This is a genomic window from Streptomyces sp. JJ38 (assembly GCF_019303475.1).
In the GTDB taxonomy this organism is placed as follows: Bacteria; Actinomycetota; Actinomycetes; order Streptomycetales; family Streptomycetaceae; genus Streptomyces.
The window spans coordinates 1-54,190 of record NZ_JABLSI010000042.1 but is presented as its reverse complement, the minus strand read 5'-3'; the positions used below and the strand labels follow the sequence as shown (position 1 = coordinate 54,190).

General features: G+C 72.0%; 55 protein-coding genes and 3 pseudogenes. 30 read left to right on the top strand and 28 right to left on the bottom strand.

The annotated features are described in order from the left end of the window. Positions 1 to 192: 192 nt before the first annotated feature. The 6 genes and pseudogenes from HPT28_RS21025 to HPT28_RS21000 form a co-directional block, all read right to left on the bottom strand. Positions 193 to 462, bottom strand: a complete 270-nt coding sequence (locus tag HPT28_RS21025) for a DUF202 domain-containing protein (protein WP_219092728.1) — start codon at positions 460 to 462, stop codon at positions 193 to 195. Next, the gene (locus HPT28_RS21020; protein ID WP_219092727.1) at positions 459 to 818 is read right to left on the bottom strand and encodes a YidH family protein; all 360 of its coding nucleotides are present in this window, start codon (positions 816 to 818) and stop codon (positions 459 to 461) included. Before HPT28_RS21020 ends, HPT28_RS21025 begins: the two co-directional genes overlap by 4 nt. A 78-nt stretch (positions 819 to 896) precedes the next feature. Further along, positions 897 to 1,865 (bottom strand): aliphatic sulfonate ABC transporter substrate-binding protein, encoded by a 969-nt coding sequence (locus tag HPT28_RS21015; RefSeq protein WP_219092726.1) that lies wholly within the window; start codon positions 1,863 to 1,865, stop codon positions 897 to 899. Continuing rightward, a pseudogene (locus HPT28_RS21010) lies at positions 1,862 to 2,428 on the bottom strand (ABC transporter ATP-binding protein); the annotation flags it as partial. The pseudogene HPT28_RS21010 and the gene HPT28_RS21015, both read right to left, overlap by 4 nt. Before the next feature lie 96 nt (positions 2,429 to 2,524). Then, positions 2,525 to 4,369, bottom strand: coding sequence for a cell wall metabolism sensor histidine kinase WalK (locus tag HPT28_RS21005; protein WP_219092724.1), 1,845 nt, complete (start codon positions 4,367 to 4,369; stop codon positions 2,525 to 2,527). Then, positions 4,356 to 5,159: a response regulator transcription factor gene (locus HPT28_RS21000; protein WP_219092723.1), complete on the bottom strand. Its 804-nt coding sequence runs from the start codon at positions 5,157 to 5,159 to the stop codon at positions 4,356 to 4,358. The genes HPT28_RS21005 and HPT28_RS21000 overlap by 14 nt, the downstream gene beginning before the upstream one ends. Positions 5,160 to 5,290: 131 nt before the next feature. Here HPT28_RS21000 and HPT28_RS20995 point away from each other — a divergent pair, with 131 nt between their 5' ends. Continuing rightward, a complete protein-coding gene (locus tag HPT28_RS20995; protein ID WP_219092722.1) occupies positions 5,291 to 6,391 on the top strand; it encodes an alpha/beta hydrolase in 1,101 nt (366 codons plus the stop codon). A 42-nt stretch (positions 6,392 to 6,433) separates the two neighbouring features. Here the strand turns inward: HPT28_RS20995 and HPT28_RS20990 are convergent, their stop codons facing one another. Both HPT28_RS20990 and HPT28_RS27155 read right to left on the bottom strand, forming a co-directional pair. Continuing rightward, positions 6,434 to 7,621 (bottom strand): LLM class flavin-dependent oxidoreductase, encoded by a 1,188-nt coding sequence (locus tag HPT28_RS20990; protein ID WP_308119413.1) that lies wholly within the window; start codon positions 7,619 to 7,621, stop codon positions 6,434 to 6,436. 67 nt (positions 7,622 to 7,688) lie between these two features. Next, positions 7,689 to 7,868, bottom strand: a pseudogene (locus tag HPT28_RS27155) (LLM class flavin-dependent oxidoreductase); the annotation flags it as partial. A 924-nt stretch (positions 7,869 to 8,792) separates the two neighbouring features. Between HPT28_RS27155 and HPT28_RS20985 the strand changes: the two are divergent. The 3 genes from HPT28_RS20985 (at position 8,793) to HPT28_RS20975 (ending at position 12,693) form a co-directional block, all read left to right on the top strand. Beyond that, complete coding sequence (locus HPT28_RS20985) at positions 8,793 to 8,999, top strand: cold-shock protein (RefSeq protein ID WP_219092742.1); 207 nt, start codon at positions 8,793 to 8,795, stop codon at positions 8,997 to 8,999. 899 nt (positions 9,000 to 9,898) lie between these two features. Beyond that, entirely contained in the window at positions 9,899 to 11,230 is a 1,332-nt protein-coding gene (locus HPT28_RS20980) for an alpha/beta hydrolase (RefSeq protein WP_219092721.1), read from the top strand. A 449-nt stretch (positions 11,231 to 11,679) separates the two neighbouring features. Beyond that, positions 11,680 to 12,693 carry a LysR family transcriptional regulator gene (locus HPT28_RS20975; protein ID WP_219092720.1) on the top strand — a complete coding sequence of 338 codons (1,014 nt, stop codon included), beginning with the start codon at positions 11,680 to 11,682 and terminating at the stop codon, positions 12,691 to 12,693. Here the strand turns inward: HPT28_RS20975 and HPT28_RS20970 are convergent. Then, positions 12,635 to 13,573 (bottom strand): LysR family transcriptional regulator, encoded by a 939-nt coding sequence (locus HPT28_RS20970; RefSeq protein WP_219092719.1) that lies wholly within the window; start codon positions 13,571 to 13,573, stop codon positions 12,635 to 12,637. The genes HPT28_RS20975 and HPT28_RS20970 overlap by 59 nt on opposite strands. A gap of 528 nt (positions 13,574 to 14,101) precedes the next feature. Between HPT28_RS20970 and HPT28_RS20965 the strand changes: the two genes are divergently transcribed. The 3 genes from HPT28_RS20965 to HPT28_RS20955 all read left to right on the top strand — a co-directional run bounded on the left by HPT28_RS20965 (position 14,102) and on the right by HPT28_RS20955 (position 16,291). After that, complete coding sequence (locus HPT28_RS20965; protein WP_308119411.1) at positions 14,102 to 14,209, top strand: helicase; 108 nt, start codon at positions 14,102 to 14,104, stop codon at positions 14,207 to 14,209. A gap of 121 nt (positions 14,210 to 14,330) precedes the next feature. Next, positions 14,331 to 15,716: a helix-turn-helix domain-containing protein gene (locus HPT28_RS20960; RefSeq protein WP_219092718.1), complete on the top strand. Its 1,386-nt coding sequence runs from the start codon at positions 14,331 to 14,333 to the stop codon at positions 15,714 to 15,716. Beyond that, positions 15,716 to 16,291: a transcriptional regulator gene (locus tag HPT28_RS20955; RefSeq protein ID WP_219092717.1), complete on the top strand. Its 576-nt coding sequence runs from the start codon at positions 15,716 to 15,718 to the stop codon at positions 16,289 to 16,291. Before HPT28_RS20960 ends, HPT28_RS20955 begins: the two co-directional genes overlap by 1 nt. 250 nt (positions 16,292 to 16,541) lie before the next feature. On the opposite strand, the gene HPT28_RS20950 is transcribed toward HPT28_RS20955, so the two are convergent. Beyond that, complete coding sequence (locus HPT28_RS20950; protein WP_257579028.1) at positions 16,542 to 16,925, bottom strand: hypothetical protein; 384 nt, start codon at positions 16,923 to 16,925, stop codon at positions 16,542 to 16,544. A gap of 1,127 nt (positions 16,926 to 18,052) precedes the next feature. On the opposite strand from HPT28_RS20950, the gene HPT28_RS20945 reads away from it, so the two are divergent. Genes HPT28_RS20945 through HPT28_RS20935 form a run of 3 tightly spaced genes read left to right on the top strand, consistent with a single transcriptional unit; the run spans position 18,053 to position 19,546 of the window. Continuing rightward, entirely contained in the window at positions 18,053 to 18,784 is a 732-nt protein-coding gene (locus tag HPT28_RS20945; RefSeq protein ID WP_257579027.1) for a tyrosine-type recombinase/integrase, read from the top strand. A gap of 58 nt (positions 18,785 to 18,842) precedes the next feature. Further along, positions 18,843 to 18,986, top strand: a complete 144-nt coding sequence (locus HPT28_RS20940) for a hypothetical protein (RefSeq protein WP_219092715.1) — start codon at positions 18,843 to 18,845, stop codon at positions 18,984 to 18,986. Continuing rightward, on the top strand, positions 18,983 to 19,546 hold the full coding sequence (locus HPT28_RS20935; protein ID WP_219092714.1) for a DUF6262 family protein: 564 nt from the start codon (positions 18,983 to 18,985) through the stop codon (positions 19,544 to 19,546). Before HPT28_RS20940 ends, HPT28_RS20935 begins: the two co-directional genes overlap by 4 nt. 112 nt (positions 19,547 to 19,658) lie before the next feature. Here HPT28_RS20935 and HPT28_RS20930 read toward each other — a convergent pair whose 3' ends face one another. Next, positions 19,659 to 20,486, bottom strand: coding sequence for an alpha/beta fold hydrolase (locus tag HPT28_RS20930; protein WP_219092713.1), 828 nt, complete (start codon positions 20,484 to 20,486; stop codon positions 19,659 to 19,661). 70 nt (positions 20,487 to 20,556) lie between these two features. Between HPT28_RS20930 and HPT28_RS20925 the strand changes: the two genes are divergently transcribed. From HPT28_RS20925 to HPT28_RS20915, 3 genes are all read left to right on the top strand, one after another. Further along, positions 20,557 to 21,507 carry a GlxA family transcriptional regulator gene (locus tag HPT28_RS20925; RefSeq protein ID WP_219092712.1) on the top strand — a complete coding sequence of 317 codons (951 nt, stop codon included), beginning with the start codon at positions 20,557 to 20,559 and terminating at the stop codon, positions 21,505 to 21,507. Positions 21,508 to 21,760: 253 nt separating this feature from the next. After that, a complete protein-coding gene (locus HPT28_RS27145) occupies positions 21,761 to 22,102 on the top strand; it encodes a methyltransferase domain-containing protein (RefSeq protein ID WP_308119409.1) in 342 nt (113 codons plus the stop codon). 20 nt (positions 22,103 to 22,122) lie between these two features. After that, the gene (locus tag HPT28_RS20915; RefSeq protein WP_219092711.1) at positions 22,123 to 22,980 is read left to right on the top strand and encodes an aldo/keto reductase; all 858 of its coding nucleotides are present in this window, start codon (positions 22,123 to 22,125) and stop codon (positions 22,978 to 22,980) included. 595 nt (positions 22,981 to 23,575) lie between these two features. On the opposite strand, the gene HPT28_RS20910 is transcribed toward HPT28_RS20915, so the two are convergent. Both HPT28_RS20910 and HPT28_RS20905 read right to left on the bottom strand, forming a co-directional pair. Then, positions 23,576 to 24,316, bottom strand: coding sequence for a class I SAM-dependent methyltransferase (locus HPT28_RS20910; protein ID WP_219092710.1), 741 nt, complete (start codon positions 24,314 to 24,316; stop codon positions 23,576 to 23,578). A 573-nt stretch (positions 24,317 to 24,889) separates the two neighbouring features. Then, positions 24,890 to 25,324: a VOC family protein gene (locus HPT28_RS20905; RefSeq protein WP_219092709.1), complete on the bottom strand. Its 435-nt coding sequence runs from the start codon at positions 25,322 to 25,324 to the stop codon at positions 24,890 to 24,892. Positions 25,325 to 25,435: 111 nt separating this feature from the next. On the opposite strand from HPT28_RS20905, the gene HPT28_RS20900 reads away from it, so the two are divergent. Beyond that, positions 25,436 to 26,029: a TetR/AcrR family transcriptional regulator gene (locus tag HPT28_RS20900; protein WP_219092708.1), complete on the top strand. Its 594-nt coding sequence runs from the start codon at positions 25,436 to 25,438 to the stop codon at positions 26,027 to 26,029. Between the two features lie 299 nt (positions 26,030 to 26,328). Here HPT28_RS20900 and HPT28_RS20895 read toward each other — a convergent pair whose 3' ends face one another. The 4 genes and pseudogenes from HPT28_RS20895 to HPT28_RS20880 form a co-directional block, all read right to left on the bottom strand. Continuing rightward, entirely contained in the window at positions 26,329 to 27,069 is a 741-nt protein-coding gene (locus tag HPT28_RS20895; protein WP_219092707.1) for a VOC family protein, read from the bottom strand. Positions 27,070 to 27,287: 218 nt separating this feature from the next. Further along, positions 27,288 to 27,725: a class I SAM-dependent methyltransferase gene (locus HPT28_RS20890; RefSeq protein ID WP_308119408.1), complete on the bottom strand. Its 438-nt coding sequence runs from the start codon at positions 27,723 to 27,725 to the stop codon at positions 27,288 to 27,290. Positions 27,726 to 28,004: 279 nt separating this feature from the next. Next, on the bottom strand, positions 28,005 to 28,742 hold the full coding sequence (locus HPT28_RS20885; RefSeq protein ID WP_257579026.1) for a ribonuclease H: 738 nt from the start codon (positions 28,740 to 28,742) through the stop codon (positions 28,005 to 28,007). Between the two features lie 133 nt (positions 28,743 to 28,875). Continuing rightward, positions 28,876 to 29,266 (bottom strand): annotated as a pseudogene (locus tag HPT28_RS20880) (hypothetical protein); the annotation flags it as partial. 239 nt (positions 29,267 to 29,505) lie between these two features. On the opposite strand from HPT28_RS20880, the gene HPT28_RS20875 reads away from it, so the two are divergent. From HPT28_RS20875 to HPT28_RS20850, 6 genes are all read left to right on the top strand, one after another. After that, positions 29,506 to 29,661: a hypothetical protein gene (locus HPT28_RS20875; protein ID WP_219092705.1), complete on the top strand. Its 156-nt coding sequence runs from the start codon at positions 29,506 to 29,508 to the stop codon at positions 29,659 to 29,661. A 29-nt stretch (positions 29,662 to 29,690) separates the two neighbouring features. After that, positions 29,691 to 30,215 carry a sigma-70 family RNA polymerase sigma factor gene (locus tag HPT28_RS20870; protein WP_219092704.1) on the top strand — a complete coding sequence of 175 codons (525 nt, stop codon included), beginning with the start codon at positions 29,691 to 29,693 and terminating at the stop codon, positions 30,213 to 30,215. Further along, on the top strand, positions 30,212 to 31,033 hold the full coding sequence (locus HPT28_RS20865) for a hypothetical protein (protein ID WP_219092703.1): 822 nt from the start codon (positions 30,212 to 30,214) through the stop codon (positions 31,031 to 31,033). The genes HPT28_RS20870 and HPT28_RS20865 overlap by 4 nt, the downstream gene beginning before the upstream one ends. 142 nt (positions 31,034 to 31,175) lie before the next feature. After that, complete coding sequence (locus tag HPT28_RS20860; protein WP_219092702.1) at positions 31,176 to 31,760, top strand: GNAT family N-acetyltransferase; 585 nt, start codon at positions 31,176 to 31,178, stop codon at positions 31,758 to 31,760. A gap of 42 nt (positions 31,761 to 31,802) precedes the next feature. Then, positions 31,803 to 32,837 carry a S66 peptidase family protein gene (locus HPT28_RS20855; protein ID WP_219092701.1) on the top strand — a complete coding sequence of 345 codons (1,035 nt, stop codon included), beginning with the start codon at positions 31,803 to 31,805 and terminating at the stop codon, positions 32,835 to 32,837. Positions 32,838 to 32,962: 125 nt separating this feature from the next. Continuing rightward, positions 32,963 to 34,171 (top strand): aromatic acid exporter family protein, encoded by a 1,209-nt coding sequence (locus HPT28_RS20850; protein WP_219092739.1) that lies wholly within the window; start codon positions 32,963 to 32,965, stop codon positions 34,169 to 34,171. A gap of 43 nt (positions 34,172 to 34,214) precedes the next feature. On the opposite strand, the gene HPT28_RS20845 is transcribed toward HPT28_RS20850, so the two are convergent. The 3 genes from HPT28_RS20845 to HPT28_RS20835 all read right to left on the bottom strand — a co-directional run bounded on the left by HPT28_RS20845 (position 34,215) and on the right by HPT28_RS20835 (position 38,011). Next, positions 34,215 to 35,084 carry a hypothetical protein gene (locus tag HPT28_RS20845; protein WP_219092700.1) on the bottom strand — a complete coding sequence of 290 codons (870 nt, stop codon included), beginning with the start codon at positions 35,082 to 35,084 and terminating at the stop codon, positions 34,215 to 34,217. Then, entirely contained in the window at positions 35,081 to 36,361 is a 1,281-nt protein-coding gene (locus HPT28_RS20840) for a glycosyltransferase family 4 protein (RefSeq protein ID WP_219092699.1), read from the bottom strand. The genes HPT28_RS20845 and HPT28_RS20840 overlap by 4 nt, the downstream gene beginning before the upstream one ends. A 225-nt stretch (positions 36,362 to 36,586) precedes the next feature. Continuing rightward, positions 36,587 to 38,011 carry an FAD-dependent oxidoreductase gene (locus HPT28_RS20835; RefSeq protein ID WP_219092698.1) on the bottom strand — a complete coding sequence of 475 codons (1,425 nt, stop codon included), beginning with the start codon at positions 38,009 to 38,011 and terminating at the stop codon, positions 36,587 to 36,589. A gap of 108 nt (positions 38,012 to 38,119) precedes the next feature. On the opposite strand from HPT28_RS20835, the gene HPT28_RS20830 reads away from it, so the two are divergent. Further along, positions 38,120 to 38,500, top strand: a complete 381-nt coding sequence (locus tag HPT28_RS20830) for an RNA-binding S4 domain-containing protein (RefSeq protein WP_219092697.1) — start codon at positions 38,120 to 38,122, stop codon at positions 38,498 to 38,500. A 34-nt stretch (positions 38,501 to 38,534) separates the two neighbouring features. Here the strand turns inward: HPT28_RS20830 and HPT28_RS20825 are convergent, their stop codons facing one another. After that, a complete protein-coding gene (locus HPT28_RS20825) occupies positions 38,535 to 39,386 on the bottom strand; it encodes a SigB/SigF/SigG family RNA polymerase sigma factor (RefSeq protein ID WP_219092696.1) in 852 nt (283 codons plus the stop codon). A 972-nt stretch (positions 39,387 to 40,358) separates the two neighbouring features. On the opposite strand from HPT28_RS20825, the gene HPT28_RS20820 reads away from it, so the two are divergent. Further along, entirely contained in the window at positions 40,359 to 40,721 is a 363-nt protein-coding gene (locus tag HPT28_RS20820) for a DUF427 domain-containing protein (protein ID WP_219092695.1), read from the top strand. A gap of 102 nt (positions 40,722 to 40,823) precedes the next feature. On the opposite strand, the gene HPT28_RS20815 is transcribed toward HPT28_RS20820, so the two are convergent. Then, positions 40,824 to 41,471: a dihydrofolate reductase family protein gene (locus tag HPT28_RS20815; RefSeq protein ID WP_219092694.1), complete on the bottom strand. Its 648-nt coding sequence runs from the start codon at positions 41,469 to 41,471 to the stop codon at positions 40,824 to 40,826. Positions 41,472 to 41,766: 295 nt separating this feature from the next. On the opposite strand from HPT28_RS20815, the gene HPT28_RS20810 reads away from it, so the two are divergent. After that, positions 41,767 to 41,925 carry a hypothetical protein gene (locus HPT28_RS20810; protein ID WP_219092693.1) on the top strand — a complete coding sequence of 53 codons (159 nt, stop codon included), beginning with the start codon at positions 41,767 to 41,769 and terminating at the stop codon, positions 41,923 to 41,925. 26 nt (positions 41,926 to 41,951) lie between these two features. Here HPT28_RS20810 and HPT28_RS20805 read toward each other — a convergent pair whose 3' ends face one another. Next, positions 41,952 to 42,644, bottom strand: coding sequence for a phosphatase PAP2 family protein (locus HPT28_RS20805; RefSeq protein WP_219092692.1), 693 nt, complete (start codon positions 42,642 to 42,644; stop codon positions 41,952 to 41,954). A 190-nt stretch (positions 42,645 to 42,834) separates the two neighbouring features. Continuing rightward, the gene (locus HPT28_RS20800; protein WP_219092691.1) at positions 42,835 to 43,248 is read right to left on the bottom strand and encodes a VOC family protein; all 414 of its coding nucleotides are present in this window, start codon (positions 43,246 to 43,248) and stop codon (positions 42,835 to 42,837) included. A 267-nt stretch (positions 43,249 to 43,515) separates the two neighbouring features. On the opposite strand from HPT28_RS20800, the gene HPT28_RS20795 reads away from it, so the two are divergent. From HPT28_RS20795 to HPT28_RS20785, 3 genes are all read left to right on the top strand, one after another. Further along, positions 43,516 to 43,710: a hypothetical protein gene (locus tag HPT28_RS20795; protein WP_219092690.1), complete on the top strand. Its 195-nt coding sequence runs from the start codon at positions 43,516 to 43,518 to the stop codon at positions 43,708 to 43,710. A gap of 158 nt (positions 43,711 to 43,868) precedes the next feature. Next, positions 43,869 to 44,063, top strand: coding sequence for a hypothetical protein (locus tag HPT28_RS20790; RefSeq protein WP_219092689.1), 195 nt, complete (start codon positions 43,869 to 43,871; stop codon positions 44,061 to 44,063). Next, positions 44,063 to 45,655: a hypothetical protein gene (locus tag HPT28_RS20785; RefSeq protein ID WP_219092688.1), complete on the top strand. Its 1,593-nt coding sequence runs from the start codon at positions 44,063 to 44,065 to the stop codon at positions 45,653 to 45,655. Before HPT28_RS20790 ends, HPT28_RS20785 begins: the two co-directional genes overlap by 1 nt. A gap of 17 nt (positions 45,656 to 45,672) precedes the next feature. Here HPT28_RS20785 and HPT28_RS20780 read toward each other — a convergent pair whose 3' ends face one another. Then, positions 45,673 to 47,175 carry a PLP-dependent aminotransferase family protein gene (locus HPT28_RS20780; protein ID WP_219092687.1) on the bottom strand — a complete coding sequence of 501 codons (1,503 nt, stop codon included), beginning with the start codon at positions 47,173 to 47,175 and terminating at the stop codon, positions 45,673 to 45,675. A gap of 252 nt (positions 47,176 to 47,427) precedes the next feature. Between HPT28_RS20780 and HPT28_RS20775 the strand changes: the two genes are divergently transcribed. The 4 genes from HPT28_RS20775 (at position 47,428) to HPT28_RS20760 (ending at position 50,883) form a co-directional block, all read left to right on the top strand. Further along, positions 47,428 to 48,081 (top strand): YitT family protein, encoded by a 654-nt coding sequence (locus HPT28_RS20775; protein ID WP_219092738.1) that lies wholly within the window; start codon positions 47,428 to 47,430, stop codon positions 48,079 to 48,081. After that, complete coding sequence (locus HPT28_RS20770; protein ID WP_219092686.1) at positions 48,078 to 48,845, top strand: glycerophosphodiester phosphodiesterase; 768 nt, start codon at positions 48,078 to 48,080, stop codon at positions 48,843 to 48,845. The genes HPT28_RS20775 and HPT28_RS20770 overlap by 4 nt, the downstream gene beginning before the upstream one ends. A 49-nt stretch (positions 48,846 to 48,894) precedes the next feature. Further along, positions 48,895 to 50,253, top strand: coding sequence for an MFS transporter (locus tag HPT28_RS20765; RefSeq protein ID WP_308119406.1), 1,359 nt, complete (start codon positions 48,895 to 48,897; stop codon positions 50,251 to 50,253). A 255-nt stretch (positions 50,254 to 50,508) separates the two neighbouring features. Then, positions 50,509 to 50,883: an RNA polymerase-binding protein RbpA gene (locus HPT28_RS20760; protein ID WP_219092685.1), complete on the top strand. Its 375-nt coding sequence runs from the start codon at positions 50,509 to 50,511 to the stop codon at positions 50,881 to 50,883. A 183-nt stretch (positions 50,884 to 51,066) separates the two neighbouring features. Here the strand turns inward: HPT28_RS20760 and fxsA are convergent, their stop codons facing one another. From fxsA to lnt, 3 genes are read right to left on the bottom strand one after another with little or no spacing between them, the layout of a single operon-like run. Beyond that, positions 51,067 to 51,708, bottom strand: coding sequence for an FxsA family membrane protein (gene fxsA, locus HPT28_RS20755; RefSeq protein WP_219092684.1), 642 nt, complete (start codon positions 51,706 to 51,708; stop codon positions 51,067 to 51,069). Further along, entirely contained in the window at positions 51,695 to 52,495 is an 801-nt protein-coding gene (locus HPT28_RS20750) for a polyprenol monophosphomannose synthase (RefSeq protein WP_219092683.1), read from the bottom strand. Before HPT28_RS20750 ends, fxsA begins: the two co-directional genes overlap by 14 nt. After that, positions 52,488 to 54,179, bottom strand: a complete 1,692-nt coding sequence (gene lnt, locus HPT28_RS20745) for an apolipoprotein N-acyltransferase (protein ID WP_374226994.1) — start codon at positions 54,177 to 54,179, stop codon at positions 52,488 to 52,490. Before lnt ends, HPT28_RS20750 begins: the two co-directional genes overlap by 8 nt. Between the last annotated feature and the right edge of the window lie 11 nt (positions 54,180 to 54,190).

Genomic DNA, 54,190 nt, shown 5'->3' with positions numbered 1-54,190 from the left:
CGGCATGGTTGCTGTTCGTGTTCACGGTCGGGGAGAGTCCCCACCCAGGTTCCCGAAGACCTGCGCTTCACCCCAGCCATCCGGACAGGGTCCAGGTGGCCGCCGATGAGCCGTACTCCTCGTTGAAGCACCGCCACCACGGCATGAACGTACAGGGCCTGGCCCGCCCGGACGGGACGCCGCTGCGGATTCTCACGATCCCTGGCGGGTCCGCAGGACGAGGGCGAGCGCCAGCAGCAGCGCGGTAACGGCGGGGAGCGCGCAGACGAGGGCGGCCTGGCGTTCCGGGCTCCGCAGCGTCATGACGGCCGCCGCGGTGAGCAGGACGGTCGTCGCTGCCGTCGCCCAGGGGCCGAGGCGGAGCAGGAGCGCCGCGCTGGTCGCGACGGCGAGCGCGGTGCGCTGCCAGGCGAGGGCGGTGCGTTCGGGCTGTAGGCCGGGGTCGCGCGCCGGCGGGGTCATCCGCTGACCAGGGCAGTGGTCAGGGCGAGCGCGGCGGCGGCCAGCACGCAGGCGGCCGTCCAGGGCAGGCGGGTGCCGGGGAGTGGCGCGTTGGTGCGGATGGCGTGTTCGGCCCCGCGCCAGCGGCGGTGGGAGAGAGCGGAGTGGAGACCGCCGGCCGCGATGAGGAGGACGCCCAGTCCCGTGCGTCCGGGCAGGGTGGTGAGTTCGACGACGGCGCCGCCCGCTGCCATCAGTGCGAGGGCGGTACACAGGTGAGCGAGAAGGGTGCGCTCGTTGGCGAGGGTGAAGCGGTAGTCGGGTTCGGCTCCGGTGGTGTGCAGGCGCTCGCGGCGCCACCAGGTGGCGATGGGCATGGGGTGTCCTCGTGTGCTGCCCCGTGGTGGGTACGGCCCACAGCGGGCGGTGCCGGGCCGTACCCACGGGTCGGGTGGCTATTTCGCTGCGGTGGTGTACAGGTCCGCCAGGTAGAACGTCTGGGGCAGCCCGTTGAGCCAGCCGTCGACCGATCCGTCCTCGGTGGCAGTGGCCAGTTCGGCTGTGGTGAGGGTCTGGACGTGTTCGGCTTCGGCTTTGAGCGGGGCTTCGGGCAGGCCGAGGAAGGCGGCGGTGGTCTTGATGGCGGCAGCCGGGTCCTGGGCGCGCAGGTCGTTGGCCTCCTGCAGCACCTTCACGACCTTGCTGACGGTGTGTTTCTCGCTGTCGGCCATGTCGTTGGAGGCGACGTACATGCTGGGGAAGGAGATCTCCGGTGCGAAATCGGCGTTCGTGGCCAGGGTGACGAGGTCCGGCTTCCTGGCTTCGATGGTGGAGACGTTCGGGTACCAGATTCCGGCCGCGTCGATCTGCCCGGAGACGAAGGCGGAGACCAGGGTGCCCGAGTCCATCGGGACCTTCTCCACGTCGCCGGGCGTCATGCCTGCCTTCTCCAGCGCGAGTTGAAGGATCATGTCGCCGCTGGTGCCCTCGGGCACGCCGACCTTCTTGCCCTTCGGGTCGGCGACCGTCGTGATGCCCTTGCCTGGCTGGGCAATCAGCCGGTCGGCTTCGCCGAGGCTGTTGATCGCGATGATCTTCGCCTGGCCGGAGGCGGGGAGCCAGGCGGCGCCCGGGCCGAGGTAGGCGATGTCGAGGTCTCCGGCGTTGAGTGCCTGGACCTGGATGGGGCCGTTGGTGAACTTCTTCAGCTTCGGGTCGAGCCCCTGCTTCTTCCACAGTCCCTGGTCGGTGGCTATCGCCACCAGGGAGGTACCGTTGTAGTCGGCGATGTAGCCGATGTCGACCCGGGTGGTGTCGCCGCCGCTTCCGTCGGCTGCGCCGCCGTCGTCGCTGCACGCGGTGAGGGGGGCGAGGGCGGCCAGGGCAGTGGCGAGCAGGCGGTGTCTGCTGGTTCTGGGTTTCACGCGGGGGTGCCTTCCTGGTCCTGGTGGTAGACGGAGGTCCAGACCTCGTTGCGGATCTCGGCGAACGCCTTGGACAGCCGGACCTCCTCGGTCCGCGGGTAGGGCAGGTTCACCGGGATCTGGCGGTGGATCCGGCCGGGGCGGGCCGCCAGAACCACGACCCGGCCGCCGAGGTAGACGGCCTCGTCGACGTCGTGCGTGATGAACATGACGGTGCGTTTGTCCCTGCTCCAGGCGTCGAGCAGCTGATCTTGGAGCTGGACGCGGGTGAGTGCGTCCAGCGCTCCGAACGGCTCGTCCATCAGCAGGATGCGTGGGTCGACGGCGTAGGCACGGGCGATGGCGCAGCGCTGGCGCATGCCGCCGGAGAGCGTGCGCGGCAGGGCGTCGGCGAAGCGGGTCAGGCCCACGAGCTCGATGTAGTGCTCGGCCCGTTGCCGCCGCTCGGTCCGGGGCACACCGGCCAGGCGCAGCCCGAACTCGGTGTCCGCGCGGGTGCGGGGGCCTGGCACGAGGAGCTGCCAGGAATCGCCGAATCTCCGCCGCCGTGAGCTGGACGGTCCCGGCCGCCCCCACCTGCTCCGCACCTCCCTCTCCCGGCTGGAAGCACTCCTGGACCGCGCACCAGCGACCCCGGCGGGGCTGGTGCTGTTGCCCGGTTATGCCGGTTCCTGGTGCTTCCGTCTTCCGGGCAGGCGGAGCGTGAACACGGTGCCTTGCCCCGGTGTGCTGCTGACGTGTACGGAGCCGCCGTGCAGCTCGGTGAGGTCGCGCACGATGGCCAGGCCGAGCCCGCTGCCGCCGGACTGTCGGGAGCGGGACTTGTCCGCGCGCCAGAAGCGGTCGAAGACATGCGGCAGGTCGTCCTCGGCGATCCCGGAGCCGGTGTCGCGGACCTCGATGCGGACGCCTTGTCTCGCCCCGGTGGGCCCCTCCTCAGGGTCGGCGAGGCAGCCGCTCAGCGTGACCGTGCCGCCCGGGGGTGTGTGCCGGAGGGCGTTGGCCACGAGGTTGCCGATGACCTGGCGAAGCCGTACGGGGTCGGCGTCCAGCCACAGGTCCTCGGCGTCGACGGCGAGGGTGATCCGTCCGGCGTCCGCTCGGGCTTGGTGGCCGGTCACGACCTGCTCGAGGAGGGCACGCACGGGGGTCGGTTCGGTGTGCAAAGTCAGCCGGCCGCTGTCGAGGGCGGTGAGATCACGCAGATCGTCGATGACGTGCTGGAGGACGAGGGCTTCGTCGTGGAGGGAGGCGAGGTAGGTGGCGTCCACGGTCGCGATGCCGTCCTGAGCTGCTTCCAGCCAGCCGCGGATGTTGCTGAGCGGGGTGCGCAGCTCGTGGGCGATGTCGCTGATCATGGCCTTGCGCTGGCTTTCCAGCCGCGCACGATGTTCGGACAGTTCGTTGAAGGCTGTGGTGAGCTGGCCGATCTCGTCGTTGCCGCGGACCGGCACGGGCGGGTGGACGTCCGCGGCCTTCAGTTCCCGTGCCGCACGGGTCAGACTGTGCAGCGGCCGTACGACCGGGAAAGCCGCCAGGACCGCGGCGCCCAGCGCGAGGGCGAACACCAGGGCCGCCAGGAGGGTGACCTCGGCCGTGCTTCGGGAGGAGAGCCCGAAGGAGGTTCGGTCGGCTTCACCGGCCGACCCCAGGAACAGTCTGGCAGGCGGGGCGACGTGGGATGTGAGCTGCTCGCGGCGGCTGTCGGCGACGCAGGAGGCAATGGTGTCGTCGCTGACCGCTGTCGAGCCGCCCGTCGCCCCGGACCAGGAGAAGTCGACGTTAACCCGAATGCCCGAGATGCCCGTTCCTTTCAGGCACTGGGCCACGAGGGCGTTGAGCTGGTCGAGGGCCTTTCGCTCGGTTTCTGTCGTGGTCCGCTCCAGGATCCGTTCGCACTGGGGGGCGGCAGCGGGGGTTTCGGAGCGGCCCAGGTGGCGGATGGTGGGGCGTCCGCTGGGGGCGGTGTCGATGGCGGCCCTGATGCCGTTCGCCTCCAGGCACGCCGTTTCCTGTTCGGCGTAGCGGTGAAGGCGGCTGCGTTCGGCCACCGTAAGTCGGTAGGGCCCCACCGCGCGTGGGTCGATCCGGCCGCCGGTGCCCTGGACGTCGGGCGAGGCCGCGCCGACGGAGAGCGGGTCCAGCACGGTCGCGGGACGTGCGGAAGACGGTGGGCGGTGTGGGGCGGAGTCGGCGAGGGTCTGGTGGTCCAGGGAGGTCAGGACGATGTGCCGACCGGTCTCCTCGGACAGACGGCGCACCCTTGGTGCTACCGCGCGCCAGGTCGGGTGGGTGGCGGCGTACCCCAGGAGCTGGTCCCGGATCCGGGCGTCGTCGGCGGCGGCCTGTCCCTGTTCCCGCTCGATCGCCCCGGTCGCGGTCCGCGCGGTGAGCCAGGCCGTTGCCGCGACACTGCACGCCCCGACCAGCGCGGAGACCAGGAACAGGCGAAACAGCAGCCGCTTGCGCAGCGGGAGCCTGCCGGAGGGGTCAGGGCCCGGCATGTGTGGCTCCCGGATCGGACGGGCCACCGGTCGTGTCCTTCTGCTGTGCCGCGAAAAGGCCCGGCGCGGCCTCGCCGGGCCGTTCCTCCCCGGCGGCCGGAACGAGTTTGTAGCCGACTCCGAAGACGGTGACCAGCCGCCGGGGGTTGCGGGGATCCTCCTCGGTCTTCCTGCGCAGATTCATGATGTGTGTGTCCACGGCGCGGGACGTTGTGTAGTGGCCGAATCCGTGCAGCTCCTCCAGGAGACGGTCCCGGGTGAAGACCTGCCCCGGCCGGGCGGCCATCGCTGCTAGCAGCCGGAATTCGCCGGGCGTGCACTCGACACGGCGGCCGTTCACGACGACCTCGTGCCGCTCGGGGCTGATCCGCAACGTGCCCACCTGGAGATCCCCGCCGCCGCCCGTCGGCCGTGGTCCGCCCCGGGCCGCCCGGCGCAACAGCGTGCGGACACGGGCCACGAGCTCCCGCGGGCTGTAGGGCTTGCTGATGTAGTCGTCCGCTCCCAGGTCCAGGCCAAGCAGCAGATCGTCCTCGGCGGATCGGGCTGTCAGCAACAGGACTGGCAGATCACGGCCCTCGGCACGAAGGATCCTCAGCACGTCGAGCCCGTCGGTCCGCGGCATCATCCAGTCGAGGACGGCGAGGTCGGGCTCCCGCCGGCGTACCAGCTCCAGCGCGGCGCGGCCGTCGTGGACGGCCCGAACCGTGTGCCCCTCTCGCTCCAGGTAGCGGGTCACCAGCTCGGCCTGCTTGTGATCGTCCTCGGCGACCAGGATGTGCGCGCACATGGAGGCGATCGTAAGTCACGGCACACGGGCCACCTGTCCGTTGTGCCTCGGCGTGCGGCTCACCGCCGTGCCCCACAGGAAACCGGCAGGAGCCTGACCATTCCCTGACACGTGGTCTGTACGAAGAAGCCATGACTTCTGCTCCTCGTCCCCGGCACCCCCGCCGCGTGCGGCGTGCCGTCACCGCGGCCGTGCTGCTCGGCCTCGCCTGCCCGCTCACCCTGACCGGCGGTGTGGTCACCGCTGCCGCGCAGTCCGCTGCCCGGCCATGGACAGGGCCGCCCGTCGACTCCGTCGTGCGGGAGGAGGGAGCCGTGGGGAAGAAGGTCCCCGTCGCCGCGTGCGTACCGGAGCGGCTCCACAGCAAGGCCATCAGCTTCACGGCCAGCGACGGTGTCCGGCTCTCCGGCCTCGTCCTGGGCAGCGGGCCGCGGGGGGTGGTCCTCTCGCACGAGAACGGCAACAACATCTGCAGCTGGCTGGGCTTCGCCGAGGAGCTTGCCGCCGCCAACTACCAGGTCCTCGTCTACGACCAGCGCAACGCGCTCCTCGGGGCCTCCGAGCAGGCTGACGACTTCCGCTTCGACCTGGACGTCGAGGCCGCCGTCCAGGAACTCCGGGACCGGGGCGTGACACACGTGCTCGCGGGCGGAGCCTCCATGGGCGGCACCGCCACGGCGACAGTCGCCCCGAAGATCCACGACCTCGTCGGACTCCTCATCCTGTCCTCACCCAGCACCCTCCCCCCGGACATGACCCCCCTGCCGGGCCTTGCGAAGGTGACGGTGCCCTCCTTCTTCGCCGCCGCCACGGGCGACATGACCTTCGTCGACGAGGTGCGGGCCCTGTACGAGGCGTCCGGAGCCAAGAACAAGCAGATCCACATCCTCGACGGCGGAGCCCACGGTGTCCTCATGATGGCGGACGGCGAGCAAGGCGCGCGTCTGCACGACCGGGCCCTGGCCTTCGTCGAGGACGCCTTCCGTCAGGCCGACGTGCCCCTGCCTCCGGCACCACCAGCCGACACGACATCTTCGTCCGCCCCGACACGATCACCGGTGCCGCCGGCCGAGGAGGCATCGCGGGCGCCGCAGGCGACGGGCCACCGCAGCGAAGAACCCGACATCTCGCTCTCCGCCGGCATCGGTGTGGCCTGCGTGCTCCTCGCGGCGGCGATCGCCGGCGCCGCCCTGGCCAGGCGACACCAACGACGTTCCCGGCCCCAGCCCTGAGTAGGGTGCGCGCCGTACCGCGCACTCCGCGCGCGGTACGGCTCAGACGACGACGCTGTGCTCGGCAATAGGGCCCAGGAGCTGTTCCTCCTCATAGCTCAGGTGCGACAGCAGGCACTCGCCGAGCCGGTCCAGCACCCTGCGTACCTCCTCCAGCCGCGAGGGGTCGTCCACCATCGCGACCAGGGCCAGGTCCAGGCGGACGATCAGCCCCGCGATCAGGTCGTGCTCCTTCTCCAGACGGTCCAGTACGGGCGCCAGGTCCGGTTCTGCCTCACGCAGCCTGGGGAACATCACCTCGTCCTCCAGGAGGTGGTGGTTGGTGACGAGCCGACAGTACGTTGCGCAGAACGCGCCCAGTGACCAGTAGTTCTGGCGCAACGTCATGGTGTTGAGCAGCGAACGGGCGGCTGCCGGCTCATCCCTGCCGGCCAGCACGTCCGTGACGACCCGCTGCAGCTCATCGAGCTCGGCACGCAGGTGATCGTGCACGGTGACGAGCGTGGCAGCGGCCCGTCGGCCCGCTGTCGACGGTTCCTGCCGAGCCGGCCGCCCCTTAGCCCTCGGCCGCCCGGCGGGGTCAACCGGACGGTCCGCTGGATCCGCCCACACCGCCTGCGCGGGCGCCTCGCCGCGTTCCTCCGCGACCGCGGCCCGTACGGCCGGCACGGTCTCGCCGGCGAAACGCATCAGCGCGCCCGAGTCGCCGGGCGCGACGTTCATGAGGAATCCGCTGACACCGTGTTCGCGTGTGAGCTCCGCCAGATCCGCGGCGGTGAAGCCGGTGTCGACGATGTAGACACGCCGAACCGCCGAGGGGGAGCGCCCCGCGGCGGTGGCGGCCTCGTCGATCGTCCGCATCAGCGTGCCCAGGCCGGACGGCGGAACGTAGGCGGCGCTTCCCAGCCAGCCGTCGGCGAGCCGCCCCGTCAGACGAAGCGCCCTGGCCCCGTAGACCCCCAGCCAGATTCCGACGGGATGCGCCGGCACCGGCCCCGGCCTGGCGCCCTCCAGCCGGTAGTGCTTGCCCTGGATGTGGACCCTCTCGCCCGGGGACCACAGGGCCCGCAGCACCGACATCGCCTCGCGCAGAGAGGTGACGGCCTCGCCTGGTGTGCGGCGGGGGCCGTCCATGGCCACGATGGCGTCCCAGAACGCCCCGGCGCCGAGCCCGAGCTCGACGCGCCCGCCGCTGAGGATGTCCAGCGTGGCGACGCTGCGGGCGAGCACTGCCGGGGGGGCGCAGCGGAAGGTTCGCCACGGCCGGGACCAGCCTGATGGACCGGGTCAGCGCGGACACGTGGGACAACAGCGTCCAGGTGTCCAGAAACGACGGCTGGTACGGGTGGTCCTGTACCGCGAACAGGTCCAGACCCGCCTGGTCGGCATCCTGCGCCAGCCGCAGCACGTCACGGTGCCGGGCTGCCTCCGGCGGCACGAAGACACCGAACTGCAGACCGCGGCCGAGGTCAGGCATGGACGTCCCTTCACCGTGGAACCAGCTGTGAGGCAAGTCTGCGCACCTCGCCCGGCAGCCGCACGTCGACACAGGCTGAGGCCGCGGCCGGACAGCCCCGTACCAGTCGGCATCCGGTTTCCCAACGTCCGTAGGCCACGACAGGGCTGTCGAGCACTCAACCTGTGGCCACCGACACCACGCAGCGGCGGATTGGGCGATCGGACCGCCAGGTACGGACGGCTTCGCTTCGGGGCCGCCCAGGAACCAGCGGGCGTTCCGCCGTTCGTCTGCGGCCCGATCTCCCGGGAGGACGTCCCTGGCGTGGTCGAGGACGGCCCGGGTCCCGGTCGGCGTAACGCCCCCGTCGGGAACCGGGGCGCTCGCACCCGCGCGGCGGCAAGCCCACGGGGAGAAGGCAGACCGCCGTCCCGGCGCTACGGGCGCGGGGCGAAGGCAGCCGTACACGCCGGTCCCAGGGTGGCTTCCGCAGAGCGCTCCGACAGGGACATGGCCCTGGTTCCCGGGGAACGCTCCGGTTGCCTGCCCAGACGGGGCGGTGTGTACTCGGGGCGGTTGCTCCACTGTGCGGGTACGCCCGGGACTTGGTCCCGCCCGCCTCGCTTCGATCGGTCCGCTGCGGCCCTTGCGGCTCCACGACAGACGCGACCGGGCGGCACGCACGGCACGGCACGACTGCGACGCATCTCCCCCCACAGGCGATCGCACCTCCATCTGACTCACCTCACCGGAAGGCAGAAGCGAGCCATGACTCCGTCGTCCAGAACGTCACGTAGGTTGAGCCGCCACCGCACGGGGGCTGCGGCCATCGTTCTCACCCTCTTCGCCACCACCCTCACCGCGGGTACCGCACACGCGACCACCACGCTCGCCGGTGATCGTTCCGCTTCGGCACCGCCGACGCGGAACGAACAGCGTGCCCTCATCAACTTCGGCACCGTCAAGTGGTTCAACGACGTGAAGGGGTACGGATTCATCACCCCCGACGACGGCACCCAGGACGTCTTCGTCCACCACTCCAACATCATCGGCCCGGGTTACCGGACTCTGGACGAAGGACAGCGGGTCGAGTACCAGGTACGGCAGGGTCCCAAAGGCCCGGAGGCCATCAACGTCCTGCCCCTTCCCTGACCCCATCTCCTCAGGGGCCTGGAGTATCTCCGGCGTCACAGCGGCAGGCCGTCAGCAGCCTCCTCAGCCCGCACCGCCCACCGGCCCGGTCGCCGAGTACGGCCTCAGCACCGGCTGCCCGTGCATCAGGAGACGGCCGGGGCCACCCACAGTGCCCTCTCGGCCAGTGGGCCACTGTTGCCCGGAGTGGCCCGAGATGCCCTGGCCGCCGGGATCACCCCAGGTACCCGAGGCGCGCGCCAGGCTGACCGGCAGTGCCGGGACCACCGGGAAGCACCCGGCCGGTACCCGGCACCGTCGCCAGCCTCCGCGGCAGGCGCAGCGGTGCCGCCGCGGCCCCTCGCACGCGGTCCGCCCGCCATGCCGCCGGAGCCGCCGACGCCGCCGGTCTTGCCGTTCTCCCCGCCTCGCCCCGCTCCCCCGCCGGGCCCCGGAGTCTCCAGCTCCCCCGTTCCGGCCGGACCGCGCGATGACGCGGACGGGGTATCCCCGCCCGTCTTCGCCAACACGATGACGGGCCGTTGGGAAGGTGCCGGCACCTCCTTCGGCCGCGTGCGCCGGTTCCGCAGTCCCGGCCGCTGGCGAAGACCTCCCGGGTGACGTGCCGTCCCCGTCTGATCCACCGCCGGCGCCGGGGAACGGATCGACGTTCATGATCAGCACGGGTCCCAGGTCCGCGGAGTCACAGCGAATCTCAGGGCGGCCGCGTCCCCGCAGCGCGGTGAGGGAGCCGGCGAGCAGCACGCCAGAGCTGACGCCCCGGCGACCGCTTCCTGACAGGACGCTGACACGTACTGGCCACAATGGCGAGCCTCAGCCGTCCGGGACGGCATGGCCACCGCACGTCGGCCCGCCCGCGACGACCGGAGACGACTCGAAAGGCAGGACACCGTATGCCGGTGAAGCACCGCATCCAGCTCTCCTCCGCAAGGCCCGGCCGCCGAGCCCGCATGGCCGGGGCCGTCGCCGGGGCGGCGGCGGTCGCGGCGGCCGTGATCGTACCCGCGGCCGCGACGGCCGGCGAGCTCACTCCCGGTCCGCGGTCCGTCATGAAGGAGGGGCGTTGGGGAATGGGGAAGGTGGGCGTGGTCCACTACGACCTGGGCGACCAGGTGTTCACACCGCCCGCTCCCTACAAGGGCCGCAGCGAACTCGCCGCTGTCGTCCACTACCCCAAGGATCTCGCGCGCGGCAGGCATCCGCTGATCGTGATGCAGCACGGCTATTGGCACACCTGCGCGGACGGCCAGGCGCAGGCCGCGCTGGAGGCCGCCCGGAAGGCGCTCACCGAAGCCCAGAAGAACGGCGACCAGGCGGAGGTGGCCCGCCAGGATAAGCTCGTCTCGAAGGCGAGCGCCTCCCGGAGTTCCTGGCCCTGCCGGGACGGCGTCGCGCCCCTGCCCAGCAGCTCCGGCTACGACTACCTGGCCAAGGCCCTCGCCCGGCAGGGTTTCGTCGTCGTGTCCATGGGGGCCAACGGGATCAACGCGACCAGCTTCGGTCAGGCAGACTCGGTGTATCAGGCCCGCGCCGCGCTGATCAACAAGCACCTGGAGATGTGGCGCCAACTCAACCTGGGCAAAGGCCCGCTGAAAGGCAAACTGACAGACCCCCGGACGGGCAAGGCGAGCCGTGTGCAGTTCACAGGCCGCGTGAACCTCGCCCGGGTCGGAACCCTCGGCCACTCCATGGGCGGCGGCGGAGTGATGCAGCACGCCTCCGACAACGGGCACGCGGCCTGGCCCGAAGACGTCGACGTGAAAGCCGCACTCGGCCTCGCCCCCACCGGCCTGTGGGACAAGGAACCCGTCACCAAGATCCCGCTCGCCGTGCTGTGGGGCACCTGCGACCAGGTCAACACCGGCGAGTACGTCAACTGGAACAAGGGCAACAACCGGGCACCCCTGCACGGCGTCACCCTGACCGGCGGCAACCACAACTACGTCAACACCCAGTGGTCCCCGAGCAGCGGCCAGGTCGGCGCGGTAGACGACGCCGTCCCCGCCAGGAGCCCGGGACACTGCGTCTCCCAGGACGGCAAGGAACAGGAACACCGCGCACTCGACGAAGCCACCCAACGCCGCATCACCACCGCCTACACGACCGCCTTCTTCCGCCGCTACCTCCTCAACGACACCTCCGCCGACCCCCTGCTCACCGGCACCAAACACCTGCCGTACGCGCGGGAGACGGTCAACGTGGACTACGTCCCACCGCACCGGGCCGAATGACCACGACGGGCCGCGGGCTGCGCGTCAGCCCGCGGCCCTCCTCCCGGCCCTGCACGGCTTCCTGTTCCGAGCGGCGAGCCCTCCTGTCGGGGATCGCTCTCGCCGGAAGGGTCCCGGCTGAGCGGCGGAGAACCCGGGCAGCAAGGCAAGGAGCCAGCGGACTCTCCGCCGACCGGACAACAGGCCCCCGGTGGTTCCGGCCAGCCACAACCGCTGCGCCCAACTGCTCGCCCGGCTCCCCCCGGAGCGGGCCAGCGGCCCGTGCCACCGTGGCATCGTGCGGCCTCAGCCGCAGGCTCACGTCACCACAGCCTTGTGGCCCGCAGGTCTGACCGCAGCCGTACAGGCGTACCGTCACGCGGGCCGACCACGACACAGGGGAATACACGGGTAAACGCCCCACGACGAGCCCTGTCTCCCACACCGGCCGGTGCCTAGACTCAGCCGGCATGCCCCTGGAACTGCGTCACTGCCGACTGCTGGTCACCCTGGCCGAAGCCGAGAGCCTGCGCCGTGCCGCCACACGACTTCGCCTGTCTCCGGCCGCCGTGGCCGGGCAGCTCGAGCGAGTCGAACGCGCTCTGGGAGGTGAGCTGTTCATCCGCCGCGGAGACACCCTCACCCCGACTCCGCTCGGACATCACGCCCTGGGAGAAGCCCGCGACGTTCTCACGGCCTTCGAACGCCTGCTGAACGGCGTCGACCGTGCCCACCGTGAGTACAGCGGTGGGTCTTCACCCCTGCGCGTCGGCGGCGGCTACGCCTCCAACTGCCATCACGTCATACGCGCTGTCCGCGAGGCCGTACCGGGACACACGGTCGCCGGCAGCGAGTACGGCTCGATGCGCGAACTCCTGGCCCTGGTGGGCGCGGGCGAGCTCGCCATGGCCGAGGTGTACGAGTTCTCAGGTGCCCCGCTGCTCCTGCCCCCGGGGCTGCGGTCGGCGGTAGCGGTCCGGCAGGCCATCTTCGTGGCGATGTCACAACGGCACCCGCTGGCCGAGCGCACGGTCGTAGCGCTCGCCGACCTGGCCTCGGAAGACTGGGTCCTGCCCGTGGCAGACGACTCCGGGCTCCGGACCAGCTTCCTCGTCCAGTGCGAGACGGCGGGCTTCACGCCACGGTGCCCCCACCACTCCAGCGCCGTCCCCGGCTATGCGCTCGCCGCCGCCGGCCAGGCCGTGTGCGGCCGGTATCCGCCCGACGTGCCGCGGTACCCGGGGCTGGTGATCCGTCCGATGGCCGGAAACCCACTGTGGCGCAAGACCCACCTTGTGTGGGCCCACAACTCCCCCTTGGCAGACGTCGCGGAGGACATCGTCAGCCGGGTGCGGGAACTGAGTCTGGCGGAGGTGCGCTCTGACCCGCAAGGCGCGGCCTGGCTTGCCACCGGAGGTGACGCGTTCATGCGCGACGAGCGGCCGGCGCAGCCCCCGGCAGGTCACGGGCAACCGCCTGCATGAAAGCCTCGGCCAGCACCGCCACAGGCGAGTCCAGCCGCCAGGCCGCCGTCAGATGCCGGACCAGGACGAGACCCGACGGCGGACGGAGGGCCACCCCAGCGCGGGGCGGAGCGCTCGCGGGAACGAACCCGACGCAACGCCCCACCTCCACCAGGTCGAGCAGGGCCTGGTCGTCCCACACATGGTGCCGGATCCGCGGCGTGAAGCCCGCACCTGCGCAGCCCGCGAGAGTCGGCGAGGACAGACCACCAGCCCCCGGCACCTGGACTACGGCCCAGTCCTCGTCGGCGAGCGCGGCAAGCGGCACCGTCTCACCCCGCGCCAGCTCACAGCTCGAGGGGAGGGCCAGATGCAAGGGCTCCTCGGACAGACACACGCGCCGTATGCCACCACGCCCAGCGAAACCCCCTTCACACTCCGTCCAGTCGACGTAAGCCACGAGGTCGGCATTCCCCCGCCGCAGCAGCGCCTCAAGCACCGGCCGCTCCCGCACGTGACTGCTGGTGACGGGAGCCAGACCCACCGACTCCGCCGCTCGCAGGAGAACGGGCCAATGCGGAACTACACACAGGCTGACAACACGCACAGCGCCGCCCGCCGCGCTCGCCCGAGCCCGTTCACGGGTCGACCGCACCAGCCGCTCCATGCCACCCAGAACCGCCCAGCTGTCACAGATGACACTCCGGCCCAGCGCGGTCGGCACCACGCCTTCCCGGGACCGCACGAACAGAGGTCCGCCCAGTGCGGCCTCGACCCTGCGGAGCTGCGAGGTCACCGTGGGCTGGGCAACGCCAAGTACCGCGGCGGCCTTGCGGATGCTGCCCGCCTCCGCGATCGTCACGAGGACTTGCAGGTGACGCAACTCGAGCCGGAGAGCCATCGTGGTCGGGATCCTCGGACTTCTGACCTTCCCGCAAGGAGAACCAGGGGAAGTTAGGAATGGTTTCCATTTCTAGAAAACGTCTCAGCGTCTCCTGCTGTCAAGGGGTTCGGCAGCCGTGGCAGAGTCCAGGTGTGCGGCCAGCCGAGTCCAGGCTGATGGCCAGTGGAAATCCCGGTGCATGGCCACCTGATCTGCGGCGCTCATGATCGCTTCCTCATACGACAAAGACCCCCTGTCTGGTTTGCTGGTGTTTGCGAAGCAGCCAGCTACCGGCCGCAGAGGTCCTGTGACGAAGCCCGACAGAGAGATCATGGAGATTGTTGAGGCGTACGACCCGGCCGAGACGGCTTGGTCGGCGGCCGGCTTGACGGGGCACGACCCGAAGACGGTCAAGCGGTGGTCGAGGCCCGTGCCAGCGGGCTGACAGGCAGCACCTCGCCCGTGAGGGAACCTGAAGGTCCCACGCGGGCACGAGGAAGTCCTCCATCCGGCCGGAGGCGACGGCGCTCCCCACGCCCAGACGGCGTGCCGGTCACGACGCGGCTGGGGATGTTTCTGAGCAGCACCAAGACCCGCCGGGCCAAGCTCACCCCCACCCGTCGCGAGACCCTCGCCGAGCTCGGCCTCTCCTGAGCCACCCTGCTCTTGCCCCCACCAGCCCGCGGGTTGGTGAGACGCAAGTCGTCCACAACTTGTCCATTTGAACGAGCGTTTACTGACGAATGCAAGGCCAATACTCGGTTATTCTGGCGTCATGACCCGTGAGCTCGAAGGAGACGGAGTAGCCGCGCTACTGGCGGAGGCCAAGCTGGCGGCAGCGTTTGACGACCCGGCGGAGCGGGTGCGGTTGCGGAAGGCGGCGGGGCTGTCGCTGGAGCAGGTGGCGCGGGCTGTGGGGGTTGGGCGGCAGACGGTGGCGAACTGGGAGGCCGGCGGGATGCCCTCTTCGCCGTCGCGGGGGAAGTACCTGCGGCTGCTGGAAGGGCTCGCGCAGATTCACCCGGTCCCGGCCCCGACTCAGGAGGCGCACACCGCCGTGGAGCCGCAGGCCGCCCCCGGCGCCCGGCAGGCAGCGCCAGTGGAGAGTGCGGCGGCGCGGCAGGCGCGGGCCGGGCATGCCCGGCAGCAGGCGCGGCGCCGGTCCAGTTCGGCCGATGAGGTGCAGGCCGAGCTGCGGGGTGTGATCGCGCAGGCCGTGGAGCGGGAGTTGGCGAGGGCCGGGGGTGATGCGGATGCGGCGGCCGGGGCGCTGGTGAAGCGGGCGATCCCCGATGTGATGAGCTTGTTCGCGCGGACGCGGGTGCAGGCGCGGTATGAGTACACGGCCTATCCGGCGTTGCCGGACATCCTGCGTAAGCCCTCGAAGACGGATCCGGATCTGGTGTGGGAGGCCCGTCCGTCCTGGCGGCACCCGGGCTACCGCCGTCACCCTGACGGTGACGTCGCTGTGACGGCGCTGGATGTGAATGCGGCGTATTTGTCGGCGTTGAAGACGTGGCTGCCGATCGGGAAACTCGAGCACACCGTGGGCGGGGAGCATGACCGCAAGCGGGCCGGGGTGCACCTGATCACCCCACCCGCCTGGGAGCACCCGTATCTGCCGTCCCCCATGGGGGACCGGGAGGAGGCGGGGCCGGTGTGGGTGAGTGAGCCGACGCTGCGGCTGCTGCTGCGGCTTGCCGGGCCCAAGCACCGGCTGGTGGAGGCGCCGGTCATCCACGAGTCCTGGACCAGCACGGGAACCGAGGTCTTCCTCGACAGCCTGCGCCAGCTCCTGGCCGCCGCCCGCGCGGACGCGCTGGAGGAGGGGGACGACGTCACCGCCGCCTATGTGAAGGCGATGTACTCCAAGTTCGTCTCGACCCTGGGTGAGTCCTCCCACAACCGGGAGATCGCCCGGCCGGACTGGATGCACCTGATCCGCTCGCAGGCCTTCGCCAACCTGTGGGGCCGCGCGTTCAAGGCGCACCAGGCCGGGCTGACGGTGATGTGTGCGCTGGGTACCGACGAGTTGCACGTGGCCGGTAACTGGCGGCAGACCTGGGCCGAGGGGCGGGGGCTGGCGGAGATGAAGGTGAAGACCGACCGTGACGGGGCCCCGGTCACCTACCGGGCCGCTGCTGTTGGTGGGGGCCGCTGATGGCCGGGCGGTGGATGGACTTCGGCCACTACAACGCACACGGCATCCCCGGCGCCGACGCCCTGGGCGCCGGGATCGAGCGGATGGTCACCGGCATCTCCTCCCCCGCCGACAGCGAACGCGGTATCGCCGCGCGTCTGCGCTACCTCACCGCCTCGGCAGCCGGATACGCCGCCATAGAGCGCGCCGGGATCTCGGTGACCCCGCGCACGCTCATGGCCTGGCTGGCCGAGGAACGCCTGCCCAACCGCGCCAACCAGCAGCGCCTGGACGCCGCCTACTGGGACCTGCGCCGCCACAACGTGGCCGCCGACCTCAAACGCCGCCTCACCTCACGGGGAGGCACCCGTATCGAGATCGACCCCGTCGACCAGACCCGCGTCGACCCCAAACACCGCCGCGACCTGTCAGTCCGCCGCCTGACCGTCCGCCCCCGCCACTGGGACACAGCCGTCGACGCCTGGCTCGCTGATGACGCCGAGACGCTGGACACCGTGTGGGACGAGGTCATCACCGAGCTCGGCAGCGACTACGACTCCTACGCCTACGTCTCCTCCATCGGCTGGAACGCCTGAAGGGTCCCAGGACTGTGGCACCGGCGAGTTCCTGATGAGGCGAGGCAAGATAGTTGTCCGCAGCGCGCCTCGGGCGGCAGGTGCGCTGCGGAATCGGGGATGATCGTGACATGACAGGCCATAACCCGGAGATTGCTGCGGCGCGCGGGGTGGTGGCAGCCTGACCTCCGCCTCTGCCCCGTCCTCGGGGACGGGCGACCGGCACGGTCAGCCGGGGACGAGCCCCGCCGACCGCGCCGATCCCCAGGCGTCAGCCGGAGTAGCTCACCCAGCCTTTGATCGCCGTGGTGTTCGGCGGGCAGTAGACCTGGACGTTCCTGAAGGAGGAGTGGGGCCCCGACGTACGGGTGCTGCCGTCGGAGCAGCTGATGTGCGCCGACCACGTGGTGCCGCCCCACACGGAGCAGGAGACCTCGTAGTACCACTGGTATCCGTCGTCGTTGAGGCTCGGCGTACCGCAGTGGATGCCCAGGGCTCCGGCGGGGGAGAGCCCTGGCGGGATGTCAGCAGTGGCGCCCACCCGGGCCGTGATGGCGGAGGAGGGGGAGTCGGTCAGCGCCTGGGCCGGACCCGCTGCGACGACGGCTGCGGCGGCGGCTGCGGCGAGACAGCCTGCGAGCTTCAATCCGTGCATAGCGATCACCTCGGTTCTCGAAGGGACACTCGGCATTCCGGAGTGCTGCTGGGTGCGATAGGTGACACTATCCACACAGAGGGATTTCCTGGCGACAAGTGAAGGAAAGGCGCCAAACGGACCCTGGCCGGTAACTCGCTTGCGGAATATGCCCCGCAGGGGCGCTGCCGACGGGGACCGGACACCGCACCGAGCCGAACAGGCCGCTCAGCGCGGCGCACCCGAGGGCGACGGTCTGGGGCCGAAGGCCCCGTGGGCCCTGACCTGTCCGCGCAGACGACATCCGTCAAGAGGTGGGCGCGCCGTCGAGATCGGCCGGATCGTGACCGCCGCTCCCGTTACGCGCCGCTGTCGCGGGTGAAGGCTCGCGCGGCGGCGCGGCGGCGCTGGCAGGGCTTCCCGCAACCACGCTGCTGGGCTCGGGCGGTGAAGAGCCGGTGGTGGAGCTGGCTGCGCCGCTGGAACCGGAGGAGGCGCGGGTGGCGCTGCGGAGAGCGGCCGGGCATGGCGGGCCGTTGCTGGTGGGGTGATGGGGCGGGTGGCGCTGGACCGGTGGTGCGGCGAGCCCTACCTCGCCCAGGGGACGGGCTCGGTCCGGGTACGAGGGGCTGCCCTGGGCCTGGCTGAACAGGGAGCTGTGGCCGAGGCCCGCGGGCTCGACGACGGTGGTGGTGGATCTGGCGGTGGGTGAGGACGTCGCGGGGTCGCTGGAGAGGGACGACAGGTTGCTGGAGGTGGAGGGTGCCGCGGTGATGGGGGTGGTGCCCGGGCCACGCGGGGTCCGCGTCGCCGGATCGCGGTGGCGGGCGGAGGAGACCTTCCAGGCCGGGCTCGACGGGCACCGACTCCGCCGCTGTACCTCGTGGGCCCGGCTGGGTCACCGTTGTCCTGTTCGCCCATGCCGTCCTCCCTATCGACGAGGGGGAACACACTGACGCGAGGCGAACGAGGCAGCGACACAGCGGAGAACCCGCCGAAGGCCGACGTCACGGACGGAATCCCGGATGCCGAGCGTGAGCTGTACGGGGGCCGGCTGCGCTTCGTTGACGGAGCCGCGGTATCTGGCATGTCTGCCACCAGGATTCGCCCCAGGAGAACAGGGCCAGTTCCGCAACATCCGGGCACGGATGCTGAAGTACTCCGCCTCGGCGGAAGGTCCGCAGTGGTTGTCCGACGAGCAGATCGAGCAGCTTCCGGCGGCCGCCGTTCGGGTCCGGGACCGCTTCTTGGTGTCCCTGCTGGCCTGCACCGGGATGCGGATCGGTGAGGCGTTGGGGTTGCACCGACAGGACATGCACCTGCTGTCGAACTCCGAAATGCTTGGCTGCCAGGTGGCAGGACCGCACGTGCACGTGCGGCGCAGGCTGAACGCGAACGGGGCGCTGGCCAAGTCGCGTTTCTCGCGGTGGATTTTGGTGACCGAGGACCTGGTCGACGGGTATGCGGAGTACCTGCATGAGCGAGCCGCGCAGTTGCCAGCCGAGATGGACGGCGACGGCGTGTTCGTGAATCTGTATGCGGGACGTCGAGGCCAGCCGGTGACGTATGTGGCCGCGAGGGACATGTTCGACCGGCTTGCGCGGAGGGTGGGGTTTGAGGCTCGCCCGCACATGCTGCGACACTCCGCGGCCACGCGCTGGATCCGTGCGGGCATCGACCGCGATGTGGTGCAGCTGCCGTATGGCAACTGCACCGAACCGACCACCATCAAAGCCGGCGGGAAGAGCTGCCCGCTGCGATTCCAGTGCGTCGGCTGCGGCTTCTACCGCCCTGACCCGTCCTACCTGCCCGCCGTCGAAGGAACACATCCACCAGCTGCGCACCGACCGCGAGACCGCCGACGCACTCGACACAGCTGATTTCGTCACCCGCAACCTCACGGACCAGATCGACGCCCACACCGAAGTCGCCGAGAAGATGCACAAACAGCTCGCGGAACTCCCCAATGACCAGCAGGCCGAAATCGAAGAAGCCGCACGGATCCTACGCAAAGCCCGCGCCGCCGACGACCACACACTGCTCCCACTGACCGTCATCAACCGTGGTCAGGGCGCCTCGTGACCATCCCGCGACCCCCCGGGGAGGTGCTGCGCCAAGCCCGACACAAGGACAGCCGCGACAAACGTGCCCGCGTCCTGCACACCCTCGATCAGCTGCTCGCCCATGGCGATCGGGTCACCTTGACCGCGGTCGCCAAGGCGGCGGGCGTCTCGACCTGGCTCGTCCACGCCCTCGGCGTCCGGGAGCACATCGAAGCAGCTCGCACCCAGCCGGACCGCACCGCAGCCAGAGGCGGCGAGTCCCTGCCGCCGGGCAGCGCCATGAGTAGGCGCACCGACCTGGAGGTTCTTCGCACCGACAACCAACGGCTCCGCGGCCAGGTCAGCGAACTCAAGGAAGCCCTGCAGCGCCAGCTCGGCCGACAACTCGGCCAAGTGCAGGCAACCGACCTGACGGACCGGATCCGTGAACTGACCGCGCAAAATCAAGAGCTGCACAGCCAGCTCATCCAGCGGCAACACGAGAAACGGGAACGTGAGCGGAGACTCGCCGAGACCAACGACGACCTCGTCGCCGCCCGAGCGAGCCTCCGGCGCGTGATCCGAATCGAGAACTCATAGGCAGGGTGAGATAGCCAGAGCTCCACAACACGTTGGAGGGCCCGACCGTCCTCCGGCCGGGCCCGTCGTATCAGCTGGTCAACGGCATCAAAGCTGAACGGCCGTACTGTCCCTACGTCGTGAAGAAGTCGGCGAGCGCGCGGCCGATCTGGCCGGGGGCGTTCTCGGTGGGGATGTGATCCGCATTCGGGATACGGAGCAGCGTGGTGTGGGGCATCTCGGCGGCGAACCGCTCGGCGTACGCCACCTTCTCGTGGAGATCGTCCTCGCCCCAGATCAGCAGCTTGGGCACGATGGACCTCCGCAGCGCGGGAACGAGGTCGAGGGTGTAACGGTTGTCGGCCGCGCCCGCCAGGGCCATCCAGGAGCGGCGCACTCGCTCATCAGTCCACGGATCCGCGTAGTCCGCGATCAACGACTCAGCGGCGACACCGGACAGCACCCTCGCAATCGCCTGCCGTCGGGCGGCGAGCACGCCCTCGCCCGTGTCCGAGTCCCGGAATTGAGCCACGTGGGGCGCGGGCCAGGAGTCATAGAGGACCGAGTTGACCAAGGCGAACCCGGACAGGTCAAGCCGGTTGTGGGCAAGGAGGTGCTGGGCGATGGCGCCGCCGATGTCGTGGCCCGCCAGGGCGATGGGTCCCGAGAGGTTCAGCGCGGAGGCAAAACGCGTCACCCAGTCGGCGAGCGCTGGAACCGTGGCCGTTTCCGGGGTGAGTTGGCCTCCTGAGCGGCCCAGGCCGGGGAGGTCGACCGCGAGGGGCCGAAGGCCCGCGTCGGCGAGGTGGTCGAGGACGGGGAGCCAGACTCGGCTCCAGTACGTGCCGTGCAGCATCAGCACGGGCGGGGCGTCCTGCCGTCCTGCGGTCAAGTAGCTGGCTGGCTCGCCGTCGACCTGGACCGCGGTCCTCAGCACTGTCGTTTCGGTGGTTTCGCTCATGGGCCCACTGTGTCCTGTGCGGGCCGTCCGGCCGAGAGTCTAGAAAGACACCTGAGGGTACAATCTTGCCATGCGTCCTCATCGGGTGGTGGCCTTGGTCAACCCGCCGCAGTCGCCCTTTGAACTCGCCTGTGCCACCGAGGTCTTCGGCAGCGTCCCGCAGGACGAGCCGCCCCGATACAGCTTCCGTATCTGCGCCGAGCACCCCGGCCCTGTGCAGACCACCGCCGGCTACGCGATGCTCGTCGACACCGGCCTTGAGGCCCTGAAGCAAGCGGACACCGTGGTCGTCCCCGGCTGGCAGCCGCCGGGCGCACCGGTGCCACCTGCCGTCACCGCGGCGCTGCGGGCCGCCCACCGGCGCGGGGCGAGGATTGTCGCCATCTGTACGGGGGCCTTCGTCCTCGCCCAAGCCGGACTGCTCGACGGCCGCCGCGCCACCACCCACTGGCGCGATACCGCCCGGCTCGCCGCCGCCTTCCCTGAGGTGCAGTTGGACCAAGACGTGCTCTTCGTGGACCACGGCGACGTGGCGACCAGCGCTGGAACCGGCGCGGGCATCGACTTGTGCCTGCACCTCGTACGTTCCGACCACGGTGCGGCCTACGCCACCCAGATCGCTCGCAACATGGTCCTGCCGCCACACCGGGAAGGCAGCCAACTCCAGTACGCAGCACAGCCCGCACCAGCCAAGGCGGACGAGTCACTGGCGTCACTGTTGGAGTGGGCCACCTCCCGGCTCGACACCCGACTCACGCTCGACCGGCTCGCCGAACACGCCGGACTGTCCAGCCGGACGCTCGCCCGGCGCTTCACCGAACAGCTCGGCACCAGCCCCGGACACTGGCTGCTCAGCCAACGCATCGACGCAGCACGGGTATTGCTGGAGCAGACCGACCTGCCGGTCGAAGCCATCGCCACCCGCGTCGGACTCACCTCGGCAGTCAACCTGCGCCGACGCTTCCGGGCGCATCTGGGTACCACGCCCGGCGCCTACCGACGCGCCTTCAGTCAGACCTGATGGTCGGGTAGCCCGAGGGCGAGATCCCCTCGGGCTCCCCCGACCGAGATCATGCCTAACGCGCCTGAAGGCTGCCATGCCCACCGCTGACCACACCCGCTCCACCGGAGGAGCAGCACGTTGACGAACACCACCCGCGGGGTGTGGGAGAAGCACGACAGCGACGGAAGGAACTTCCGGGGGCGGTGAGCGCGATCGGCAACTGCTCGCCGAGGACGCCGCCGTCCCCGAGGTCCGGGTTCGGGCGCTCGACGTGGGGTGCGGCGCCGGAGCGCTGGCCGCATGCCTCGCTTCCCTCGGCTACACCGTGAATGCCGTCGACTTCGCTGACAGTGCGATAGCCCAGGCCCGCGAGGAGCACGCTGCCGTCCAGAGGGTGCCGTGGCCGACGTCGGCTGGGAGCGGGTGGAGCGGCTGGAGGCGGACGGGGTGGGCTTCCTGGTGCTCTGCGGACCTGCCACACCGGCACCCGGGCAAGCGAGAAGCGGCCGACCGCCCGCGACGCGCTGACCGACGCTCATCATGCGGAGCCCGGCCCGCGGTCTCCCTCCCCTCCCCGGTCACGCACAACTTCCCTGCTAGCGTTGCGCCTTGACCAACGGGGGAAGGCTGCACATGACACCGACCACGTTCCACATCGGCGGCGAGCTGGAAGTCGGGCGGCTCGGATTCGGGGCCATGCACCTGGGCGGCGGGCCCGGGCCCGCCCGGGCGAACGCACTCGCCGTCGCCCGGCGCGCCGTCGAGCTCGGCGTCACGCTCATCGACACCGCCCACCTGTACGGCTGGGGGGCCAACGAGGAAATCCTCGCCGAGGCCCTGCACCCCTACCCAGACGGCCTTCTCCTCACGACGAAGGTCGGCGTCGTGCGGGACGAGCGGGGCCAGTGGGCGCACGACGCACGGCCCGCCTCCTTGCGCGTCCAGGTCGAGGCCGCGCTGAGCCGTCTGCGCGTGGAACGGATCGAGCTGCTCCAACTGCACCGCGTCGATCCGAACACCCCGCTCGCCGAGCAGCTCGGCGCTCTGAGCGACCTCAGGGCGGAGGGCAAGGTCGGCCACATCGGCCTGTCCGAGGTCACCGCCGAGGAGCTCGCCATGGCGCGCGAGAGCGTCGACATCGCGAGCGTCCAAAACCGCTACAACCTCCTCGACCGCCAGCACGAGCCGGTACTCGCAGCCTGTGAGGCAGCGGGCATCGCCTTCCTGCCCTGGCGGCCCGTGGACCCCCGGGCTTCCGGCGCCCAGGCAGTGGTCGCCGCCGTCGCGGCCGAGCTCGACGCCGCCCCGGCGCAGGTGGCCCTCGCCTGGCTCCTGCACCACTCCCCCGTCATCCTCCCCATCCCGGGCACCAGCCGGATCAGCCACCTCGAGGAGAACCTCGCCGCCGCCGACCTCCCGCTGACACCGGCCCACCGCACCCGCCTCGACCGCCTCACCGCCCAGCCACAGCGCCCCGGAACAACCCCGTGACCGGCACGGGGCAGGTGCACACCGGCGTTCACGCACATCATGGCCGCACATGGATGTCCCTGAGGACCGGGCGGTCCATGGTTACGCCGGAGGTGGTCCCGGCCGACCATCGTTGGTCGTCCCACTCGGTTGGGTCCCATCCTCGCCGGCGCGGGACCTGGGCAGTGGTCCCGCAGCCAGTGGACCGGGCCGCCGAACCGCGAACGCCCCTGGCTGCCGCGGCGGCAGACCGTCGGCCTTCGACTCCGGCTCCTACAGACCGCGCGACATGGCCAGGCAGCGCATCGAAAGACTTGAGCAGTGGCGTGGCCCCGGCCCCTCGGTAGGACGAGACCGCCACCGGCCATCTCGTCACGACCTTCGTCTCGCTGCGACCTTCATCTCGTCGGACAGGTGACTTGCGCGCGGTCGAGCCTGCCCCACCGGGCGTGACCTCGTTGTCGATCGGAGCAACCTCTGCCCCGGCACCCCGGGCGAAAGCGGCATCCTGACCGGCTGGTGTTCCAGGGCATGCTGTTCGTCCTGCACACCGGGGTCGCCTGGGAGCAGGAAGTTCAGGACAGGCATGGCCAACGTTGATGGCCGGTGGCCAACCTCAGGCCGGCTTGCGCCACACTGAGACGTGCTTCGCGGAGTCCTGGGTGAACGGAGACCCGTCCCAGTCTCCGACGCGACGTTCCAGCTCGAGCCCGGCGATCCGTGCCATCAGGTCGAGCTCCGCCGGCCAGGCGTACCGGTGCCGGGAGTTTTCGCGGCGGTAGTGGCCGTCGTCGCCGTCGCGGGTGAAGTGGTGCGAGACGAGGATCTGCTCGACCAGGTCGAAGGTGTCGAAGCCGAGATGCTGCTGAGAGACGTCGAACGGCACCGCGACCTGGCCAGGCGGCAGGAGCCGCAGCGGCGGCACACCCAGCTCGATGACGAACCGGCCGCCGGGCTCCAGATGCCGTGCGGCGTTGCGGAAGCACTCGACCTGCTCGTTCTGCGTGAGCAGGTTGGTGATGGTGTTGTAGACGAGGTAGACCAGGGTGAACCCGCCGGGAACGGCGGTGGTGGCCATGTCCCCGATGACTACCGGGAGGGTGCCCTCGTCGACCTTGCGGCGCAGCACCGCTGCCATGTGCTCGGACAGTTCGATGCCCACCACCGGCACGCCGTGTTCCCGGAGCGGGACGCCCACCCGTCCGGTTCCGATGGCGAACTCCAGCGCCCGGCCGTCTCCGGCGAGCTCGGCGAGGAAGGCGAGGGTCGGTCCGAGAACGGCAGCCGAGGACACTTCGACCTCCTCGGCGTCATAGCGGTCGGCGGTCGCGCGGGTCCACAGTTCACTGCTCGTCACGGGTGGCCACTGTGCCGGGTGCCGAGGGGCGTTGTCGACGCATTTAGGGTTCTTCGCGGCTCAGCGTCCACCGCTCACAACTCGTCGTCCCCTGGCCAGGGCTTCGGCCGAACCGCCCCGCACCCCGGATCATCGGTCGCGGAGTGATCCAACCGCCTTGCTGTCCCAGCCACCGTCGATGTGCCGGTCCCCGCCCAGGCGGGGTTCTCAGCGCAGCACGTCTGAAGGTGCGCCTTTCAGTACTGGGCTTCCCGTACGGAACATGGCCGTCGCCGTCCTCGCTGACGTCGAACAACCGCCCGGGGGGGCACCGCGGGCCGGTTTCCGGTCCGGCCCCCAGACGCCCCCGCTCGACGCCGAAGCCGTCCCCGTCATCCTTCCGACCGTCGCCCTCGACCGGCATGCTCCGGACCCTGGGACAGGGTCGTGATCTCGGGCTCCTCCTGGCTCCGGCGCAGCACCACGCACTCTCAAGGGCGGGGCCGACCCACATGCCCCGGGTGCCGCCTCACCCACCACGGGCAGGTCTCGCAGCGCGTCGCCGGGTGACGGCCCGGAACCTCGTATCGCGCGTCACTGCGCCTGTGCGGTGCCCGTGTAGTGGGCAGCGTATTCCTCGGTGGGGGCGGTGACGGTGATGACATCGATCAACACGCCGTCGGGGGCGGAGACGATGAAGTGGCGCTGGCCGAACTCCTCGGTGCGCAGCGGCAGCACCTCGCGCAGGCCGGCCCCCGTCACGAGCCGCCGGTGCTCGGCGTCCACGTCCTCCACCTCGAAGTTCAGCAGCAGCCCGCCGCCGAGTGCGGTCCGGTGGCCCTCGGGGACGGTGGGGTGGAGGTGGTCCAGCAGCGCCAGCTCGTACTGCGGTGCGTCGGGGCGTCGCAGGCTCACGTACCAGTCGGTCTCGAAGGTCACCTCGAAGCCGAGGTGCCGGGTGTAGAAGTCCCGGGCGGTGGCCACGTCACGGGTGGCGAGCACGGGGTAGAAGCCGTCGAGTCTGGTCATGGGTCCGTTCGTCACGGCAGGGTCCTTCCGCCCATTTCACATACCCTGAGTATGTGAAGCACGACGTTAACATACCCTGGGTATGCGAAACGGAGAGGGCGGTGCGACCGGATGACGGCCAACCGGGCACAACAGCGGGCTGCGACACGCCGGGCGCTGCTGGATGAAGGGCGACGACGGTTCGCCGCAGACGGGTATCACCACGTGGCCCTGGCCGATGTCGCACAGGCCGCCGGTGTCACCAAGGGAGCCGCCTACCACCACTTCCAGAGCAAGGCGGGACTCTTCCGGGCCGTCGTGGCCGAGGTCCAGCAGGAGCTGGGCCAGCGCGTGGCGAGCGCGGCCGAGCAGCACGAGGACCTCTGGGAACAGCTGCGAGCCGGATGCCGTGCCTTCCTCGCCGCGGGAACCGACCCCGCCGTCCGGAACATCCTGCTGGTCGACGCGCCCACCGTGCTCGGCTGGGACGAGTGGCGAGCCCTGGACGAGCAGTCCTCCGCCCGCCACCTCCAGCAAGCCCTCGCCGCACTCAGCGCCAACGGGGCCATCACCCGCCTGCCCAGAGAACCCCTCACCCAGCTCCTCTCCGGCGCCATGAACGAAGCCGCCCTGTGGATCGCACAAGGCGGCAACCCACACGCCGCAGAACAAGCACTCGACCAACTCCTGACCGGACTCCGCCCACCCACCACCCACCCGACGTGACCACCACGTCCAGCCGACGACCAGCCCACGGTGCTACGCGGCCCCCACGCTCCCGCCGTCACGGCCGCTCTCAACTCGCCGCTCACGGCATGGTCCCCCGGCGGTCAGGGCCGGACACCGGCGCGAGACCGCGGATGACGGCCCGTCATGGAGCGGCCGGGTGCCGCCGTTCGGCCGGCCGCTGGGCCGCGGCGCTCATCGCGACGACCCCGTGGGAGAGGGCGTGGCCACGTTCCGCGACGGCACCTCCTGCGAACCGCACCCCAGGCGACGGTTCGGGGAACGGACCAAGCTCCGCGTCAGCCCCGGCCCAGGACGCAGAACTCGTTGCCCTCCGGATCGGCCAGGACGACCCAGGAGACGTCACCCTGGCCCACGTCCCGCCGTGTCGCGCCGAGGCCTTCGAGCCGGGCGACCTCCTTCGCCTGATCCTCGACAGGGCTGGACATCACGTCGAGATGGACGCGGGTCCGCACGGCCTCGTCGTCCGGCGTGCGGCGGAACTCCAGGTACGGCCCGACGCCCTCGACGGAGCGCAGCAAGGCACGGTCGTCGGTCAGCTCGTGGACGGTCCAGTCGATGGCTTCACCCCAGAACCGGACCATGGCCCGTGGGTCCGCACAGGCGACGACCACGGCGGCTACCGGCCCGGTGTCCCGGTAGAGCTCCCGGGGCTCCAGGACGCTGAACACGTTGCCCTCCGGATCGGCCATCACCGTCCACGGCACGTCGTTGTCCCGGCCCACATCGGCGATCGTCGCCCCGAGTTCCTGCAAGCGTGCCACCAAACCGGCCTGGTGGGCCTCTGACGTCGTGGCGAGCTCGATGTGCACGCGACACTTCACCGCCTCCGGGTCCGGTACGCGCACGAGGTCGACACACACGGCGGAGGGGTCCGGCCAGTCAAAGCCCACGGGCTCCAGGTTCGTGACTCCGGGCCCTTCGCTGGACAGACCCCAACCGAGCGCCTCGGCCCAGAACGCGCCGAGCGCCGATTCGTCCCGGGCCTTGAAGTTCACCTGAACAAGCTGCAGCGTCATGCCCCCACCCTACGGTGCCCTGTGACTCCCGTTCAGAGCAGTGATGATCTTGGACAGCCGGTGTGATCACATCAGGGTCGGCCCCCAGCCGGTCTCCGAGGGTCGACCGCGTGTCCGGCTCCGGGCTCCCCAGGGTCGGCAGTCGTCCCGGTTTCCGGCAACGGTTCCCGAACACCGTGACAAGGATCCCGCCCGTCACCACAACCAGAGACGGCCGGTCACCGGTAACGGGGAATCGGCACTTCCCGAAGGGGGTCCCCGCCGTCGACGAACAGCCGGGCGTCCGGCGTGGTCGCCTCGGCGATGCGCCGCAGCGCCGCTTCCCCCCTCTTCGGGTGGCGACCGTCGAGGGCACCGACGCGGATGGCGAACACGACGTCGAACGGCTTCTCACCAGGTTCCAGGACGAACTCCTCCGCAGCGACCTCGCGGACGCTCATACGGCCCGAGGCGATCTCGTGGTCTGAGGAACGCTTCGCCTGGGTGATCGCGGCCGCGGATCTGTCGATGGCCAGGATGTGACCCGTCGTGAGCTGCTCGGCGACGGCGCGGGCTGCCGCCCCGGGGCCGCACCCGATCTCCAGCACGCGTGAGTCCTCCCGAAAGGGCAAAGCCCTGACGATCGCGGCGAGACGAGGTGGCAGACGAGAGGACACGCTCCACAGGCTAGGTGCTCGGAACCACGTGCCGGAACATGCCCCGCCGGAGATCGCGCTCCCCGGGACAGGGACGGCTGAGCACCGGCCCGGCGATGGCCGGCTCTCGCTCGGTCCTGTCGTCGAAGGGGCGTCCCGTCAGCGAGCTGGGGTCACGAGGTTGGTCAGGGGAAGTCGGGTGCGGGTGGCGTGGCAAGGGCGAGGATCGTCCTCGCACCGGGCGCCTCGGGCGACTTCGACCGGGGTGTGAGGTGCCGCGCCTGGGGGCGCCTCACAGCGTTAGCTGGGGATGTCGCGAGCAGGGCCTCCTGGTGACGACGGGGCCTGAGAGGCGTCGCGGCAGGACGGGTGACCCCAGCCGGCCGGGAGCTTGGTGATCTTCTCCCCCGCTGCGTAGCGGGACTGGCAGTGGCCGCAGCGGCCGGGGAACTTGGCCTTGATCACAGCGGTCGAGCCGCCGCGTGGAGCTCGTCCAGTCGCTGCCTTGCGCGAGCGGGCCGCCCGCGGCTTGTCCTCCGTTTCGGGGCTTGGCCGCGGGAAGCCGGTGGCGCCCTGCCCGGTGCCGGCGCTCTCCTGGCGGGTCGCGGCGGTGCTGGCCGCCGAGTCGGCGATGGCGTTGAGGGGGTCGCCGTCGACCTGGTGGGCGTAGACGTGCTTGAACATCACGTCACGGTCGCCGAGCAGGGCATCGATACGGACGACCAGGTCCTTGTTGGCCACGGGTTTCTTCGACGCCGTCTGCCAGCCGTTGCGCTTCCAGCCGGCGATCCACTTCGTCACCGCGTTCATGGCGTACTGGGAGTCCATCCGGATCTCCAGCGGCACGGCCGGGTCGGTTGCCTCCAGCAACTCGGCGAGCGCGGTGAGCTCGGCCACGTTGTTCGTGGTCCGGCCGAGCGGGCCCGCCTCCCAGCGCTGTGGGGCCCCGGCGGCGTCCGCCAGTACCCAGGCCCACCCCGCGGGCCCGGGATTGGTCTTGGCGGCCCCGTCACAGGCCGCGATCATGCGTTCTGACATCCTCCGATCATGCCAGGCCCGTGAGCCCGCACGGTCAGGGCCGACCGCCGAGGGACGGGTAGGCCGGGGGCAGCCGGACCCCGGGGGGCGATTCCGCCCTCCCGGGCTCCGGCAAGCGGGACGCGCGGAAGGGTCAGTCCCGGGCCGTCGCGGACAGCGCGTCCGAGGTCAGGCGGGTGGCGAAGTCGGGGGTCTCCGGTGAGGCGGTTGACGCGGTCCGCGAGGAGGAAGGCGGTGGCTTCCAGGAGCGTCAGTCCGTCCCGGGTCCAGTGCCCGAACTGCTGGCGCCACAGGCTGGGGCTCAGCCCGGTTCCCGCGGCGACGAGAAGGCCGGCCATGGTGGGGATGGTCTCGGGGCCGATACTCCTGGGCATCATGCGCGTCGTTTCCACCAGGTCGGGAACCACCTCGGCGATGACGTCCCTGTCGTGGTGCTCGTAGGCTCCGCGCAGCCACTTCATGAACATGTAGATGAGCGTGCACGCGCCGTCCAGCAGGTCATCGGCGCCCCCGGGGGCCACCGAATCCCCCGGAAGGCTGACACGGGCCGGGACCGGCGTCTCCCGTAGCGGCGTCGCTATCTTCAAGTCGCTTTGTCGCTACGGCACTTGCCGGGTCACAAATGAGTCACACCAGGTATTTTCTCGAACCCCCGTTGCACGAAACGGTCCCCGCCGAAGCCTTCCGGTCAGAGACGCACACCCGTGCGCTTCCGAGGCTTTGGGGGACCTCATTCGATCAACAGAGGAAGGACCTGAAGGCCGTGACCTACGAACTCGCGAGAGACCTGGCAGTGGCGGCACTGATCCTGCGCGCCTTCGGCCGCGACGCCATCGGGCTGCTGCGCCGTGCGGCCGCGGCCGGGGTGCGCGCGGGCGTCACCGAACTTCATCGCGAGCGGACGGGAGGGCAGCAGTGAGCGAAGAACAGCCCAGCGGAACGCCCGCGATGACACAGTTGTCCCTGGACCTGGTCGCCTTCCACCGCCAACGCCGCCCCGCTTTCGTGCGCCGGGCCGAACGCGAGCTCAACAACCGGGCCGACGCCGAGGAAGTCGTCGACCTCGCGTTCGAGCAGATCGCCCTGTCCTGGCCCAAGATCCTCTCGATGGCCAGTCCCGCCGCGTACGCCTGGTCGATCCTGCGCAACCGCATCAAGGACCGCATCAAGGCCCGCGGCCACACCCTGGACCGGACCCTTCTGTACGACAACCTCGCCTTCGAGACGCTCGCCCTGCGCACTGCTGTCGACCCGATCGGCGAGCTGGAGGAGAGTCTGGCGCTGGCCGAAGCCGTCGCCGCCCTCCCCGAACGCCAACGCGACGTGATCATCCTCTACTACTACGAGTGCTACCCGGTCGCCGCCATCGCGGAGTACATGGGCATCGCCCCCGCCACCGTCCGCTCCACCCAGCGCAACGCCCTGCGCCGCCTGAAGGGCGCGCTCACCCCGGAAAGGGAGCAGACTCCATGACCTGCCACGTCGAACAGCTGCTGGCCAAGGCACAGCTCGCGCCGACAGCCCCCTACACCGAGTCCGACCTGGACGCGGCCGAAGAGCGCCTCGCCGTTCGCGTCGCCGCCCGCCTCACGCCCTGCGACGTGCTCAGCGACCGCCCCGCCCTGCCCGCGCGCCGTCCCATCCCGGCCGCCTCGGGGCGCACGCCCGAGCAGTACGGGGCCGACCTGAACACCATGTGCGAGGTCATCCTCAACAGGCCCGACGCGCTGGCCCATCTGCTCGACTTCCTCGCCCGCTGCGTGCCCGAGCCCCACGGAGCCACCGTCCTGGGCGGCATCCTGCACCTCACGGGAGCCGAGGACAGCGCCCGCTTCTGGTGGCAGTACGCGGCCGGCGCCGGGGACCAGCCCGCCGCCTACTGCCTCTACCTCCACCACCAGGCCCAGGGCGAGGACGTCGAGGCGCGCTGGTGGTACCGCCAGTCCGACCTCGCCCGGCCCCCGATGAACGAGGAGCACACCGAACTCGAGCGCGCCATCGCGCTGCGCGTGCTGCAGCGGCTCCGCCAGGAACGTTCCTTCACCCATACCGTCCTGTCCGTTCTCGACTACGTCCCGGCCGCCGTCAGCTTCATCGACGACGACGTCGAGCTGCCGCTGCCCGACGCCGACTTCACCGACCGCGTCCATGCCCTGCTCGCGGTCGCCCGCGACGCCCACCGCCGACGGACACCTCCGACGAAGCCGCTCCCGGAGCGGAAGCGCTCGCGGGAGGCAGAGGCGGAGGCGGAGGCGAGCGACCGTCCCGACCCTCGCAGCCTGCCGGCCTGAGCGCTTGCGGCGTGAGCCAGCACCAGCATCGCGAGGAAACCCACATCCCCCCGGCCTTTCGCGCCCGGGCCGCAGCGACGAAGGTGGCCGACGCGGCGGCGGAAACCTTGCGGGGGCGGACCGAGGGGGTGACGATCCCGGCATGCTGATGTTCCTGGAGACCGAGCGGCTCGTGCTGCGGCCGTTCACCGACGCCGACGCCGACGGCCTCTTCGCGCTGCACGACGACCCCGGCGTCATGCGGTTCATCAACGGCGGCCGGCCGGCGAACCGGTCGGAGGTCCGGGACCGGGAGCTGCCGCGGCTGATGCGGCATCACCCGGGCTTCGGGCGCGGCTACCTGGCCGCCGAGGAGCGGGGCGGGGGCGGGTTCCTGGGCTGGTTCGAGTTCCGCCCGCTCGGCGCGGCCGCCCCCGGCGCGGTCGAGCTCGGCTACCGGTTGAACCGGGCCGCATGGGGCAGGGGTCACGCTACCGAGGGAGCCCGGGCGCTGATCCGTGTGGGGTTCACCGAGCTCGGAGCGGAGCGGGTCACGGCGAACACCATGGCGGTCAACGCCCGGTCCCGGCGTGTCATGGAGAAGGCGGGCCTGACCTTCCTGCGGGCGTTCCGGGGGGACTGGCCGGAGGCGATCGAGGGTTCCGAGCACGGCGAGGTCGCGTACGAGCTCACCCGGGCGGTCTGGGAGCGGCAGCGGGCGCGGCTGTCTCCCGGTTCGGGGCGATAACCCGGTTGTGGGGTCGTCGGCCGCCGTGCCAGAGTCCGCCGCATGTCGATTCGCTATCCACGCCCTCTGCGTCCGGGTGACCGCGTTGGTGTGACCGCCCCGTCCAGTGGGGTACCGAAGCAGTTGCGGGCCCGCCTCGACGTGGCGGTCCGGGATGTCCGGGCGCGGGGGTACGAGGTCGTGCTCGGGAGCTGTCTGGACGGCTCGGGGCATGTCAGCGCGCCCGCGTCCGAGCGGGCTGCGGAGCTGATGTCGATGCTGACCGATCCCGCGATCCAGGCCGTCGTTCCGCCGTGGGGCGGGGAGACGGCGATCGACCTGCTGCCGCTGCTGGACTGGGACGCGCTGGGGCGGGCGGAGCCGACCTGGCTGGTGGGGTTCTCCGACATCGCAACACTCATCACGCCGCTCACCGCGCTGACGGGGACGGCCACGGTACACGGGAACAACCTCATGGACACCCCGTACGCGGTGCCCGAGGGCATGGTGTCGTGGCTGGACGTGGTCGCCGCGCCGCAGGGCCGGCCCTTCACGCAGGTGCCGGCGGGCCGCTACCGGTCCGGCGGCTTCGACGACTTCGCCGCGTTCCCCGAGGTGCGCGAGTACACGCTCGACGCCGTCGGCGGTTGGACCAGGCTGGACGGCGACGGGCGCGGTGACGTGGAGGTCGAGGGGCGCCTGATCGGAGGCTGCGTCGAGACGCTGTGCAATCTGGCGGGGACCCGCTATCTGGACGTGGCCGCCTTCGCTCGGGCGAACGCCCCGGAGGGGTTGATCGTCTACGTGGAGGCGGCCGAGGACAACGCCTTCACGATCTGCCGGAACCTGCACGGGATGCGGCTCGCGGGCTTCTTCGACGCGGCGAACGCCGTCCTCGTCGGCAGGACCTCGGCTCCGGACTGCGGCTCCTTCACCCAGCACGACACCGTGCGGGACGCGCTCGGCACCCTCGGCGTGCCGATCGTCGCCGACGTCGAGTGCGGGCACACTCCCCCGTATCTGCCGATCGTGAACGGGGCGCGGGGCCGGATCGTGCACACCGCGGCGCGCAGCGAGCTGACGCAGACCCTGGGCTGAGCTCCCGCAGCGTGGCCTCGCCCGGGCCGAAACGGTTCATCCGGGTGCTGGTGGGCGCGGTTCGGTTCCGGCGGGGCCCGGGAGCGGGAAGAGGGTCCTACGTGTCCCAGGTCGTTCCCGAACCCATGGTGAAGTTCGTCCAACGCCGCAACGAGCCGGTGGTCGTGCAGACGGTGCGTTCCGCCACGGCCGCCACGCTCGCCTACGTCGCCGCGCTGTGGTTGCTGGGTTCCCGCCCGCCTCCGCTGCTCGCACCGCTGACGGCGCTTCTGGTGGTGCAGGTGACGCTGTACGCGACCCTCACCAGTGGCATTCGCCGGGTCAACGCCGTGGTCGCCGGAGTGCTGATCGCGGTCGGGTTCAGCGCGCTGGTGGGGCTGAGCTGGTGGAGTCTGGGTCTGCTGATCATCTCGGCGCTGGTGCTCGGGCACGTGGTCCGCGCGGGCGAGTTCGTTCCGGAGGTCGCGATCTCCGCCATGCTCGTGCTGGGCGTCTCCCATGCGACGGAGCTGGCGCTGAGCCGAGTCCTGGAGACGGTGATCGGTGCCGTCGTGGGCCTGCTGTTCAACATGGTCTTCCTGCCGCCGGTGTGGGTGGAGTCGGCCGGGGAGGAGATCGAGGACCTGGCGGGGCGGATGCGGCGGCTGCTGCTGGACCTCGGGGAGGAGATCAGCGGCCACCATCCCGTGGAGCGGGCGGCTGAGCGGTTGCACGAGGCCAGACGGCTGGATCACGACGTCGTGGAGGTGGACGCGTCACTCGTCCGGGCGGAGGAGAGCGTGCGTTTGAACCCGCGGGTGCGGGAGGGGCTGTTGTCCCGGATCGTGCTGCGCACGGGGCTGGACACGCTGGAGATCTGCGCGGTGGTGCTGCGGGTGACGGCACGCAGCATCACCGATCTGGCCAGGCAGCGTACGGAGGAGAAGCTGTTCCCCGACGAGGTGTCCGGGGCGCTGCGGGAGCTCTTCGCCCACTTGGCGGGGGCCGTGGAGAGCTACGGGGTGCTGATCACGACGCAGGTCAGCGCGAGTGCGGAGGAGGCGGAGGCCTTCTTGGCGACGGAACTGTCGGCGGCGCGGACGAGCCGCGACCACGTGGCTCATCTGCTGTTGGCCACCGTGCAGGAGCATCCGCGGCAGTGGCAGCTGCACGGCGCGCTGCTGGCCGACATCGACCGGGTGCTGGACGAGCTGGACACGGAGAAGCGGGCGTTGCGGCTGGCCGAGGAGCTGGACCGCTGTGCGACGGAGCGTCAGGACCGGCATCCGCGGCTCGACCGGTGGCGGCAGGCGGTGCGGAGCCGGGTGCGGGTGCTGCGCGGGGCCGGGGGGTAGGGTCGCCGTCCGGTGCAGGCCGGGGCGGGGGCCGTCGACCGGGTCAGCCGGGGGCGGTGCGGACCTCGACGGACAGGTCGCCCGCGCCGGTGTAGGCGAAGCCGACGGTGGTCCCGGGCCCGGTCCGGACGGGCGGGTAGCGATAGACCGAGCGCTTGTCGGGGACGTCGTCGAGGATGCGGGCGAGGCGGATGGGCTCGGCGCCGCCGGGGTGGGGGCTCAGCCACAGTTCCCACTCGGTGTGCTCGCGGTCATCCGGCTGCCGGCGGGTCAGTTCGCGCCAGGGCAGTTCGGCGGTGAAACTGTTGCCGTCGCGGGTGACGGGCACGGTGATCCGCTGGGAACCGGGGCCGCGGGTGCGCGCCTCCAGCCGGGCCGTGGCAGTGAGGTCGGCACCGAGGAGCAGACCCTCGACGGTGCCGGTGTCCTCGGTGAGGTGGACGCGTCCGGCCTCGGCGTGGGGCCAGCGCAGCCAGGTACGCAGGGAGAGGTTGCCGTACTTGGTGGCGTAGGGGACGCAGACGGCGCCTCGGGTGTGCCGGGCGCGGGCGGCGTCGTCGGCGAGGGTGCGCAGGTCGTTGACGCCGGGGTGCAGCCGGGTGCGCCGGGTGCCGGAGCGGGTGACGTAGGCGTCCCAGCGGCCTTCGGCCAGGCGGAGCGCGAGGGGAAGGGTGGCGGTGCGGGAGCCGTCGGCGGCGGGGGTGAGGGGCAGGCGCCGGGTGTCGTCGGGGTCGTCGCCGCGGCGGTGCAGGAGGAGGGTGTCCCAGCCGGGGGCGGCGCTGGCGGCGGGAAGGGTGAGGGTGATGTCGCCGGTGTGGTCGGCGGTGCAGTCGGCCTGTGGCGTGGGCGGGGCGGCGGGGTGGAGCCTCGGGTGGGTGCCGGCGTCGTCGGTGGTGGCGAGCGGGAGGGTCATGCGGCCGGTCCTCGGGTGTGTGCGGGATGGGCTTTGCGCAGGGTGTCGCGGACGGTGAAGGCGGTGCCCAGGAGGGTTCCGCGGGTGCGGTGGAGGGTGGTGCGCAGGGTGCCCAGGGGGTTGCCGCGGCCTCGGCGGGTGGCCAGTTCGGTGAACAGGTCGCTGTAGCGCTCGGCCACGTGGGTCGGGTCGTAGCGGCGGGCGTGTGCGCGGGCGGCGGTGCCCATGCTTCTGCGGCGGTCTTCGTCGTTGATCAGTTCCAGCAGGCCCGTGGCGATCGCGTCGACATCGTTCATGGTGACGAGCCGGCCGTCGACCCCGTCCTGGATGATCTCGGCGGGGCCGTGGGGGCAGCGGGTGGCGACGACGGGGAGCCCGCAGCGCATCGCTTCGACGATGGTCATGCCGAAGGCTTCGAGGCTGGAGGTGGAGGCGGCGATGGAGCCTTTGATCCACTCGGATTCGATGGGGTGGGCGGGGCCCATGAGGAAGGCGTGGTTGTAGAGGCCCAGGGTGTCGATGCAGGCGCGGAGCCGGTCGCGTTGCGGTCCGCCACCGTAGAGGCGCAGCCGCCAGTCGGGGCGCTCGGCCACGACGTGGGCGAAGGCGCGCAGGAGGAGGTCGTAGCGCTTGGCGGGGGCGAGGCGGCCGGCGGCGATGACCCATCGGGCCCTGGGGTCGGCGGGGGCGGTGGTGGGCTCGGGGACGCCGTTGGGGATGGCTGCGACGCGGACGCCGGGCAGCCGCATGCGGCGCCGGTAGTCGGCGGCGTCGGTGCGGGTGACGGTGGTGAGGGCGTCCAGCCGCGGGTAGGCGTCGCGCAGGGTCATGCGCAGGCGGCGGGAGTGGCAGGAGAGGGTGAGGTGTTCCTGTCCGACGAGGACGGGGCCGCGTGGGGCGTGCAGGGCGATCTGGGTGTTGAGGCCGGGGCGGGTGCCGACGATGACGTCGGCGTCGGTGGTGCGCAGGAACTCGGTGATGCGGCGGTCGGTCAGATGGCTGTAGCGCGTGTAGTGGCCGTCGGCGCGGGGGTAGTGGTGGGCGGGGCGCTGGTGGTCGGCGTGGTTGCCGTCGTACTGGTCGCTGCCGGGGCGCAGGTCGACGAGGTGGCGCAGGCGTACTCCGGGGCCGGGGTCGAAGACGGGGCGGTCGCGGTGGCGGAAGACGGAGACGACTTCGACGTCGTGGTGGGCGGCCAGCGCGTGGGCGGAGTTGAGCGTCGTGCGGATCGTCCCGCCGATGCCGTAGGCGTGGTGGAGGAGGAAGGCGATCTGCATGGGGTGGTGTCCTCACGTCCTGGGGCACGGGGACGTCGGTGGCTGTGCCCTGGCCGGGTCGGCGCCGCTCGGCGGCGGGACACGCGGTGAATATTGCGTTTGTCCTGTTATCAACTCTACGGTTCGGTGCCGTGTGTGACGTGTTGTCCGGTTGGTGTGTCCGCCACTCGGGGGGCCTGTGGGCCCGGCGGGGCGTGGAGCGTGGGCGTCAGCCCTCCGCGGGCGTCAGCCGTCCACGGCCGCGCGCACGGCGCGCGCGGCCTTGCGGGCGGCCACGAGCACGGGGTCCCACACAGGACTGAACGGCGGGGCGTAGCCGAGGTCCAGCGCGGTCATCTGCTCGACGGTGAGCCCGGCGGTCAGGGCCACGGCGGCGACGTCGACGCGTTTCCCGGCGCCCTCACGGCCGACGATCTGCACGCCGAGGAGCCGGCCGGTGCCGCGCTCTGCCGTCATCTTCACCCGCATGGGGGCGGCTCCGGGGAAGTAGCCCGCGCGGCTGGTGGCCTCGACGGTCACGGTGACGTAGCGCAGTCCGAGGTCGGCCGCCTGGGCTTCGAGGAGCCCGGTGCGGGCGATCTCCAGGTCGCAGACCTTGCTGACGGCGGTGCCCACGACGCCGGGGAAGGTGGCGTAGCCGCCGCCGATGTTGGCTCCGATGATCTGGCCGTGCTTGTTGGCGTGGGTGCCGAGGGCGGCGTGGCGGGTGCGGCCGGCGACCAGGTCGAGGACCTCCACGCAGTCGCCGCCGGCCCAGATGTCGTGATGGCCGCGGACGCGCTGGGCGAGGTCGGTGAGCAGCCCGCCCGCGTCGCCCAGGGGCAGTCCGGCCTCCTCGGCCAGGGTGGTCTCGGGGCGCACGCCGAGGCCGAGGACGACCACGTCGGCCGGGTACGCGGTGCCGTCGCCGGTGACGACGGCTCTTGCGCGCCCGCCTTCACCGAGGCGGACGGCCGCGACCCGCGCCCCCGTGACGGTGGCGATGCCCATACCGTCCATGGCCTCGTGGACCAGGCGTCCCATGTCCGGGTCGAGGGTGGTCATGGGTTCCTCGGCCTGGTCGAGCACGGTGACGTCGTAACCGCGGCGGAGGAGGGCCTCGGCCATCTCCACGCCGATGTAGCCCGCGCCGATGACGACGGCCCGCCGCCGTCCGGCGGCAACGTCCGACTCGACCCGCTCCAGCGCCCGCAGGAGCGCCCGGCCCTCGTCGAGTGTCTGTACGCCGTGGACGCCGGGGGCGTCGATGCCGGGCAGTGGCGGGCGCAGGGGCCGGGCGCCGGTGGCCAGGACGAGGTGGTCGTATCCGAGCCACTCCTCCCGCGGTGCTCCGGGGCCGGCCGGTGAGCCGGTGGTGCGCAGGCGGACGCGGCGGGCCTCGGCGTCGAGCGCGGTGGCCTCGGTGCGCAGCCGGACGTCCAGGCCGCGCTCGCGGTGCTGGCGCGGGGTGCGGACGACCAGGTCGTCGACGTCCTCGACGTCGCCCGCGATCCAGTACGGGATGCCGCAGGAGGAGTAGGAGGTGAAGTCCCCGCGTTCGAGGACGACGATCTCGAGCTCCTCGGGTGTGCGCAGGCGTCGCGCGTGGGAGGCGGCGGACACTCCCGTGGCGTTTGCGCCGATGACGAGCATCCGCGGCGTCGCGGGCATCGTGGGGCTCCTTTGGTCGCGTCGCCCTCGTCGGGCCGTTGCGATGATCTGCCCGTGGTTGTGGACGGCTATGCCCGATGGTCGGCGGCCGGATCTAGAGTCGGGGGTATGAGTGCAGCAGACGAGGGGACCGTGCGGGTCGACAGCTGGGTGTGGTCCGTCCGGCTGCTCAAGACACGTTCGATGGCCGCGACCGCGTGCCGCGCGGGGCACATCAAGGTGAACGGCGAGCGCGCCAAGCCCGCGCAGCCGGTGCGCGCGGGTGACGAGGTGCGGGTGTGGCACGCCGGGCGTGAGCGCATCGTGGAGGTCAAGCGGGTTCTGCGCAAGCGCGTGGGGGCGTCCGTGGCCGTGGAGTGCTACGTGGACAACACTCCCGCTCCCCCACCGCAGGAGGCGTTCGTGGCGACCGTGGCCAGACGGGACCGCGGCGCCGGACGGCCGACCAAGCGGGACCGGCGCGAGCTGGACCGGCTGCGGGGGCTGTGATCCGGGCCGGCGGCGCGGGTCGCGCGGGTGCGGATCACCGGTGGCGGTCGTGTGCGGGCGTGGGCGCCTCGTCGGCGGATACGGCGGCCGTCTCGGCCTCGACCTCGCGGCGGATGCGCCGGCAGGTGGAGCTGATGAGGCGGGAGACGTGCATCTGCGAGATACCGACCTCCGCGGCGATGCGGCTCTGTGACATGTCGCAGAAGAACCGCAGGTAGAGGATGCGGCGCTCGCGTTCGGGCAGCCTGCGCAGCCGGGGTTTGACCGACTCCCGGTAGATGACGCGGTCGTAGCCGGCATCGAAGTCGCCCAGGGTGTCGGCGCGGGTGAAGGCGTCCTCGACGTGCGGATAGGGCGAGTCGAGGGAGAGCGTGCGGTAGCTCTCCAGGGCTTCCATGCCCAGCTGAACGTCCTCCTCCGACAGGCCTGAGTGCTCGGCGATCTGCGCCACGGTGGGGCTGCGCCGGTCGAGGGTGAGCCCCAGCTCGCGGCGGCTGGCGCGGACCTTGTTGCGCAGTTCCTGCACCCGGCGGGGCACGTGGAGGTCCCAGAGGTTGTCGCGGAAGTGCCGCCGCAGCTCGCCGACGATGGTGGGTACCGCGTAGCTCTCGAAGGCGCAGCCACGGGCCGGGTCGTAGCGGTCGACGGCCTTGACCAGGCCGAGGGCCGCGACCTGTTGCAGGTCCTCCAGGCTCTCGCTGCGGTTGCGGTACCGGTAGGCGAGGCGGTAGGCCATCGGCATCCAGGCCCGGACGATCTCCTGCTGGAGGTGCTCCCGCTCGGGGCCGTCCGGCAGGGTGGCCAGCCGTTCCAGATCACCGGCCGTGTCGGGCGCGTCGTCGTGCGGATGACGGGTGCGCTTGGATCGGGAAACCACAGTGCTCATCTGCTTCGCTCTCCCAGCAACACGCTTGGCGACGGTGGTAAGCGGGTGACCGCGGGAGCAGACACGCGCGGGGTCCTTCCCGGTCGGGAAACGGGCAGACCGCAAGGCGGCCGGTGGCGGGGCGGTCCGTGACGCCACTCGCCTCGCGGGCCAAGGCACCTCTGGCGCCGCTCCGCCGGTCCTGAGCGAACCGTGCCGCCGGCCGACTCTCCTTCAACTCTGCGTCCGGGATGGGGCGACTGCAAACGCAGGACGCGCGTCGCCGGGTGAGGTCGCGGGCGATTCCCCCGGTCGGCGGCACGGTCCGCAGATGTGTGGCTCGCCAGGACAGGCGGCGGGACGGTACGGTCCGGCGCCGCTGACCGGCGCCGCTTGGACGCGCCCCGGTGTTCCGGCCACAGGTCGGCGGAAATTCGACCGCCCAGTGAGGTGTGAGCGGTGGGGTGAGCGGTAAGAAGATGGGTGCCCGCCCGGTGTGCATCCCCCGTCGCACCGGGCGGGTTCGTGTGTGCGGCGGACCTCCTCCGCCGACGGGGGCGTCGGCGAACTCCCGGCGCGCGGAGTCCCCTCAGTGAGCGGACCCCGGTGCGCAGGTCGCCGTCGATGTCGGGCAGGACGTCGGCGAGGTGGGCGCCGAGGCCGCTGAGCGCGGCCCCGGCGGAGCGGTGGCCGCAGGTGAGGGCCAGCGCGGCGGCCAGGGCGGTGACGACGGCGGTCGGCTGGGAGTGGCAGCCGCGGGCGAGCGCGGTGAAACGGCCGGGTGGAGCGCACCGTGCTGCGAGGGCCGGGCCGTGCGTCGGGGCTGGCCGGTCGTGCGGAGCGCACGGGTCGGCGGCGGGGCCTGCCGGGGCGAGCCACCGCGACGCTCACGGGGAAGTGAGCGGCGGGGCCGCCGGTGTGATCCCATGACGCTGCAGACTCGAGGTGTGCGGAGCGCCGCGGCGGCGGTCCGCCGGGAAGGGACGGTGTGTCATGGGATCGACCGGGCATCCGGAGGGCGTCTCGAACGGGGGACACCGCATCACCGTGGAGCAGGGCACCCAGCGCGTGCGGGTCGAGATCGACGGGCAGGTTCTGGCGGAGAGCAGCCGGCCGGTGCTGTTGCACGAGGCCGGGTTCCCGGTGCGCTACTACCTGCCTCCGCAGGACGTGCGGATGGATCTGTTGGAGGCGTCCGAGTCCCACACGGTGTGCCCGTTCAAGGGGACGGCCTCGTACTGGTCGCTGCCCGGCGGGCGTGCGGACGTGGCCTGGGCCTATCTGGAGCCGTTGCCGCGGGTGGCCCCGGTCAAGGGGCTGCTGTGCTTCTACGACGCACAGGCCCTGGAGGGCTGAGACACGCCCCGGCCCGCCGGGTGCGTCCCGGGGCCTCCCCCGCGGACCGGGGGTTCCCGGCGCCGGCCGTGCCGGCGGCGGCAGGACTCCGGGCCGGGGAGCTCACGGCCGCTGAACGGTTCGCCCGCCGGCCACGGTGAAGGTGCCGGACCGTACCTCGGCGGAGCTGCGCCGGTAGACCTGGTAGACGACGCCCGATCCGGTCGTACGGACCTCGGCCAGCTCCATGGCGGTCGGGGTGACGCCCTCCTCGAACAGCCGCGTGCCCGTGCCGAGCACCACCGGAAAGACATACAGGCGGAACTCGTCGACGAGGCCGTGGGACATCAGGGCGCGGACGAGTGCCGCGCTGCCGTGGATCTGCAGCCGGCCGGTGGCGGGATCCTGCCTGAGCCTGCGCACGGCCTCGGGCACATCGGGCCCGAGCAGGTGGGAGCCCGCCCAGTCCAGGTGGTCGAGGGTGCGGGTGGCCACGTGCTTCGGGAGGGCGTTCAGGCGGGTGGCCACGGGGTCGCCGGGGTCGGTGACCTGGGGCCAGTGGGCGGCGAAGAGTTCGTAGGTGCGGCGGCCGAGGAGGAAGCCGTCGGCCTCCTCGAAGGTCTCGGCGACGGTCCGGGCCATGTCCTCGTCGAAATAGGGCACGACCCAGCCGCCCCGCTCGAAGCCTCCGGTGCGGTCCTCGTCCGGGGATCCGGGGCCCTGCGTCACTCCGTCCAGGGTGAGGAACATCGTCGAACTGATCGTGGTCACCGGTCCTCCTCGGCTGTCGGCACGCGTCCCCGGCGGGGTGGGTCTGCCCGGGGAGACGGCCGTGAGTGGTGAAACTCACCGGCCGTCCCATTCTGGGCGGCCGCAGGGGTTTTCCGGCCAACGGCGCGCCGCCGCGCCCTGGTCCCTGGTGGGAAGGGGCTCGCGCGTCTACCGTGGTCGGGTCGGTACGTCCTCCCTGGACCGAGGAGGGCACGGTGAACTGTACGAATTGCGGGGCTGTGGTGATTCAGGGTCCGGACGGGGGCTGGGCGTGCAACAACTGTGGGGCCAGCGGATGAGCAGCCCGTTGCCCGCGCCGTCGATGCACTGCGCGCACTGCGGCAGCGTCGTGTTCGAGGGGCCGAGCGGCGGCTACGTGTGCGGGCAGTGCTACCACACCGTCGAACCGCCGCCGCATCCCGACCGGGGTGCGGCGGGCGCCGCCCCGGACTGAGGCCTGGAGGCTCCGGGGCCTGTCGGTCAGCTCCCGGGCACCCGCCGCGGGTGGGTACGCCGGCCGGAACCCGGCTGGCGCCGGAGGAAGGGCACCGCCGAGGCGGCGGTGACCGCCCCGCCGAAGAGCCACCCGGCGAGGACGTCGCTGGGCCAGTGGACGCCCAGGTAGACGCGGGTGACGCCGACTCCGAGCACCGAGCAGACGGCAGCGGCCGCCGCGGCCGCGCGCAGGTGGTGACCGCCGCGGAGCCCGGCCCCGGGGGCGTGTCGCAGGACGACGACGAGGAGCACGCCGCACACGACGGTCGCGGTCATCACGTGCCCGGAAGGGAAGGCGTACAGGTGTGCGCTGTCGACGGGGTCGGGCACCTGTGGCCGTTCGCGGGCCGTGAGGGCCTTCAGCCCGTTCTGGACGGCGAAGGCGGTGAGGGTGGCCGTGGCCAGCCAGCCCGCGGTCCGCAGGGCGCGGCGCCGAAGAAGCTCCAGGACGGCGAGAGCGGCGAGGAGCCGCAGGGTGACGGGGTCCCAGATCCAGTCCGTCAGCAGCCGGTTGACCCGCGTCCAGCCCGGACGGCTGACGGCGGTCTCGTGCAGACGGTAGGTCAGTTCCCGGTCGGCGTTCCACAACGGTGGCCAGCCGAGGAGGACCAGGACGAGGAGAACGGTGCCGGCGGCGGCCAGCGCCCCGGCGCACCACAGGAGGGTGCGCGCACGCACGGGTGGCCTCCCTCCCCGTCGTCACGCGGCGGCGGTTGTCCCCGGCAGTCTTCCCCGCACGGCGTCCGCGCAGTGCGGGCCACGCCGTGGTGACGGCGAGGCCGCCCCCGCCCGGGGGCGGCGCCCACGGCCGGCCGCGCCCGCCAGTTTCCGCGACGACGGGCCCGGCAGCCCCCTGCCCACCAGGGCCTCAGCTCTGCGCGGCGCGCATGGCCTCGACGTCCACGCTCACGAGCTCCCAGAGGTGACCGTCGAGGTCCTGGAAGCCGCGCGAGTACATCCAGCCCTCGTCCGTCGGCTCCTTGGAGGGCGTGGCACCGGCGGCCAGCGCCTTGTCGCACACCTCGTCGACACGTTCGCGGCTCTCGACTCCGAGCGCCGTGATCACCTCGGTGACCCGGGAGGCGTCGGCGATCTCCTTGCCGGTGAAGTTCTTGAAGAACGGCTCGGTCAGGAGCATCACGTTGATGGCCTCGTCGAGGACGACGCAGGAGGCGTTCTCGTCGGTGAACTCCGCGTTGATGGAGAAGCCGAGCCGGGTGAAGAACTCCTTGGCGGCGTCGAGGTCCTTGACGGGCAGGTTGACGTAGATCTGGGTGGCCATCGGGTGCTCATCTCTCTCGGTGCTGCCGGGTCGGCGCCCTGCTGCTTGCTGCTGTCACGGGGGTAGACGGGGACGCCCGCGGAAACTCATCGCGCCGCCGAGACCGAAGTCGCGGAGTTCTTCCGGCACACCCCTGACGCGGCACCGACACGGCGTGTCGCAGCCCGTCTCAGCCATCCGGATCATCCCGTTTTGCCGTGCCGTGCGCGGACGGGGAGGCTGAGGAGCCCCGGCCTGGACTCCCAACCGCCGCCCCTGGAGCTCGCGATGTCCCTGTCCGTCTCAAGCGTCCTCATTCTCGGTATCGTCATCTTCCTGCTCACCCGCAAGGGCGGCCTGAAGCTCTCGCACGCCGCCGTCTGCGCCCTGTTCGGCTTCTACCTCGCCGGCACGACGATGGCGCCCGGGATCGAGGCGGGGGGCAACATGATCGCCTCGCTGGTCTCCGGGCTGAACCTGTGATCTGCGGCCCGCCTCGGCCATCGGGCTGAACGGACGGCCGCGGGTGCGGGCCGGGCCGATGAGCGCACGATTCACTCGTGTGTCTGTACCCCGCACTCCGGACCGTCTGTGAAGCTGTTGACACGCATGGTGACCGTTACTTCACACCAGGAGCACCAATGGTCCTGTCGATCTCCGGCGTCCTCCTGTTCGGAGTGATCGGGTTCGTGTTCTTCCGCAAGGGGGAGCTCAAGCTCTCGCACGCCGCCGTCTGCGCCCTGTTCGGCTTCTACCTCGCCGGCACGGCCGTCGGCCCGAGCATTCAGGCCGGCAGCGACAAGCTGGCGAACCTCCTGGGCGGGATCACCCTCTAGTGGCGTGGCGCACCCTGGCCCACGGCCGGATCGTGGCCCGGTCCTTCGGGGACGGCGCGGCGGATGCGCTGCACCCGCTGCTCGTGCTGGGCCGCGGTGCCGCGCGGCTGACCGCCATGGCCCGGTCGTGGTGGGAGGGCGCAGGCAAGGAGCAGCACGGCCCGGCGCTGTTCCTGGTGGCCGCGTGCGGGCTCTTCCTGTGGGTCGTGCCCTACGGCCTGTGGCTGGCCGGTGCGGCGGCGGTGGGGGCCGCCGCCTGGTTCGGGAGGCGGCCCGAGGAGGTGGCGGAGCCGCCGGAGCCCGAGCCGGACCCGGCTGAGCGGGCGGCGCGGCTCCAGGCCCTCTACGAGGCGCTGGTGCCCTGCCTGGCCGTCCCCGAGGACGCCCATCCGGAGCCGCTGTACGCGGCGGACGGATCCTGGGAGCGGGTCTTCACCTCGCACGCGTTCGACGAGGACGGGCGGCTCGCGCGGCTCGTCCTGCGCTATCCGCCCTCCTTCCCGGACGGGGAGGCGGAGGCGCGGATGCGGGTGCAGCGGCTGCTGTGCGCGAAGGCGGGGCGGGCCCGGGAGCTGCGGTTCGACTGGGACGAGGAGGCCAACGAGCTGCGGGTCACGGCGCTGGCGCCGCTCCCCCTGGGAATCTGCGTGCAGCGGTTCGTCGTGGCGCCGGGCGAGATGGTGCTGGGCTTCACCGACGGCGAGGCGGTGCAGCGGACGCTGCCGGTGCTGGACGGTGGGGAGCCCCGGGACGTGCCACCGGTGGTGTGGCGCACGGGGCCGCGGTCCACGGAGCCCCATCTGCTGGCCCTGGGACAGCCGGGCGCCGGGACGACGTCGCTGCTGCGCTCCGTCGCCCTGCAGGCTCTCCAGCACGGGGACGTGCTCGTCGTCGACGGCTCGGGCGCGGGCGAGTACGCGTGCCTGGCCGGGCGCCGGGGTGTCCTGTCGGTGGAGACGACGCTGGTGGGGGCGCTGGCCTCGCTGCAGTGGGCCGCGCACGAGACGGAGCGCCGGCTGCTGGCGGCCGTTCACGCCCGTGAGGGAGGGCGGCCGCAGGACGAGGTGCGCAGGCCGCTGTGGGTCCTGGTCGACCGTCCCGCGGTGCTCAGCCATCTGGCCAGGGCCGAGGGACGGGCGGACCCGCAGGAGCTGCTGCAGGTGGTGCTGCGTCACGGCCGGGCGGCCCGGGTGTCGGTGGCCCTGGCCGAGCAGTTCGAGGGCGCCGAGGCGCTGGCCCAGGTGGTGCGGGCGTACACCCGGGCGCGGGTGGTGCTGGGGGCCGCCTCGCCCGAGCAGGTGCGGGCGGTTCTCGGCGAGCCGCCGCAGACGACGCCGGTGCGGGACGGCGTCCCCCCGGGCCGGGGGTATGCGCGGCTGGGCACCGGGCCGGTGCTGCGGCTTCAGGTTCCCGCCGCGCCGGACCCGTACGACGAGCTGGCCGCCGAGGCGCACCGCCAGGCGGTGCTGGCGCTGTTGCCCGAGACGGTCGTGGGTGTCGAGGAGTGTGCCCCGCAGCCCTCGGCGCCCGGTGGCGGGGAGGACGCGGATGGCGGGGGCGTGCGCGTGTCCGGGGAGCGGGTGGAGGGGTGAGGTGAGCCGGCGGCTGTTCAGGCGACGAAGCTGCGCGGGATCTCCGCCGCCGCGTGCGGCAGTCCGGCCACCAGCCGGGCGGCGGCGGCCAGCCGTACGGCCGCCTCGGTGGCCAGCGGGCCGGCCACGGTGAAGGGCAGCCGGACGTAGCCCTCGAAGGCACCGTCGACCCCGAAGCGCGGGCCGGAGGGGACGCGCACGCCGAGCCCTTCCCCCGCCTCCGCGATCCGGGAACCGGAGAGCCCGCCCGTGCGCACCCACAGGGTGAGGCCGCCGGGCGGCACGGTGAACTCCCACGCGGGCAGGTGTTCGGTCAGGGCGGTGACGAGGGCGTCGCGGTTGGTGCGGGCCTGCTCGCGGCGGACCGCGACGGAGCGTTCCCAGCCGCCGTCGGTCAGGAGCCGGGTGACGGCGAGCTGTTCCAGGACGGGGCTGCCGAGGTCGGCCCAGGCCCGGGCGGCGATCAGGTTGCGGACGACGTCGGGCGCGGCACGCACCCAGCCGATGCGCAGCCCCGCCCAGACGGCCTTGCTCGCGGAGCCGATGGTGATGACGGTCGAGCCGCCGGGGTCGAAGGCGGCCATGGGGCGCGGCAGGTCGGCGGCGACCGCGTCGTCCAGCGGCAGGTCGGCCATCGTCTCGTCGACGACGAGGGTGGTGCCCGCGGCCCGGGCGGCCGTGACGAGGTCGCGGCGGCGGCCCTCGTCGGCCAGGGCCCCGGTGGGGTTGTGGAAGTCGGCCACGACGTAGGCCATGCGGGGAGCGGCGGCCCGCAGGGTCTGCTGCCAGGCGGGCAGTTCCCAGCCAGCCAGGTGGTCGGCCATGGCCACGGGGACGAGGCGGGCGCCGGCGTCCCGCATGAGCTGCAGCACGTTGGCGTAGGAGGGGTGCTCGACGGCGACGCGCTCGCCGCGGGGCACGAGCAGCTTGCAGATCGCGGCGACCGCGCCCATCGCTCCGGTGGTCACCATGATCTGCTCCGGCATGGTGGGCAGGCCGCGCGCGGTGTAGCGGTCGGCGAGCGCCTGGCGGAGCGCGGGAAGCCCGGCGGGGTAGTCGCCGTGGGTGCGGGCGTAGGGCGGCAGGTCCTCCAGTGCGGTGCGCAGGGCCTGGCCGAGGTGGGGTTCGGGTGCGGGCAGGGCGGCGCAGGCGAGGTCGATGACGCTGCCGACGGCCTCGGGGGGCAGGGGTTCGAGGCTGCGCGTGGGCATCGGGGCGCCGGCCGGCACGGCCGTCCAGCTGCCCGCTCCGCGGCGGGAGGCCAGGAAGCCGTCCGTGCGCAGGGTCTCGAAGGCGGCGGCGACGGTGGTGCGGCTGACCCTCAGGGCGGCGGCCAGTTCCCGCTCGGCGGGGAGCCGGGCGCCGACCGGGACGCGGCCCTCGAGGACCAGGAGGCGGACGCCGTCGGCCAGGGCGCGGTAGGCGGGCACCCCGCCGCGTCCGGCGGGGTCGGCCGGGCGTTGGGAGTGCAGCAGACGTACCAGCTGCTGGGCTCCGACGGCTGAGGTCCACTCGGGCATCGTCCGGTCCACCTTCTTCCGATTGGACATCGAATTGGACTTGTCCGATGACCAGGATGTCACGCACACGTCGATGGGTGCACAGGGAGGGACTGCTCGGTGACGGTGACGGGGAGAGCGGCGAGCGCGGGAGATCCGGAGGAATCGGGGCGGGAGCCCGGCTCCGCAGGGTCGGAACCGGGCGAGAGAACGGACGTGGGCCCGGGGGCGGGCACGGGGAGGGCGGACGCGGCGCCGCCGGGCGAGGTCCGGGTGCCGTGGGCCGCGGGGACGGCCGGGCGCCTGGTGCGGCTCTACGTCGGCCTCGTGCTCTACGGCGCCAGCGCGGGCTGCATGGTGCGGGCGGAGATGGGCCTCCACCCGTGGGACGTGTTCCACCAGGGGGTGTCCGAGCGCACGGGCCTGTCGATGGGCGCCGTGTCGGTGCTGACGGGTGCGCTGGTGCTGCTGGCCTGGGTACCGCTGCGGGAACGGCCCGGGCTCGGGACCGTCTCCAACGTCATCCTGATCGGTGTCTCGCTGGACGCGACGCTGTGGCTGGTGCCGGATCTGGAGTCCCTGGCGGTGCGGTGGCCGATGCTGGCCGTGGGCATCGTGGGCAACGGCGTGGCGACGGGCCTGTACATCTCGGCGCGCTTCGGCCCCGGCCCGCGGGACGGGCTGATGACCGGACTGAACCGCCGCACGGGCCTGTCCGTGCGGGTGGTGCGCACATGCATCGAACTGGTGGTACTGGGCAGCGGCTTCCTGCTCGGCGGTTCGGTGGGCCTGGGCACCGCCCTGTACGCGCTGACGATCGGGCCGCTGGCCCAGCGGTTCCTGCGGGTCTTCGCCCTTCCGGGGCCGGAGCGGAGCGGGGACGCGGTGCACGGGCGGCCGGGGGGCCGCGCGATACTGCGTCGGTGACGACAGCGGCGCACCCCTACTTCGACCACCCCCGCCCCTTCGCCTTCGCCCACCGGGGCGGGACGGCCGGCGGCCTGGAGAACACCGAGCACGCCTTCCGCCGCGCGGTGGACCTCGGCTACCGCTATCTGGAGACCGACGTGCACGCCACGTCCGACGGGCGCCTGGTCGCCTTCCACGACGACACCCTGGACCGCGTGACGGACGCCCGCGGCCGGATCGCGGAGCTGCCCTGGGCGGAGGTGTCCCGGGCCCGGGTGGCCGGACGGGAGCCGGTGCCGCTGTTCGAGGACCTGCTGCGCGCGTTCCCCGCGGCCCGGTGGAACGTCGACGTCAAGGCGGAGGGGGCGCTGCGTCCCCTGCTGCGCGTCCTGGACGAGCACGACGCCTGGGACCGGGTGTGCGTCGGCTCGTTCAGCGAGGGCCGGGTGGCGCGGGCGCGGGGGCTGGCCGGGGCGCGGCTGGCGACGTCCCTGGGCACCGGTGGCGTCCTCGCGCTGCGGCTGCGCTCGTGGCGGCTGCCCGCCCGGCTGCGGAGCGGGGCGCTGGCGGCGCAGGTCCCGGTGCGCCAGGCGGGCGTCCCCGTCGTGGACCGCGCGTTCGTCCGGTGCGCGCACCGGATCGGGCTGCAGGTGCACGTCTGGACGGTGAACGAGGCCGAGCGGATGCGGGCGCTCCTCGACCTGGGCGTGGATGGCATCATGACCGATCACGTGGAGCTGTTGCGCGAGGTGCTGGAGGATCGCGGGGCCTGGCCGTCGTAGGCGCCCCGTCGGGTGCGGACGAGCCGCACGCAAGAAGCGAGGGGGCGCAGTGGACGCCAAGGTCGTGATCGAACCCGCCGACGGGCGGGACGACGGGGCGCGGCGCCGCGAGCAGCGCGGCTGGTACTGGTACGACTGGGCCAACTCGGTCTTCCAGACCAGCGTGCTGACGGTGTTCCTCGGGCCGTACCTGACGGAGGTGGCGGAGGCCGCGGCGGATGTCGACGGCTATGTGTACCCGCTGGGCATTCCGGTGCGCGACGGCTCCTACTTCGCCTACGTCATCTCGGCGTCGGTGCTGCTGTCGGTGCTGGTGATGCCGGTGGTGGGCGCGATAGCGGACCGCACCGGGCGCAAGAAGCCGCTGCTGGCGGTGTGCGCGTACACCGGCGCGGCGGCGACCACGGCCATGTTCTTCCTGGACGGGGACCGCTATCTGCTGGGCGGTCTGCTGCTGATCCTGGCCAATGTGGCCTACGCGGCCTCCGTCGTCGTCTACCACGCGTATCTGCCGCAGATCGCGCGCCCGGAGGAGCGGGACGCGGTCTCCTCCAGGGGCTGGGCCTTCGGCTACGGAGCCGGTTCGCTGGTGCTGGTGGCGAATCTGGCCCTGTTCCTCGGGCACGAGTCGTTCGGGATCGACCAGGGCACGGCGGTGCGGATCTGCCTGGCCTCGGCGGGGCTGTGGTGGGCGGTGTTCACGCTCGTGCCGCTGCGGAGGCTGCGGGACCGGCCCGGGGAGGTGTCCGGGGGGCGGCTGTCGATCGGCGGGGGCTTCAGACAGCTCGGACACACCCTGCGGGAGCTGCGGAGCTATCCGCTGACGCTGATGTTCCTGCTCGCCTATCTGCTGTACAACGACGGGGTGCAGACCGTCATCACCCAGGCGTCCGTCTTCGGCTCCAAGGAGCTGGGGATGGAACAGGAGACGCTGATCGGGGCGATCCTGCTGGTCCAGGTGCTGGCGATCTTCGGCGCGCTCGGGCTGGGGCGGCTGGCGGAGCGGTACGGGGCGAAGCGCACGATCCTGGGGTCCCTGGTGGCCTGGACGGGGACGGTCGCGGCCGGGTACTTCCTGCCCGCCGGGGAGCCGCTGTGGTTCTTCGCCCTGGCGGGGGCGATCGGCATGGTGCTCGGCGGCACGCAGGCACTGTCGCGGTCGTTGTTCGCGCAGCTCATCCCACGGGGCAAGGAGGCGGAGTACTTCTCCCTGTACGAGGTGAGCGACCGCGGCACGAGCTGGCTGGGCCCGCTGGTGTTCGGCCTGACCTACCAGCTCACCGGCAGCTACCGGGACGCGATCATCTCGCTCGTGGTGTTCTTCGTGCTCGGCTTCCTGCTGTTGCTGCGGGTGCCGGTGCGGCGGGCGGCCGCGGCGGTGGGCAACACGGCGCCCGGTCGGATTTAGTGCCCTCGCGACGTGGGCGGTAGTGTACGCCTTCGGCTCGCCGGAGGGAGCGTTACTGCGCGTCCACCAGGCACGGACGCCGGGTGACATCTCGCCGCAGATGTGACAAAGCGGGCACCGGCGGGTACAACAAGGGGCGGCACGACGGGCGACGCATGTCCCGATACGGGAATCTTCACCGCCGACCGGACGTTGACCGGATGACGACGACAGCGACACCTGTCCTGTGGGCGACAAGCCCGGGAGGCACGATTCATGAGTGAGCGAGCTCTTCGCGGCACGCGACTCGTGGTGACCAGCTACGAGACGGACCGCGGCATCGACCTGGCCCCGCGCCAGGCCGTGGAGTACGCATGCGAGCACGGACATCGATTCGAGATGCCGTTCTCGGTGGAGGCGGAGATCCCGCCGGAGTGGGAGTGCAAGGTATGCGGCTCCCAGGCCCTGCTGGTGGACGGCGAGGGCCCGGAAGAGAAGAAGACGAAGCCGGCGAGGACGCACTGGGACATGCTCATGGAGCGGCGTACCCGTGAGGAGCTGGAGGAGGTTCTGGCCGAGCGGCTGGCCGTCCTGCGCTCCGGCGCCATGAACATCGCCGTGCATCCTCGCGACAGCCGCAAGTCGGCCTAGCCGGCTTACGGCCACGCGGCCGTACAGCGACGGGCGCGGGAGCCTGGAGCGTCATCCCCGGATGGCGCTTGGGGCCCCCGCGCCCTTCTTGCTGCGCGCGGGACGCCACCGGGCGCTTCACAGGGCCCGGTGGCGTCCCGGCGACGGTGCCCGCACGCGCCGGGCGGTCGGCCCGTGTGGCGCTCAGCGCGACGGAGCCTCGGGCCCGCCCTCGGTGCGGCGGCCGGGGCCGTCACCGGTGTCCTCGGGGTCGATGACCTCGCCCTGGATCACCGGGCCGTCGGGACGCCGGATGCGCACCTGCTCACCGGCCCGCCGCGCCTCGTGCAGCGCCTCCCCCAGCGTGCCGGGGGCCGCCCGGCCCGCCTGCCGGCTCAGCCAGCGCTCGGTGCCGCGGCGCAGCAGGCGCGCCGTGGGCGGGAACAGGCACAGCAGCCCCAGGACGTCGGACAGCAGCCCCGGCAGCATGAGCAGCAGCCCGCCGAGCATGGCCAGCGCGTTGCCGCCCCCGCGGGCCGTCTCCGCCGACGGTGCGGCGCCGGGCTGCTGCAACGTCTCGGCCAGGGCGCTCCACGCCCTGCGTCCCGCTCGCTTGATGGCCAGGGCACCGAGGAGGAAGCCGGCCACGAGCAGCAGGAACACCGTCCAGCCGCCGGCGGCGTCGCCCACCAGGATCAGCAGCCACAGCTCCAGGACCGTCCACACGGCGACGGTGAGGGGCAGCAGGACGCTCCGGCGCGAACGGCGCCGGGGCCGGTCCGAGAGGCTCCGCCCGCCGGGGCCGCGGCGCGGCCGCTCGTAGGGGCTGGGTTCACGCGTGCTCATGGTCTCCAGTGTGCCGGTGCCGGGTGAGCTGGTGCAGCCGCGAGCGTGCGCCCCACGCGGTGACGCGCCACAGCGCCTCGACGACGATGTCCCGGCTCATCTTGCTGTCGCCCAGCTCCCGTTCCACGAAGGTGATGGGCACCTCGACGACGTGGTAGCCGGCCCGCACGGCACGGTGGGCCAGGTCCACCTGGAAGCAGTAGCCCTGGGAGGCGACCGAGTCGATGCCCAGGCCCCTGAGCGTGTCGGCGCGGAACGCCCGGAAACCGCCGGTGACGTCGCGGATGGGGATGCCGAGGACCATGCGGGAGTAGGTGCTGCCGCCCCGGGAGAGGAACTTGCGGCTCGCCGGCCAGTTCACCACGCGCCCGCCGGGCACCCAGCGGGAGCCGAGCACCAGGTCGGCGTGGCGCAGGGCGGTCAGCAGCCGGGGCAGCTCCTCGGGCTGGTGGGAGCCGTCGGCGTCCATCTCCACCAGCACGTCGAAGCCGTGCTCCATCCCCCAGCGGAAGCCCGCGAGGTAGGCGGCGCCCAGGCCCTCCTTGCCGCGCCGGTGCAGCACCTGGACGTGTCCGTCCTCGGCGGCGAGCTCGTCGGCGACCTTGCCGGTGCCGTCCGGGCTGTTGTCGTCCGCGACGAGCACGTGGGCGTCGGGGACGGCCGCCCGGGTGCGGCTCACGATGGAGCGGATGTTGTCGACCTCGTTGTAGGTCGGGATGATCACGAGGGCGGGGCCGACCGGCTCGAAGCGCCGCGTCTCTTCCTGGTCGCTTGCCCGGTCACTCACGGCGTTGCTCCTTCTCCTCCGCGCGGGTCCGCCGGCCCTGGCGGATGGCGCCCGCCCAGGCGAAGAGGCCCACGATAGCGAGAGTCCACTCCGGTGCCGAGCCTACGCGGTCCGCGAGAGTGAGGTCGTCGCGCAGCGGAAGCCGGGCGGTGAGCACGTCCTGGGTGAACTCCTCGGTGCGCTGCTCGACGGTGCCGTCCGGGGCGACGATCGCGCTGATGCCGCTCGGGGCGGCGGTGACGACGGCCCGCCCGTGTTCGATCGCGCGCAGCTTCGACATGGCGAGCTGCTGCTCGGGCTGGCCGGTGTTGCCGTAGGTGGCGTTGTTGGTCTGGATCACCAGGGCACGGGCCCCGGCGCGCACGGTGTCGCGCACGATCTCGTCGTAGGCCACCTCGAAGCAGATGACGTCGCCGAGGCGGGCCGGGCCCGTCTGGAGCACGCCGGGCCCGTCCCCGGGCCAGAAGTCGCGGGGCACGCGGTCGAGCCGCGAGATGACGGTGCTGAGCTGCTCGCGGAAGGGCACGTACTCGCCGAACGGCACGGGGTGCTGCTTGGTGTAGGAGTCGCCGGGGCCGGTTTCCGGGTCCCAGACGATGCCCTGGTTCTCGACGTAGCCCTCACGGGTCGGGTGGTCGACCAGGGCCCCGACGAGGATGGGGACGCCGACGGCCTTGGCGGCCCGGTCGATGGCGGCGTAGGCCTGCGGGTGGCGGTGCGGGTCGAGGTCGGAGGCGTTCTCCGGCCAGATGACGAGGTCGGGCTGCTCCACCCGGCCGGCGGCCACGTCCTCGGCCAGCTCGACGGTGGGGTCGACGTGGTTTTCCAGGATCATCATGGGGCGGCCGAGGAAGTCCATACCCGGCTGCTGCACGTTGCCCTGGACCACGGCGATGTCGACGTGGTCGTCGGCGTCCGTCCCGACGGGCACGGCGTACCCGGCCAGCGTGACGGCCGCGGCGAGCCCCGCGGCGGTGACCGCGGGCCGCAGACCGGGCCGGGCCTCCCCCGCCGGGCTGCCGGCGGCCTCCCGCCCGGTCTCCCGGGCCGCGTCCCCGGTGGCGCCCGGACTGTCGTGCCGGGTGCCGTCACGGCCGGTGTCCCGGTCGGCCTCCCGGGCGGCCCCGCGCCGGCGGGCGAGGGCCACGGCGGTGGCGGCGAGCAGGGTGCCGGTCAGGGCGACGGCGAAGGTGACCAGGGGGGCGCCGCCGAGCGCGGCGAGCGGGGTGAACGGTGAGCCGGTGTTGGCGAAGGCGAGGCGGCCCCAGGGGAAGCCGCCGAGCGGCACCCGGTCCCGGGCCCACTCCTCGGCGACCCACAGACAGGCGCCCCACAGAGGCCACCACCGCAGCCGTGAGGTGACGGCGAGACCGCCGCCCAGCAGCGCCAGGAAGAGGGCTTGGAGGAGGGACAGGCCAAGGACGGCGTCCCAGCCGATGACGCGCAGCCACTGGAGGAGGCCGACGAAGAAGGCCAGCCCGAACAGGAGGCCGGTCAGGGCGCCCTGCCGGGCGGTGCGGCCCCGGGTGAGGAGGCTGAGGGCCGCGACGGCGGCCAGGGAGAGCGGCCAGGCGTCCACGGGCGGGAACGCGGCGGCCAGCGCGAGGCCGGAGAGCACGGCGAGTGCGGGGCGGCGGAGCCGCCGCGCCCACCGCGGCCGTCCGCGCGGGCCGGCGGGCGGCAGGGCGGTGCCGG

What these genes read in the sequence shown, in the direction of transcription:
- HPT28_RS21025 (WP_219092728.1), bottom strand. Translation starts at nt 462, where the DNA reads ATGACCCCGCCGGCGCGCGACCCCGGCCTACAGCCCGAACGCACCGCC.
- HPT28_RS21020 (WP_219092727.1), bottom strand. Translation starts at nt 818, where the DNA reads ATGCCCATCGCCACCTGGTGGCGCCGCGAGCGCCTGCACACCACCGGA.
- HPT28_RS21005 (WP_219092724.1), bottom strand. Translation starts at nt 4,369, where the DNA reads ATGCCGGGCCCTGACCCCTCCGGCAGGCTCCCGCTGCGCAAGCGGCTG.
- HPT28_RS21000 (WP_219092723.1), bottom strand. Translation starts at nt 5,159, where the DNA reads ATGTGCGCGCACATCCTGGTCGCCGAGGACGATCACAAGCAGGCCGAG.
- HPT28_RS20995 (WP_219092722.1), top strand. Translation starts at nt 5,291, where the DNA reads ATGACTTCTGCTCCTCGTCCCCGGCACCCCCGCCGCGTGCGGCGTGCC.
- HPT28_RS20975 (WP_219092720.1), top strand. Translation starts at nt 11,680, where the DNA reads ATGCCCCTGGAACTGCGTCACTGCCGACTGCTGGTCACCCTGGCCGAA.
- HPT28_RS20970 (WP_219092719.1), bottom strand. Translation starts at nt 13,573, where the DNA reads ATGGCTCTCCGGCTCGAGTTGCGTCACCTGCAAGTCCTCGTGACGATC.
- HPT28_RS20960 (WP_219092718.1), top strand. Translation starts at nt 14,331, where the DNA reads ATGACCCGTGAGCTCGAAGGAGACGGAGTAGCCGCGCTACTGGCGGAG.
- HPT28_RS20955 (WP_219092717.1), top strand. Translation starts at nt 15,716, where the DNA reads ATGGCCGGGCGGTGGATGGACTTCGGCCACTACAACGCACACGGCATC.
- HPT28_RS20950 (WP_257579028.1), bottom strand. Translation starts at nt 16,925, where the DNA reads ATGCACGGATTGAAGCTCGCAGGCTGTCTCGCCGCAGCCGCCGCCGCA.
- HPT28_RS20945 (WP_257579027.1), top strand. Translation starts at nt 18,053, where the DNA reads ATGCTGAAGTACTCCGCCTCGGCGGAAGGTCCGCAGTGGTTGTCCGAC.
- HPT28_RS20940 (WP_219092715.1), top strand. Translation starts at nt 18,843, where the DNA reads ATGCACAAACAGCTCGCGGAACTCCCCAATGACCAGCAGGCCGAAATC.
- HPT28_RS20930 (WP_219092713.1), bottom strand. Translation starts at nt 20,486, where the DNA reads ATGAGCGAAACCACCGAAACGACAGTGCTGAGGACCGCGGTCCAGGTC.
- HPT28_RS20925 (WP_219092712.1), top strand. Translation starts at nt 20,557, where the DNA reads ATGCGTCCTCATCGGGTGGTGGCCTTGGTCAACCCGCCGCAGTCGCCC.
- HPT28_RS20915 (WP_219092711.1), top strand. Translation starts at nt 22,123, where the DNA reads ATGACACCGACCACGTTCCACATCGGCGGCGAGCTGGAAGTCGGGCGG.
- HPT28_RS20905 (WP_219092709.1), bottom strand. Translation starts at nt 25,324, where the DNA reads ATGACCAGACTCGACGGCTTCTACCCCGTGCTCGCCACCCGTGACGTG.
- HPT28_RS20900 (WP_219092708.1), top strand. Translation starts at nt 25,436, where the DNA reads ATGACGGCCAACCGGGCACAACAGCGGGCTGCGACACGCCGGGCGCTG.
- HPT28_RS20895 (WP_219092707.1), bottom strand. Translation starts at nt 27,069, where the DNA reads ATGACGCTGCAGCTTGTTCAGGTGAACTTCAAGGCCCGGGACGAATCG.
- HPT28_RS20885 (WP_257579026.1), bottom strand. Translation starts at nt 28,742, where the DNA reads ATGTCAGAACGCATGATCGCGGCCTGTGACGGGGCCGCCAAGACCAAT.
- HPT28_RS20870 (WP_219092704.1), top strand. Translation starts at nt 29,691, where the DNA reads ATGACACAGTTGTCCCTGGACCTGGTCGCCTTCCACCGCCAACGCCGC.
- HPT28_RS20865 (WP_219092703.1), top strand. Translation starts at nt 30,212, where the DNA reads ATGACCTGCCACGTCGAACAGCTGCTGGCCAAGGCACAGCTCGCGCCG.
- HPT28_RS20860 (WP_219092702.1), top strand. Translation starts at nt 31,176, where the DNA reads ATGCTGATGTTCCTGGAGACCGAGCGGCTCGTGCTGCGGCCGTTCACC.
- HPT28_RS20855 (WP_219092701.1), top strand. Translation starts at nt 31,803, where the DNA reads ATGTCGATTCGCTATCCACGCCCTCTGCGTCCGGGTGACCGCGTTGGT.
- HPT28_RS20850 (WP_219092739.1), top strand. Translation starts at nt 32,963, where the DNA reads ATGGTGAAGTTCGTCCAACGCCGCAACGAGCCGGTGGTCGTGCAGACG.
- HPT28_RS20845 (WP_219092700.1), bottom strand. Translation starts at nt 35,084, where the DNA reads ATGACCCTCCCGCTCGCCACCACCGACGACGCCGGCACCCACCCGAGG.
- HPT28_RS20840 (WP_219092699.1), bottom strand. Translation starts at nt 36,361, where the DNA reads ATGCAGATCGCCTTCCTCCTCCACCACGCCTACGGCATCGGCGGGACG.
- HPT28_RS20835 (WP_219092698.1), bottom strand. Translation starts at nt 38,011, where the DNA reads ATGCCCGCGACGCCGCGGATGCTCGTCATCGGCGCAAACGCCACGGGA.
- HPT28_RS20830 (WP_219092697.1), top strand. Translation starts at nt 38,120, where the DNA reads ATGAGTGCAGCAGACGAGGGGACCGTGCGGGTCGACAGCTGGGTGTGG.
- HPT28_RS20825 (WP_219092696.1), bottom strand. Translation starts at nt 39,386, where the DNA reads ATGAGCACTGTGGTTTCCCGATCCAAGCGCACCCGTCATCCGCACGAC.
- HPT28_RS20820 (WP_219092695.1), top strand. Translation starts at nt 40,359, where the DNA reads ATGGGATCGACCGGGCATCCGGAGGGCGTCTCGAACGGGGGACACCGC.
- HPT28_RS20810 (WP_219092693.1), top strand. Translation starts at nt 41,767, where the DNA reads ATGAGCAGCCCGTTGCCCGCGCCGTCGATGCACTGCGCGCACTGCGGC.
- HPT28_RS20800 (WP_219092691.1), bottom strand. Translation starts at nt 43,248, where the DNA reads ATGGCCACCCAGATCTACGTCAACCTGCCCGTCAAGGACCTCGACGCC.
- HPT28_RS20795 (WP_219092690.1), top strand. Translation starts at nt 43,516, where the DNA reads ATGTCCCTGTCCGTCTCAAGCGTCCTCATTCTCGGTATCGTCATCTTC.
- HPT28_RS20790 (WP_219092689.1), top strand. Translation starts at nt 43,869, where the DNA reads ATGGTCCTGTCGATCTCCGGCGTCCTCCTGTTCGGAGTGATCGGGTTC.
- HPT28_RS20780 (WP_219092687.1), bottom strand. Translation starts at nt 47,175, where the DNA reads ATGCCCGAGTGGACCTCAGCCGTCGGAGCCCAGCAGCTGGTACGTCTG.
- HPT28_RS20760 (WP_219092685.1), top strand. Translation starts at nt 50,509, where the DNA reads ATGAGTGAGCGAGCTCTTCGCGGCACGCGACTCGTGGTGACCAGCTAC.
- fxsA (WP_219092684.1), bottom strand. Translation starts at nt 51,708, where the DNA reads ATGAGCACGCGTGAACCCAGCCCCTACGAGCGGCCGCGCCGCGGCCCC.